Source organism: Nocardia sp. CA-128927, assembly GCF_050955855.1.
Lineage (GTDB): Bacteria > Actinomycetota > Actinomycetes > Mycobacteriales > Mycobacteriaceae > Nocardia.
The window spans coordinates 3830118-3886191 of the sequence record NZ_CP192087.1 but is presented as its reverse complement, the minus strand read 5'-3'; the positions used below and the strand labels follow the sequence as shown (position 1 = coordinate 3886191).

The 56074-nt window shown below is 66.1% G+C and carries 57 protein-coding genes and 2 pseudogenes (2 of these 59 only partly in view); 30 read left to right on the top strand and 29 right to left on the bottom strand.

What is annotated here, in order from left to right; translation table 11 throughout:
• The 7 genes from ACQPW1_RS18385 to ACQPW1_RS18355 all read right to left on the bottom strand — a co-directional run.
• Window positions 1-577 carry the 5' end (the start) of an AMP-binding protein gene (locus ACQPW1_RS18385; protein ID WP_433663902.1) on the bottom strand. 845 nt of this gene lie to the left of the window's left edge, so the window shows 577 of its 1422 coding nt (coding positions 1-577); it begins with the start codon at window positions 575-577; its stop codon lies off the left edge, out of view.
• Window positions 570-1172 (bottom strand): energy-coupling factor transporter transmembrane component T family protein, encoded by a 603-nt coding sequence (locus ACQPW1_RS18380; protein ID WP_433663901.1) that lies wholly within the window; start codon window positions 1170-1172, stop codon window positions 570-572. The genes ACQPW1_RS18385 and ACQPW1_RS18380 overlap by 8 nt, the downstream gene beginning before the upstream one ends.
• Window positions 1169-1849, bottom strand: coding sequence for an energy-coupling factor ABC transporter ATP-binding protein (locus ACQPW1_RS18375; RefSeq protein ID WP_433663900.1), 681 nt, complete (start codon window positions 1847-1849; stop codon window positions 1169-1171). Before ACQPW1_RS18375 ends, ACQPW1_RS18380 begins: the two co-directional genes overlap by 4 nt.
• A gap of 76 nt (window positions 1850-1925) precedes the next feature.
• Window positions 1926-3053 carry a thiolase family protein gene (locus ACQPW1_RS18370; RefSeq protein WP_433663899.1) on the bottom strand — a complete coding sequence of 376 codons (1128 nt, stop codon included), beginning with the start codon at window positions 3051-3053 and terminating at the stop codon, window positions 1926-1928.
• Entirely contained in the window at window positions 3050-4165 is a 1116-nt protein-coding gene (locus tag ACQPW1_RS18365) for a class I adenylate-forming enzyme family protein (protein WP_433663898.1), read from the bottom strand. Before ACQPW1_RS18365 ends, ACQPW1_RS18370 begins: the two co-directional genes overlap by 4 nt.
• Window positions 4158-4742, bottom strand: coding sequence for a biotin transporter BioY (locus ACQPW1_RS18360; RefSeq protein WP_433663897.1), 585 nt, complete (start codon window positions 4740-4742; stop codon window positions 4158-4160). The genes ACQPW1_RS18365 and ACQPW1_RS18360 overlap by 8 nt, the downstream gene beginning before the upstream one ends.
• 92 nt (window positions 4743-4834) lie before the next feature.
• Entirely contained in the window at window positions 4835-5116 is a 282-nt protein-coding gene (locus ACQPW1_RS18355) for a DUF2277 domain-containing protein (RefSeq protein WP_150407324.1), read from the bottom strand.
• A 402-nt stretch (window positions 5117-5518) separates the two neighbouring features.
• On the opposite strand from ACQPW1_RS18355, the gene ACQPW1_RS18350 reads away from it, so the two are divergent.
• The 8 genes from ACQPW1_RS18350 to ACQPW1_RS18315 all read left to right on the top strand — a co-directional run bounded on the left by ACQPW1_RS18350 (window position 5519) and on the right by ACQPW1_RS18315 (window position 15304).
• Window positions 5519-6955, top strand: a complete 1437-nt coding sequence (locus ACQPW1_RS18350; protein ID WP_433663896.1) for a family 2B encapsulin nanocompartment shell protein — start codon at window positions 5519-5521, stop codon at window positions 6953-6955.
• 133 nt (window positions 6956-7088) lie between these two features.
• Complete coding sequence (locus ACQPW1_RS18345) at window positions 7089-8111, top strand: polyprenyl synthetase family protein (RefSeq protein WP_433663895.1); 1023 nt, start codon at window positions 7089-7091, stop codon at window positions 8109-8111.
• Between the two features lie 29 nt (window positions 8112-8140).
• Complete coding sequence (locus ACQPW1_RS18340; protein WP_433663894.1) at window positions 8141-10453, top strand: terpene synthase family protein; 2313 nt, start codon at window positions 8141-8143, stop codon at window positions 10451-10453.
• Window positions 10450-11403 carry a 4-hydroxy-3-methylbut-2-enyl diphosphate reductase gene (gene ispH, locus ACQPW1_RS18335; protein WP_433663893.1) on the top strand — a complete coding sequence of 318 codons (954 nt, stop codon included), beginning with the start codon at window positions 10450-10452 and terminating at the stop codon, window positions 11401-11403. The genes ACQPW1_RS18340 and ispH overlap by 4 nt, the downstream gene beginning before the upstream one ends.
• Window positions 11404-11439: 36 nt before the next feature.
• Window positions 11440-12564, top strand: coding sequence for a flavodoxin-dependent (E)-4-hydroxy-3-methylbut-2-enyl-diphosphate synthase (gene ispG, locus ACQPW1_RS18330; RefSeq protein WP_433663892.1), 1125 nt, complete (start codon window positions 11440-11442; stop codon window positions 12562-12564).
• Window positions 12561-13628, top strand: coding sequence for a polyprenyl synthetase family protein (locus tag ACQPW1_RS18325; protein WP_433663891.1), 1068 nt, complete (start codon window positions 12561-12563; stop codon window positions 13626-13628). The genes ispG and ACQPW1_RS18325 overlap by 4 nt, the downstream gene beginning before the upstream one ends.
• 13 nt (window positions 13629-13641) lie before the next feature.
• Entirely contained in the window at window positions 13642-14415 is a 774-nt protein-coding gene (locus ACQPW1_RS18320; RefSeq protein ID WP_433663890.1) for a DUF4239 domain-containing protein, read from the top strand.
• A gap of 46 nt (window positions 14416-14461) precedes the next feature.
• Window positions 14462-15304 carry a hypothetical protein gene (locus ACQPW1_RS18315; protein ID WP_433663889.1) on the top strand — a complete coding sequence of 281 codons (843 nt, stop codon included), beginning with the start codon at window positions 14462-14464 and terminating at the stop codon, window positions 15302-15304.
• Here the strand turns inward: ACQPW1_RS18315 and ACQPW1_RS18310 are convergent.
• Window positions 15301-16182 (bottom strand): LysR family transcriptional regulator, encoded by an 882-nt coding sequence (locus tag ACQPW1_RS18310; protein ID WP_433663888.1) that lies wholly within the window; start codon window positions 16180-16182, stop codon window positions 15301-15303. The genes ACQPW1_RS18315 and ACQPW1_RS18310 overlap by 4 nt on opposite strands.
• 130 nt (window positions 16183-16312) lie before the next feature.
• Between ACQPW1_RS18310 and ACQPW1_RS18305 the strand changes: the two genes are divergently transcribed.
• The 10 genes from ACQPW1_RS18305 (at window position 16313) to ACQPW1_RS18260 (ending at window position 26957) form a co-directional block, all read left to right on the top strand.
• The gene (locus ACQPW1_RS18305) at window positions 16313-18034 is read left to right on the top strand and encodes an acetolactate synthase catalytic subunit (protein WP_433663887.1); all 1722 of its coding nucleotides are present in this window, start codon (window positions 16313-16315) and stop codon (window positions 18032-18034) included.
• 26 nt (window positions 18035-18060) lie between these two features.
• Window positions 18061-19323 carry a 5-aminolevulinate synthase gene (gene hemA / locus ACQPW1_RS18300; RefSeq protein ID WP_433663886.1) on the top strand — a complete coding sequence of 421 codons (1263 nt, stop codon included), beginning with the start codon at window positions 18061-18063 and terminating at the stop codon, window positions 19321-19323.
• Entirely contained in the window at window positions 19320-20555 is a 1236-nt protein-coding gene (locus ACQPW1_RS18295) for an MFS transporter (RefSeq protein ID WP_433663885.1), read from the top strand. Before hemA ends, ACQPW1_RS18295 begins: the two co-directional genes overlap by 4 nt.
• The gene (locus ACQPW1_RS18290) at window positions 20552-21844 is read left to right on the top strand and encodes an aspartate aminotransferase family protein (RefSeq protein WP_433663884.1); all 1293 of its coding nucleotides are present in this window, start codon (window positions 20552-20554) and stop codon (window positions 21842-21844) included. Before ACQPW1_RS18295 ends, ACQPW1_RS18290 begins: the two co-directional genes overlap by 4 nt.
• Window positions 21837-23285, top strand: coding sequence for an NAD-dependent succinate-semialdehyde dehydrogenase (locus ACQPW1_RS18285; RefSeq protein WP_433663883.1), 1449 nt, complete (start codon window positions 21837-21839; stop codon window positions 23283-23285). The genes ACQPW1_RS18290 and ACQPW1_RS18285 overlap by 8 nt, the downstream gene beginning before the upstream one ends.
• Window positions 23286-23585: 300 nt before the next feature.
• The gene (locus tag ACQPW1_RS18280) at window positions 23586-24020 is read left to right on the top strand and encodes a hypothetical protein (protein WP_433663882.1); all 435 of its coding nucleotides are present in this window, start codon (window positions 23586-23588) and stop codon (window positions 24018-24020) included.
• A 25-nt stretch (window positions 24021-24045) separates the two neighbouring features.
• Window positions 24046-24378, top strand: coding sequence for a hypothetical protein (locus tag ACQPW1_RS18275; RefSeq protein ID WP_433663881.1), 333 nt, complete (start codon window positions 24046-24048; stop codon window positions 24376-24378).
• Window positions 24379-24554: 176 nt separating this feature from the next.
• Window positions 24555-24779, top strand: a complete 225-nt coding sequence (locus tag ACQPW1_RS18270) for a hypothetical protein (protein ID WP_433663880.1) — start codon at window positions 24555-24557, stop codon at window positions 24777-24779.
• Window positions 24780-25028: 249 nt separating this feature from the next.
• Window positions 25029-26252, top strand: coding sequence for an FAD-dependent monooxygenase (locus ACQPW1_RS18265; RefSeq protein ID WP_433663879.1), 1224 nt, complete (start codon window positions 25029-25031; stop codon window positions 26250-26252).
• Window positions 26253-26405: 153 nt separating this feature from the next.
• Window positions 26406-26957 carry a dihydrofolate reductase family protein gene (locus tag ACQPW1_RS18260; protein WP_433663878.1) on the top strand — a complete coding sequence of 184 codons (552 nt, stop codon included), beginning with the start codon at window positions 26406-26408 and terminating at the stop codon, window positions 26955-26957.
• Here the strand turns inward: ACQPW1_RS18260 and ACQPW1_RS18255 are convergent.
• Window positions 26920-27573 carry a hypothetical protein gene (locus tag ACQPW1_RS18255; RefSeq protein ID WP_433663877.1) on the bottom strand — a complete coding sequence of 218 codons (654 nt, stop codon included), beginning with the start codon at window positions 27571-27573 and terminating at the stop codon, window positions 26920-26922. The genes ACQPW1_RS18260 and ACQPW1_RS18255 overlap by 38 nt on opposite strands.
• 32 nt (window positions 27574-27605) lie before the next feature.
• Between ACQPW1_RS18255 and ACQPW1_RS18250 the strand changes: the two genes are divergently transcribed.
• Both ACQPW1_RS18250 and ACQPW1_RS18245 read left to right on the top strand, forming a co-directional pair.
• Window positions 27606-27938 (top strand): hypothetical protein, encoded by a 333-nt coding sequence (locus tag ACQPW1_RS18250; RefSeq protein WP_433663876.1) that lies wholly within the window; start codon window positions 27606-27608, stop codon window positions 27936-27938.
• Complete coding sequence (locus ACQPW1_RS18245) at window positions 27935-28342, top strand: MerR family transcriptional regulator (RefSeq protein WP_433663875.1); 408 nt, start codon at window positions 27935-27937, stop codon at window positions 28340-28342. Before ACQPW1_RS18250 ends, ACQPW1_RS18245 begins: the two co-directional genes overlap by 4 nt.
• A gap of 31 nt (window positions 28343-28373) precedes the next feature.
• Here ACQPW1_RS18245 and ACQPW1_RS18240 read toward each other — a convergent pair whose 3' ends face one another.
• A complete protein-coding gene (locus tag ACQPW1_RS18240) occupies window positions 28374-29033 on the bottom strand; it encodes a winged helix-turn-helix transcriptional regulator (protein WP_433663874.1) in 660 nt (219 codons plus the stop codon).
• A 117-nt stretch (window positions 29034-29150) separates the two neighbouring features.
• On the opposite strand from ACQPW1_RS18240, the gene ACQPW1_RS18235 reads away from it, so the two are divergent.
• Window positions 29151-30113 carry a PLP-dependent cysteine synthase family protein gene (locus ACQPW1_RS18235; protein WP_433663873.1) on the top strand — a complete coding sequence of 321 codons (963 nt, stop codon included), beginning with the start codon at window positions 29151-29153 and terminating at the stop codon, window positions 30111-30113.
• 6 nt (window positions 30114-30119) lie between these two features.
• Here ACQPW1_RS18235 and ACQPW1_RS18230 read toward each other — a convergent pair whose 3' ends face one another.
• A complete protein-coding gene (locus tag ACQPW1_RS18230) occupies window positions 30120-30614 on the bottom strand; it encodes a MarR family winged helix-turn-helix transcriptional regulator (protein ID WP_433663872.1) in 495 nt (164 codons plus the stop codon).
• A gap of 62 nt (window positions 30615-30676) precedes the next feature.
• On the opposite strand from ACQPW1_RS18230, the gene ACQPW1_RS18225 reads away from it, so the two are divergent.
• Window positions 30677-31990, top strand: a complete 1314-nt coding sequence (locus ACQPW1_RS18225) for an amidohydrolase family protein (RefSeq protein WP_433663871.1) — start codon at window positions 30677-30679, stop codon at window positions 31988-31990.
• Between the two features lie 150 nt (window positions 31991-32140).
• Here the strand turns inward: ACQPW1_RS18225 and ACQPW1_RS18220 are convergent, their stop codons facing one another.
• Both ACQPW1_RS18220 and ACQPW1_RS18215 read right to left on the bottom strand, forming a co-directional pair.
• A complete protein-coding gene (locus ACQPW1_RS18220; protein ID WP_433663870.1) occupies window positions 32141-32575 on the bottom strand; it encodes a nitroreductase/quinone reductase family protein in 435 nt (144 codons plus the stop codon).
• Window positions 32576-32678: 103 nt separating this feature from the next.
• Window positions 32679-33326 (bottom strand): TetR/AcrR family transcriptional regulator, encoded by a 648-nt coding sequence (locus ACQPW1_RS18215; protein WP_433663869.1) that lies wholly within the window; start codon window positions 33324-33326, stop codon window positions 32679-32681.
• Between the two features lie 134 nt (window positions 33327-33460).
• Between ACQPW1_RS18215 and ACQPW1_RS18210 the strand changes: the two genes are divergently transcribed.
• Window positions 33461-34342 (top strand): alpha/beta fold hydrolase, encoded by an 882-nt coding sequence (locus tag ACQPW1_RS18210; protein ID WP_433663868.1) that lies wholly within the window; start codon window positions 33461-33463, stop codon window positions 34340-34342.
• Window positions 34343-34378: 36 nt separating this feature from the next.
• On the opposite strand, the gene ACQPW1_RS18205 is transcribed toward ACQPW1_RS18210, so the two are convergent.
• Together ACQPW1_RS18205 and ACQPW1_RS18200 are read right to left on the bottom strand one after the other, a co-directional pair.
• Entirely contained in the window at window positions 34379-36130 is a 1752-nt protein-coding gene (locus tag ACQPW1_RS18205) for an ABC transporter ATP-binding protein (protein ID WP_433663867.1), read from the bottom strand.
• Window positions 36127-37716, bottom strand: a complete 1590-nt coding sequence (locus ACQPW1_RS18200; protein WP_433663866.1) for an ABC transporter ATP-binding protein — start codon at window positions 37714-37716, stop codon at window positions 36127-36129. Before ACQPW1_RS18200 ends, ACQPW1_RS18205 begins: the two co-directional genes overlap by 4 nt.
• A gap of 404 nt (window positions 37717-38120) precedes the next feature.
• Here ACQPW1_RS18200 and ACQPW1_RS18195 point away from each other — a divergent pair, with 404 nt between their 5' ends.
• The gene (locus ACQPW1_RS18195) at window positions 38121-38669 is read left to right on the top strand and encodes a DUF1062 domain-containing protein (protein WP_433663865.1); all 549 of its coding nucleotides are present in this window, start codon (window positions 38121-38123) and stop codon (window positions 38667-38669) included.
• A 239-nt stretch (window positions 38670-38908) separates the two neighbouring features.
• Here the strand turns inward: ACQPW1_RS18195 and ACQPW1_RS18190 are convergent, their stop codons facing one another.
• Window positions 38909-39412 carry a DinB family protein gene (locus tag ACQPW1_RS18190; protein ID WP_433663864.1) on the bottom strand — a complete coding sequence of 168 codons (504 nt, stop codon included), beginning with the start codon at window positions 39410-39412 and terminating at the stop codon, window positions 38909-38911.
• A gap of 334 nt (window positions 39413-39746) precedes the next feature.
• On the opposite strand from ACQPW1_RS18190, the gene ACQPW1_RS18185 reads away from it, so the two are divergent.
• On the top strand, window positions 39747-40181 hold the full coding sequence (locus ACQPW1_RS18185) for a DUF4189 domain-containing protein (RefSeq protein WP_433663863.1): 435 nt from the start codon (window positions 39747-39749) through the stop codon (window positions 40179-40181).
• Between the two features lie 88 nt (window positions 40182-40269).
• On the opposite strand, the gene ACQPW1_RS18180 is transcribed toward ACQPW1_RS18185, so the two are convergent.
• The 3 genes from ACQPW1_RS18180 to ACQPW1_RS18170 all read right to left on the bottom strand — a co-directional run bounded on the left by ACQPW1_RS18180 (window position 40270) and on the right by ACQPW1_RS18170 (window position 42807).
• Window positions 40270-41343 (bottom strand): fatty acid desaturase family protein, encoded by a 1074-nt coding sequence (locus tag ACQPW1_RS18180; RefSeq protein ID WP_433663862.1) that lies wholly within the window; start codon window positions 41341-41343, stop codon window positions 40270-40272.
• A 262-nt stretch (window positions 41344-41605) separates the two neighbouring features.
• The gene (locus ACQPW1_RS18175) at window positions 41606-42343 is read right to left on the bottom strand and encodes a VOC family protein (protein WP_433663861.1); all 738 of its coding nucleotides are present in this window, start codon (window positions 42341-42343) and stop codon (window positions 41606-41608) included.
• A 44-nt stretch (window positions 42344-42387) separates the two neighbouring features.
• Window positions 42388-42807 carry a DUF2000 family protein gene (locus tag ACQPW1_RS18170; protein WP_433663860.1) on the bottom strand — a complete coding sequence of 140 codons (420 nt, stop codon included), beginning with the start codon at window positions 42805-42807 and terminating at the stop codon, window positions 42388-42390.
• Window positions 42808-42857: 50 nt separating this feature from the next.
• Between ACQPW1_RS18170 and ACQPW1_RS18165 the strand changes: the two genes are divergently transcribed.
• Window positions 42858-43664 carry an AraC family transcriptional regulator gene (locus tag ACQPW1_RS18165; RefSeq protein ID WP_433663859.1) on the top strand — a complete coding sequence of 269 codons (807 nt, stop codon included), beginning with the start codon at window positions 42858-42860 and terminating at the stop codon, window positions 43662-43664.
• Window positions 43665-43712: 48 nt separating this feature from the next.
• Window positions 43713-44099, top strand: a complete 387-nt coding sequence (locus ACQPW1_RS18160) for a VOC family protein (protein ID WP_433663858.1) — start codon at window positions 43713-43715, stop codon at window positions 44097-44099.
• A gap of 33 nt (window positions 44100-44132) precedes the next feature.
• Here ACQPW1_RS18160 and ACQPW1_RS18155 read toward each other — a convergent pair whose 3' ends face one another.
• The 4 genes from ACQPW1_RS18155 to ACQPW1_RS18140 all read right to left on the bottom strand — a co-directional run bounded on the left by ACQPW1_RS18155 (window position 44133) and on the right by ACQPW1_RS18140 (window position 46961).
• Entirely contained in the window at window positions 44133-45230 is a 1098-nt protein-coding gene (locus tag ACQPW1_RS18155) for a DUF4037 domain-containing protein (RefSeq protein ID WP_433663857.1), read from the bottom strand.
• A gap of 390 nt (window positions 45231-45620) precedes the next feature.
• Window positions 45621-46061 carry a YdeI/OmpD-associated family protein gene (locus ACQPW1_RS18150; RefSeq protein WP_433663856.1) on the bottom strand — a complete coding sequence of 147 codons (441 nt, stop codon included), beginning with the start codon at window positions 46059-46061 and terminating at the stop codon, window positions 45621-45623.
• Between the two features lie 37 nt (window positions 46062-46098).
• Window positions 46099-46557 (bottom strand): iron chaperone, encoded by a 459-nt coding sequence (locus ACQPW1_RS18145; RefSeq protein ID WP_433663855.1) that lies wholly within the window; start codon window positions 46555-46557, stop codon window positions 46099-46101.
• Between the two features lie 47 nt (window positions 46558-46604).
• The gene (locus tag ACQPW1_RS18140; protein ID WP_433663854.1) at window positions 46605-46961 is read right to left on the bottom strand and encodes a VOC family protein; all 357 of its coding nucleotides are present in this window, start codon (window positions 46959-46961) and stop codon (window positions 46605-46607) included.
• A 137-nt stretch (window positions 46962-47098) separates the two neighbouring features.
• On the opposite strand from ACQPW1_RS18140, the pseudogene ACQPW1_RS18135 reads away from it, so the two are divergent.
• Window positions 47099-47293, top strand: a pseudogene (locus tag ACQPW1_RS18135) (response regulator transcription factor); the annotation flags it as partial.
• Window positions 47294-47617: 324 nt separating this feature from the next.
• Here ACQPW1_RS18135 and ACQPW1_RS18130 read toward each other — a convergent pair.
• Window positions 47618-49414, bottom strand: a complete 1797-nt coding sequence (locus ACQPW1_RS18130; RefSeq protein WP_433665277.1) for a transposase — start codon at window positions 49412-49414, stop codon at window positions 47618-47620.
• A 125-nt stretch (window positions 49415-49539) separates the two neighbouring features.
• On the opposite strand from ACQPW1_RS18130, the gene ACQPW1_RS18125 reads away from it, so the two are divergent.
• Window positions 49540-51897, top strand: a complete 2358-nt coding sequence (locus ACQPW1_RS18125) for an ATP-binding protein (RefSeq protein WP_433663853.1) — start codon at window positions 49540-49542, stop codon at window positions 51895-51897.
• 9 nt (window positions 51898-51906) lie between these two features.
• Here ACQPW1_RS18125 and ACQPW1_RS18120 read toward each other — a convergent pair whose 3' ends face one another.
• The 4 genes from ACQPW1_RS18120 to ACQPW1_RS18105 form a co-directional block, all read right to left on the bottom strand.
• Entirely contained in the window at window positions 51907-52536 is a 630-nt protein-coding gene (locus ACQPW1_RS18120) for a glyoxalase (protein WP_433663852.1), read from the bottom strand.
• 141 nt (window positions 52537-52677) lie between these two features.
• Window positions 52678-53472, bottom strand: coding sequence for an alpha/beta fold hydrolase (locus tag ACQPW1_RS18115; protein WP_433663851.1), 795 nt, complete (start codon window positions 53470-53472; stop codon window positions 52678-52680).
• A 227-nt stretch (window positions 53473-53699) separates the two neighbouring features.
• Window positions 53700-54167 carry an RDD family protein gene (locus ACQPW1_RS18110; RefSeq protein WP_433663850.1) on the bottom strand — a complete coding sequence of 156 codons (468 nt, stop codon included), beginning with the start codon at window positions 54165-54167 and terminating at the stop codon, window positions 53700-53702.
• Between the two features lie 64 nt (window positions 54168-54231).
• Window positions 54232-55068 carry a hypothetical protein gene (locus ACQPW1_RS18105; RefSeq protein ID WP_433663849.1) on the bottom strand — a complete coding sequence of 279 codons (837 nt, stop codon included), beginning with the start codon at window positions 55066-55068 and terminating at the stop codon, window positions 54232-54234.
• A gap of 222 nt (window positions 55069-55290) precedes the next feature.
• Between ACQPW1_RS18105 and ACQPW1_RS18100 the strand changes: the two are divergent.
• Window positions 55291-55656, top strand: a pseudogene (locus tag ACQPW1_RS18100) (PPOX class F420-dependent oxidoreductase); the annotation flags it as partial.
• Window positions 55657-55873: 217 nt separating this feature from the next.
• Here the strand turns inward: ACQPW1_RS18100 and ACQPW1_RS18095 are convergent.
• Window positions 55874-56074: the final stretch of a type 1 glutamine amidotransferase domain-containing protein gene (locus tag ACQPW1_RS18095; RefSeq protein WP_433663848.1), read on the bottom strand. The gene runs 552 nt beyond the window's last position; 201 of the gene's 753 nt are visible here — the last part of the coding sequence; the start codon falls outside the window, past its right edge — the gene reads right to left on this strand; it ends in the stop codon at window positions 55874-55876.

Genomic DNA, 56074 nt, shown 5'->3' with positions numbered 1-56074 from the left:
AGAGGAAGTGGGTGTGGTCGAGGACGCCGGGTGTCGAGACGAGGTCGTGGGTGCCGATGTCGAAGGTGGCGTCGGAACGATCGAGGGTGGTCGCCCACGATTGCTGGTTGCGCACGAACAGTTTTGGTTCGCCGGTGGTGCCGGAGGTGATGCCGACGAGCAACTCGGTGTCGGGTAAGGCTCGGCCCGGCGAGCCTGCGGATTCCAGCGCGACGGCCGTCTGGATGGTCCCGTCGTAACCGATCTTCCGCAGTCGACGGTGCTGTTGGGGCGAGGCGACCACCGCACCGGGTTTCGCGAGCTCGAGCACGCGGGTCAGTTGCGCAGGCATGAGGTGGCGGTGCAGCAGCACGATGCTGACACCGGCGTATGCGGCGGCCGTGACGACGACCAGCGATTCGACATCCGAAGTCGGCAGCACGGCAACGCGATTCATGCCGTCGAGTCCGGCGGCGGTGCGGGTGACGCGCGACCAGAACTCGCGATAGTCGACGCGCTCACGGCTGGAGATGATGGCGGTCGACTCCGGATACTCGGTGGCGCGGCGAGCGATGCGCTCGGCCAGCAGCTCAGTCATCATCGACTCCTCTCGCGGCTAGGGCGTCGCCCATCGCGTCTGCCGTCCGCAACGCTCGTACCAGCACCGGTGTCGCCAACGCCGTCATCGACCATTGCAGCCCGCGGGCCCGTCGCGCCTCGGCGACATCGTGCACGATTCCGGCCAGCAGCGGAACGCACCGGATCGCAAGGGCCAGTAGCAATCCGATCCGATCCGGGTCGACGCCGAACCGGCGCAACGGCCCGAGCGCGCGCGTCACGGTGTCGAGCAGGTCGGTGACCCGGGTGGTGAGCGTGACCAGCGCGGCGAGCGCCACCGAGATCAGCAGCACGCCGCAGACCACGACAGCTCGCGCGGGCGAGGTGATGAGCACCTGGAACAACGCGATGATCAGCAACATCCACACCATCGGACGTAGTTGCGCCACAGCGACTTTGAACGGGATGCGGGCCAGCGCGAACAATCCCGCCACCACCACACCGACAGCGCCGACCTCGATCGGACTGCGCACGAACACCGTTGCGGCCACGATCGATACGATCAGCAGCAACAGCTTCGCTCCGGCAGGCATCCGGTGCAGCAGTGAGTCGCCGGGGCGGTACAGCCCGATCATTCGACCAGTTCCCGGTAGGCGGGGACGGCGTTGGCCGGGGTCCCGTCGAATGCCACGAGCCCTTCATCGATCACGATGACCCGCTCGAAACTGTCCAGCAGCGCCAGCTGATGCGTCACGACGATCACCTGCTGATCCATCGCATCCAGTGCGTCGGCGACCACGCGGGCGTTGCGCAGATCCAGCAGCGTGGTCGGCTCGTCCGCGATGATCACCTCGGGCCTGCGGATGAGGACCGCGCCGATGGCGAGCAGTTGCTTCTGTCCACCGGACAGCAGGTGCGACGGATGGTCGCCGTGCTGGTGCAGCCGGAACCGGACCAGCATCTCGTCGACCCGCGCCGCGACCTCCTGCTTGCTCAAACCTGTTCGGCGCAAAGAGAAAGCGAGATCCTCCGCGACGGTCGGCATCACGATCTGGGTGTCCGGATCGGTGAACACGAACCCGACCTTGCGCCGCACCTGCCCGCCCTTGCGCGACGCGTCGATGCCGTCCACCGTGACGGTGCCCGACGTCGGCGCCAACAATCCGTTGATCATGCGCGCCAGCGTGGACTTGCCGGAACCGTTGGCGCCGATGATGCCGACACGACGCTCGGTGATACGAAGGTCGATGCCGCGCAGCACTTTCCGTTCACCGAAGCTGTGACTGACCGACGAGAAAACGATCTCACTCACGACTCCGCCTCGCTAGCGCTCGGCTCCGTCGTTCGTGAGGGCACGCTGTGTCTTCGGTTCGCTCGCTGACGCTCACTCACGAAACACGCTCCATGAGCATGGCAATGCCCTGCCCACCACCGATAGCACAGGCCGCGAGTCCGAGCGCGGGCCCATCCTCGCGCAGCATCTGACTTGCCAACCGCACCAGCAAAATAGCTCCCGACGCACCCCACGGATGCCCCATCGCGATCGCACCACCCTGCGGGCAGATCTTCGATTCGTCCAAACCCAGCTCGTCCGACACCGCCAGCACAACCGAAGCGAAAGCCTCGGTGATCTCGACGATCCCCAGCTCGGTCGCATCGACTCCGGTGCGCCGCAACAGCTTCCGTATCGCGGGAACCGGCCCGAGGCCCGGGTACGCGGGATCCGATCCGGCCACCGCCGACCCGAGTATTCGCAACGCGGGCAACCCCGCAGCCAGCGACGCACTGGTCACCGCCACGACCGCCGCCCCATCGGAGATGCCACACGAATTGCCCGCCGTCGCCGTCCCGTCGACACCGAAACTGGGCCGCAGCCGCGCGAGACGCGCCTCGGTCATCCCCGCCCGAATGCGTTCGTCGCGACGCACCTCCCCGATCGGCACGATCTCCGCGGAGAAGTCGGCCGCCGCCGCGAGGGTGTGCGAACGCGCCGCATACGCGTCCTGCCGCTCCCGGCTGATCCCACGAACCCGCGCCAGATCATCGGCCGCCACCCCCATATCGGGATCCGGAAAGCCTTGTGGCGCAAAGGGAGCACGGGTGTACCTAACGGGATCGGCCCCCGCGACCGGCGGCCAGAACCGCCACGGCGCGGTACTCGCCGACTCGACACCGCCCGCCAGAATGAGCTCGTCCGCACCGCTGCGCACCCGCAACGCCGCCTGCATCACCGCGTCCAACCCGGACCCGCATTGCCGATCCACCGTGACACCGGGAACCTGCACGCCGAACCCGGCCCGCAACGCCGCGATCCGCGCCGGATCCCCACCCGGTCCCAGGCAGTTACCGAGCACGACATCGTCCACCTCGGCGTCCACGCCCGCACCGCGCAGTGTCGACAGCACCGCACGCAACACGGGTGCGGCCAGGTCGGTGGTCGTCAGCTCGGCGAACCCGTGCCCGGCATTGCCGATCGGCGTTCGACGCGGCGCTACCAGCACGGGGACCGAGTTCATGCCAGCAAGTCTTTCAGCTGACCTCGGGCCACCTTCCCGCTGGCGGTCCGTGGCAGCGTCGGTAGCGGCACCCAGCGGCGCGGCATGGCCTCTTTCATCAACAGCCCGCGCGCCTGCGCACGGACCGCGGCGAGCCCGACGCCGTCGAGTTGCACTGCGGCCGTGACGATCTCGCCGAGTACCGCGTGTGGCGCGCCGATCACCGCGACGGCGGTGACACCTTCCAGGGTGCCGAGAATGCGCTCCACGTCCTCGGCGACCACCGTGGTACCGCCGACATTGATCGCGGATTCGCCCCTACCTCGCACGGTCAGCTCGCGGTTCGCACCGAGTTCGGCGAGGTCACCGACGCCGAACCAGTCAGGGGTACCGAGCACGCTGTACGGAGTCCGGACGTAGAGCAGCCCGTCGCGAATGTCGGCGTCGACCTCGTCCAGCAGGCGAAGCGGCTCAGGCACTCGACGTGCCGCGACGAGTGAAACCTCCGCGGAGCCGTAGTACTCGACGATCTCGATATCGTCCGCCGCCGCGCGAGCACCGGCGTCCAGGGCGATGCCCGCGACGATCGCCGTACGCAACTGCGGGGCCTTGTTCACCACGTCACGAAGCACCGCGGGCACCGCGTGCACGACCGTGGCCCGCGACGGATCGTCGGTGACGCACGCGCCACGCCACAGCGCATGCAGCGCGCCGAACAGATGCATCGTTGCGTGCAAGGGACCGGTGATGAGCACACGGTCCGTGGCCTCGACACCGGTGATCGCGGTGAACGCCGGGAAGCTGTCGTACCAGGACGCCGCAGTGCGGGCGAGCGGTCGTGGGCGGCCGGTGGAACCCGATGTCGTCACCAACAGGAACGCCGAAGACGGAATGTTCGGCCGATCGGGCCGCGCCTCGGGATTCTCGACGATCACGGGAACGCACCGCCGAGCCGCCGCGCAAACACAGATCAACGCGTCCGGCACAGCCAGCGTCGACGCGTCGTAGACAGGCGCACTGTCCCGCTCGATCCACTGCTCGATCGCATGGTCGAGCTGGCCGTAAGTGTAAGCGCGGCCGTCGAATTCGATGGCGAGCCGATCACCGGAGCCGCCGAGCTCCGGACTACGCACGAATCAGACCGGGGTACGCGCGGTGCACACCCTTGGCGACCACCGTTGCGACCACAACCTTCGCCAAGTCGCCGGGGATGAACGCGAAGTTCGTGCTGACCGCGTGCGCGAAGTCCAGATCGGTGCGCAGCAGCAACCCGAGTGTGCCGAAGAGATAGATGACCAGGATCCCGCCGAGCGCGTTGATCAGCAGCCCGAGCACCAGCGGATACTTCGGCAGGATCCGCGCGGTCAGCAAGCCGATGACCAGCGCCGCGGGCGCCCAGCCGACCAGGTATCCGGCACTCGGCCCGGCCATCGCCGTCAGTCCCGTTCGACCACCCGACAGCAGCGGCAACCCGATCAACGTCAGCGCCAGGAACACCAGCACCGCGGCCGTCCCCTTGCGCGCACCGAGCACCGCACCGGCCAGAATTACACCGAGCGTCTGCACCGTGATCGGCACACCGCTGAAACCGACCGTGATGGCGCCCGGCAGTCCCATCGCCGCGATGAGCGCGGCGAACACCGCGACCTGCGCGATATCGCGCGCAGAAAAGGCGACTCTCGAAGCCCGAGTGTTCTCGACACCGTCCACGACGACTTCCTCCAACTACCAGCTTGAACGACGTTCAAGATAGCAGGCGCGTAGTCGCCGACCGCACCCGCGGACAGCGACCCAGCAGTCGGTCAGTCGTGCGAGTGCGCCCTGGCCTGGATCCGCGCCTGCACCTCGGGCCTGCGCAACGGCGGCACCGACTTCGGCGGCACCTTCCGATCCGGCAACTGGTCCAGCAACCTGGTGGTGATGGCCGCGATGTCCGCGACCGCCGCATCGACCGCGGGCTGGGTGGCGGCCGAGATGCTGGACAGCCCGCCCACCTTACGTACGTACTGCAGCGCGGCGGCCTGGATCTCCTCCGGCGTCGCCGCGGGCTCTAGCCCCCGCAGGGCAGTGATGTTTCGACACATACCCCGAGGCTAATCCCCGGGTACGACATGCGCCCGAGTCCGGAAGACCGGACTGCTGCCGCCACGGCCGGAAGATCGCTACCCATCGGCGATCTGTCCCGACTTTCACGATCCGCCTCGAGCCGTTATCTCCTGTTGTCCCAATCGAACACGTGTCGTAACCATCCGAATAATAACGACTAATATTCGAAGTTTGGGTGCGCTCAACATGTTCCGGAGCTTAAGATCGACATCGTCTGAAATGCACTGCCATATACCAACATTCGCTCCAGTGATCTGTTTTCGCGGACTTCATGCCGCCTGTCGACCTGCTGTGCACAACCATCGAATCTGAACGATCACCTATTCGGACATTCCATGACAAACCGTCCACGGGTGACCATTTCGAGGTGAGGATCAAATATGACAATCGAAATGCCGATTTCTACCGAGACCAATGGTTACGGTAATGGCAACGGCAACGGAAATGGCCGTAAGAGTCTCAGTACCGCAGCCGCTCACCAGTTGGCGACCACCACCAAATCCGAACCACAGATGCAGGGCATCAGCTCGCGCTGGTTGACCCGCATGCTGCCGTGGACGCAGGTCAACGGCGGTATCTACCGGGTGAACCGGCGGCTCACCCACACCCTCGGCAACGGCGAGATCGAGTTCGTCATCGACGGCTCGCAGGCCAAGGTGATCCCCATGGAACTGCGCGAGCTGCGTGCGTTGCACGACGTCGAGGACGAGGAAGTGCTGCAGGCCCTCGCGCAACGATTCGAACAGCGTGATCTCGAACCAGGCACTGTCGTCGCCGAATTCGGAAACCCGATGAATCAGATCATGCTTATCGTGCACGGAAAACTGGCCAAGATCGGTTCCGGTGAATACGGCGAGCAGACGAAACTCGGCATGCTGGCCGGCGGTAACTTCTTCGGCGACGAATGCATCACCGACTCCTCTGCCATTTGGCCGGTCACCGTCAAGGCGGTCACCAAGACCACCATGCTGGTGATGCCGCGGGAGGCGCTGGAGGAAGTGCTCGACAATGCACCAGCACTTCGAGAGCAACTCTCACAGGTGGCGGCTGCCGCTGCGCAACCACAGAACAAACAGGGCGAGGCGGCCATCCAGATCACCTCGGGTCACGCGGGTGAACCCGAATTGGAAGGCACGTTCGTCGATTACGACGCCCGCCCACGCGAGTACGAACTCAGCCTGGCGCAGAGCGTGCTGCGGGTGCACACCCGCGTCGCCGACCTGTTCAACGATCCGATGAACCAGACCCAGCAGCAGTTGCGGTTGACCATCGAGGCGCTCTACGAACGCCGCGAGTACGACCTGGTCAACAGCCCCGACTTCGGGCTGCTGAACAACTGCGATCTGAAGCAGCGCATCTACACCGAGTCCGGCCCGCCCACCCCGGACGACATGGACGAACTGCTCAGCATGCGGCGCAGCACCAATCTCTTTATCGCGCACCCGAAAGCGATCGCCGCGTTCGGTCGCGAGTGCAGCAAGCGCGGACTGTATCCGGACCCCGTCGACGTCGACGGCCACCGGGTGCCCGCCTGGCGCGGGGTACCGATCTTCCCCTGCGGCAAGATCCCGGTCAGCGGCACCCAGACCACGTCGATTCTCGCCATGCGCCTCGGCGAGAAGGATCAGGGCGTCATCGGCCTGCACACCGTCGGCCTCCCCGACGAATACGAGCCGAGTCTCAACGTCCGGTTCAAGGGCATCGACGACCAGTCGATCATCTCCTACCTGGTGAGCTGCTACTACTCGGCGGCGATCCTCGTCCCCGACGCCCTCGGCATCCTCGACAACGTCCTCGTCGCACGCCAGACCGACTGAACTCGGGCGATCAGCGACCTCGGTGTCTTCGACGCCGCGGCGGCCACGAAACACTGAGCAGCCGCGGCGTTCCCAGGTCGTGGGCGACCGGACTCCGGCGCCCGCGACACCGCAAGGGAAGGTGTACGTGCTGATGGTCGAGAGCACCTCGGCGGCGACGAGCCGCCGGGCCACAGAGATCCTGTCCAGCGTCCGCAAGATGTGCGATCCACTACTGCGCGATGCTGTTTCGTCGCTACCCGAACCCCTGTGCCTGATGGGCGGCTACCACCTCGGCTGGTGGGATGCCGAGGGAACCGCGACTCCGCAACCGGCCGGAAAGGCGCTGCGGCCCGCGTTGACCGTCTGCTCGGCCGTCGCGTGCGGTGCCACCCCACGGGCCGCGCTCGCCGCGGCGGCCGCCGTGGAACTGGTGCACAACTTCACGCTGCTGCACGACGACATCATGGACGTCGATCAGGTCCGGCGCGGCAGGCCGGCCGTGTGGACGGTGTGGGGTGTGCCCGACGCGATGCTGCTCGGCGATGTGCTGCACGGCCTCGCGGCACGGGTACTGGTGACCGGCCTGCCGGGCCGGACGGCGACGGCGGCGGTCGCCCGGCTCGAATCGGCGGTCATCGAGATGTGCCACGGCCAGCACAAGGATTGCCGGTTCAAGGCGGGCGGGCACGTCGACGTGGAGGAATACGCGCGGATGGCGATGGGCAAGACCGGCGCGTTGATGGGCTGTGCCTGCGCGCTCGGGGCCGTGTGCGCGCAGGCCGATCTGCCGACCGTGTCGGCGATGGACACGTTCGGGCGTGAGCTGGGGATGGCCTTCCAGTTCGTCGACGACCTGATCGGGATCTGGGGTGACCCGAGCGTCACCGGCAAACCGACCAGCGACCTTGCCCGCCACACGATGTCGCTGCCGGTGGTCTCAGCCCTCGGCTCCGGCACCCCGGCGGCCGCGGAGCTGGCGACGATGTACGGCCGCGATCCCGGCTCGATGGATACCGCCCGGGCCACGGCGCTGGTCGAGTCGGCGGGCGGACGCGAGCGCACCCAGCAGCTCGCCGACGGCCGCGTGCGCGCGGCCATCGCGGCGTTGGCCGACCCCGCCGCAGCCGCGGACCTGATGGTGCTGGCCGGCCTGGTTTCGCGCCGGAACCACTGAGCCGCGAGTGTCGACCGTAAGGAGATGACATGCAGCCCTTCGAACTTCCCGATTTCTACATGCCGTACCCGGCCCGACTCAACCCTCATGTGGACAGCGCTCGCGCCCACACCAGGGTCTGGGCCGAGGCGATGGGCTTCTTCAAACCCCAAGAGGGACACCATATCTGGGACGAGTCCGATCTGGAAAAGCACGACTACGGCCTGCTCTGCGCCTACACCCACCCGGACTGCGACAGTCAGGAACTGTCGCTCATCACCGACTGGTACGTGTGGGTGTTCTACTTCGACGACCACTTCCTCGAACTGTTCAAACGAACCAGAGACACCGAGGGCGCACGTAGATACCTGGAACGGCTGCGCGATTTCATGCCGCTCGCCGGCGGCCCGATGCCGGAGCCGACGAACCCGGTAGAACTCGGACTCGCCGATCTGTGGGTGCGGACCGTGTCCGCGATGCCCATGGACTGGCGGCAGCGCTTCGTCGCGACAACCACTGCGCTGCTGCAGGAGTCGCGGTGGGAGCTGGCCAATATCACCGAGGGCCGAATCGCGAATCCGATCGAATACATCGAGATGCGACGCAAGGTCGGCGGCGCACCGTGGTCGGCCAACCTGGTCGAGCATGCCGTCGGTGCGGCGGTACCGGCCGACCTCGCCGCGACCAGGCCGCTGGAGGTGTTGCGCGACACCTTCTCCGATGCGGTGCACCTGCGCAACGACATCTTCTCCTACGAGCGCGAGGTGCGGCAGGAGGGAGAGAACGCCAACGGAATCCTGGTGGTGGAACGGTTTTTCGGCTACGAGACCCAGCACGCCGCCGATGTCGTCAACGATCTGCTGACCTCACGCCTGCAGCAGTTCGAGCACACCGCGCTCACCGAACTGCCGATGCTGTTCGCCGAGTATGCGGTCGGCCCGCAGGACCAAGCCGCGGTCGCCGCCTACGCGAAAGGCTTGCAGGACTGGCAATCCGGCGGCCACGAATGGCATATGCGCTCCAGCAGATACATGAACAAGGGCGGCTCGACCGCCAGCGATCCGTTGCCGCGATTGTTCAAGCCCGTCGGCCTCGGCAGTTCCGCGGTGTATTTGTTCGCCCCCAATGCAGCGCTCGGCCCGAGCCGACTGAAGAGTTTCCTGCGTCCCCGCTTCGAACAGGTCGGGCCGACGACATTGCCGGAGTTTTATCTGCCCTATCGACTCCAGCTGAGTCCGTTCCTGGACGCTGCGCGGGAGAACCTGTTGGACTGGGGCAAGCAGGTCGGCTTGCACAGCCCGGTACCGGAGCTGGGCGGTCGCGTGCTCTGGCGGCCGGTGGATCTCGTCGAGTTCGATTTGGCTCTGTGCGCAGCGGGTTTGGATCCCGATGCCACACCCGCCGAACTGGATCTCGCGGCCGACTGGCTGGCCTGGGGCACCTATGTCGATGACTACTACCCACAGGTGTTCGCCCTGCGCAAGGACATGGCCGGGGCAAAACTACAGGGCAAGAGATTCTCCGCGTTCATGCCGCTGGATGCCGAAGGCACCCCGCCCGCGACCAACGCGATGGAGCGTGGTCTCGCCGACCTCTGGCACCGGACGACCGCTGTCCTCGACGACGCGCAGAAGCGCGAATTCCACCGCGCCGTAGTGGCTTTCCTGGAGAGCTGCGAATGGGAGGTCGCCAATGACATCGCCAATCGCATTCCAGATCCGGTCGACTATGTCGAAATGCGCCGTCGCACTTTCGGTTCGGATCTCACCATGGCGTTGTCGCGATTCTCGCACGGGCATCTGATCCCACCGGACATCTATCGAACCCAAACGGTCATGGACTTGGAGCACACCGCCAGCGACTACGCCACGATGGTGAACGACCTGTTCTCGTATCACAAAGAGACACAGTACGAAGGGGACTTCCACAACGCGGTCACCGTCATGCGGAACTTCTTCGACTGCGGTTCGGAAACGGGCGTCGCCATCGTCAACGACCTGCTAACCGCCCGGATGCAGCAGTTCGAACGGATCGTCGGCAGCGAATTGCCCGCCCTCTACGAGGAATACGAACTGGGTCAGGACGTGCGCGATTCGCTCGACCGACGAGCCGTCGAACTCCAGGACTGGATGGCTGCGATTGTGAACTGGCACATATCGTGTGGTCGCTACAAGGAGGCGCAACTCGAGGAGCGCTATCGATCCTCGGGCGCGCCCGAGGATCTGGCCACCGAGCAGGTGGCAGCGGCCCGTCCGGCACCGTGCTTCACCCGACCGAACGGCCTCGGTACCGGGGCCGCCGGCCTCGACGGACTCCGCCGCGCACCGGCCGACCATGCGCCCACGCAGCCGGTGTCGCCATGACCACCGCTCGTGCGAGAACGGTATTGCTTGCCGCGCCACGCTCGTTCTGTGCCGGTGTCGAGCGGGCGATCGACACCGTGGAACGGTTGCTGGCGGCACCGGATCGTCAAGAGCCCGTCTACGTACGCAAGCAGATCGTGCACAACACCCATGTGGTCGCCGATCTGGCCACCCGCGGTGCGGTATTCGTCGAGGAGCTCGACGAGGTGCCGGCGGGCGCGACGGTCGTCTTCTCCGCGCACGGCGTCTCCCCCGCCGTGCACGAACAGGCGAAGCAGCGCGGACTCACCGTGATCGACGCGACCTGTCCGCTGGTCACCAAAGTGCATGCCGAGGCACGGCGTTTCGCGGCTCGCGGCGACACCATCGTGCTGGTCGGCCACGCCGGACATGAGGAGGTCGAAGGCACCACGGGCGAGGCACCCGACGTCACCATGGTGATCGACAGTCCGACCGAGGTCGCCGCGCTGCAGGTCCCCGACGAAAGCCGGATCGCCTATCTGACCCAGACCACCCTCTCGGTCGACGAGGCCGAGGAAACCATTCAGGCACTGCGCCAGCGCTTTCCGGCGCTGCACGGGCCGAGCAGCGCCGATATCTGCTATGCCAGCACCAACCGCCAGGTGGCAGTCGAGGCGGTGGCGCAACAGAGCGACGTCCTGCTCGTCATCGGCTCCGAGAACTCGTCCAATTCCCAGCGCCTGGTGGAAGTCGCTCAGCGCCAGGGTATTCCGGCCTATCTCATCGACGATGCGTCGGCGATCTCGCCCGCGTGGATCGAATCCGCGGACACCATCGGTCTGTCCGCGGGCGCCTCCGCACCGGCGGTACTGGTGGACGCGGTTATCGAGGCGCTGCGTGCCTGGGGCCCGATCACCGTTCGCGAACATGTCACGGCCGTCGAGGACATCGCTTTCGCCCCACCGCCCGACGTCAGGCACCTGCCATGAACACCGCAGCGTTGCCACCGATCCAGAAGGGCCGCAATGACCAGCAGTGACCTCGGCCTGCCCACCGCACCCCCGCGCCACCGCACCCGCAGGCTGAACATCGGCGGCGTCCCGGTCGGCGGCGGCGCGCCGATCTCCGTGCAGACCATGACCACCACCCGCACCGCCGATATCGACGGCACCCTGCAGCAGATCGCCGCGGTGACCGCCGCGGGCTGCGACATCGTCCGCGTCGCGGTGCCGACGACCGAAGACGTGGCCGCGCTGCCGACCATCGTGGCCCGATCCCCGCTACCGGTGATCGCCGACATCCATTTCCAGCCCCGTTACGTTTTCGCCGCCATCGACGCGGGCTGCGCGGCGGTGCGGGTAAACCCCGGCAATATCAAGCAATTCGACGATCGCGTCGGCGAAATCGCGAAAGCGGCGGCGGCAGCGGGCATTCCGATCCGGGTCGGGGTCAACGCGGGCTCGCTCGACCCGCGCGTGCTCGCCAAGCACGGCTCCGCCACCGCGGAAGCCCTTGTCGAATCGGCGCTCTGGGAGGCGGCGCTGTTCGAGGAGCACGGGTTCACCGATCTCAAGATCGCGGTCAAGCATCACGATCCGCGCACCATGATCGCGGCCAATCGTCTGCTCGCCCAACGCTGCGACTACCCGCTGCACCTCGGCGTCACCGAGGCCGGACCGATGTTCCAGGGCACCGTCAAATCAGCCGTCGCCTTCGCCATCCTGCTCGGCGAGGGCATCGGCGACACCATTCGCGTCTCCATCTCGGCGCCGCCGGTCGATCAGGTCAAGGCGGGCTGTCACATTCTGCAGTCGCTGGGACTGCGTCCGCGAAAGCTCGAAATCGTCTCCTGCCCAGGCTGTGGCCGCCTCCAGGTCGATATCCACCGGCTGGCCGGCCAGGTCGAGGCGGCGTTCGAAGGGTTCCCGCATCCGCTGCGGGTCGCGGTGATGGGCTGCGTCGTGAACGGCCCCGGCGAGGCCCGCGAGGCCGATCTCGGTGTCTCCTCCGGCAACGGCAAGGGGCAGATCTTCGTCCGCGGCAAGGTGATTCGCACCGTGCCCGAACACCTCATCGTCGAAACGCTGGTGGCCGAGGCCATCGCCCTCACCAGCCACCTCGAAGACGCACCGGCGGAAGGGATCTCATGACCACCGCGCACGCGGCATCGGTGGATCTCGCCGCGATCCGGACGCGGGTGGACGACACCCTCGAACAGTTCCTGCGGGACAAGGCCGCCGCCACCGAACCGGCGCTGCCCGGGGAACTCACCGATACGGTGCGGGACTTTCTGTTCGCGGGCGGCAAGCGGATTCGCCCGCTGCTGTGTGTCCTCGGCTGGCACGCCGCGGGCGGCGGCATGCCCGTGCCGCAGGAAATCGTGCGCGCCGCCGCCTCGCTGGAGCTGTTCCACGCGGCCGTGCTGATCCACGACGACATCATCGACAACAGCGACACCCGGCGCGATCACCCCACCGTGCACCGCGCGCTGGCCACTCGGTATCAGGATCGCCGCGATCCCGACGAGTTCGGCGCGCATGCCGCCATCGTTCTCGGCGATCTCGCGATGGTCTGGTCGGCCGAATTGCTGCACACCGCACAGCTGACCGCCACCCAGCTGACCGAGGCGCTCACGGTGCTCGACGGCATGCGCGCGGACGTGATGTACGGCCAGTACCTGGACCTGATCACCACCGCGCGTCCGTCGCGCGACCTGGGCCGCGCCTTGCAGATCATCCGGTACAAGACGGTGTCTTATACCTGCGAACGCCCACTCCAGCTCGGTGCTGTGCTGGCTGGTGCGCACCCCGGGGTGCGCGAGGCACTCTCCGCCTACGCCAGGCCGGTCGGGGAGGCCTTCCAGCTGCAGGACGATCTGCTCGGCATCTACGGCGATCCGGCCCACACCGGCAAGTCCGACCTCGAGGACCTGCGCGAAGGCAAGCACACCGCGTTGGTCGCGCTGGCCCTGGAACACGCCGCTCCGGCGCAATCCGCGCAGCTGCTCGCGCTGCTCGGCAATCCGGATCTGGACGTACGGCAGGCCGAAACCTGCCGCGAAATCCTCACCGCCACAGCACGACCCCGCGTCGAAGCGATGATTCGCGCCCGCTGGGCGCAGGCCAATCGCGCCCTCGACGACGCGCCCTTCCCCGCCGCGGTCGGCCAAGCACTGCGCTATGTCGCCGATGTTGTCGTCTCGAGGAACACCTAAGAAAGGCCGCGTCATGGATAGTGAGCTCGTTCAGCAGTTACTCGTGCCCGTTGCCGTCGCCGTCATCGCGGTCATCGTGTTCGTGGTCGGCGACCGGCTGCGGCCGGCTTCCTGGCGCCAGACCGATGACGAGGCGCAGGGCACGTTGGTCATCGACTTGATCAACACACTGTTCATGGCCGTGGCCGCCTTCGTGGTGGTGATCTGCTGGCAGCAGTACGACAACGCGCACAATCACACGATCGCCGAGTCCAAGGCGCTCATCGACGTCTACTGGGCCGCCCACTCGCTGCCCGATCCCGAACACCAGCAGGTGCAGAAGCTGGTTCACGATTACACCGAGCAGGTCGTCAAGGTGGAGTGGCCGGAGATGGACAACGAGGGCCGGATGAGCCAGTCCACCCAGGACACCCTGGACACGTTGCGCGACACCGTGTTCGCGATCCAGTCGCAGGACTCCAATGTCACCGACGTCCGAGCCAGCGCTATCGCCGCCCTGGAAGCGGTATCGCAGGCGCGCCACGATCGCTCGATGGACGCCGACCTCGGCATGCCCGGATTCCTGTACACCGCTTTGTGGTTCACCACGATTCTGCTGTTGTGCACCGCCGTGCTCTCCGGTATCGAGGTCACCAAACGCAGCATCTTGATGACCGCGTTGCTCGGCGTCGTGGTCGGCGCGGCGATCGTCGCGATCTACGGCCTCGATCGGCCGTTCTCCGGCGGGAACATCGTGCCGAAGGATGCCTTCACCTCGGCGTTGTCCCGATTCCAGCACATCACCTAAGCAGAATTCGTTGTCTGAACACCGATTACGGATGGGATGTGCGCTCATGGCACACACCAGAGGACTGGTCATCGCCTCGGCGCTGCCTTTCGCCGCGGCTTTGCTGGCCGGTCAGACCGCTGTCGCGACCGCCGATCCGTTACCGCCGGATTGGCCGCCGATCGGCGAAATCGTCAGTGGCAGTGCGTCTCCCGGTGCGATCGATACCGGAAGCGCGTTTTCCGGGACGGAGCTCGGGCTGGGACCGAGCAGCACACCGGCGGGAAACGGCTATCTCGGCAGCGGCAGTGCGGGCACGAGCCTCGGCCTCGGTCCCCGCACCGAGCAAGCCCGCGACCCCGCACCGGCCCCGGCCGACGAGCCCGTCGCCGCGCTGACCTTGCCCGGCGGTTCGGCTGAAGTGCCCGATCTCGACTCCGACGAGGCCCGAACGGCGTGCGCAGGCAGCGTTGCCGTCGGCGGCGCGCTGATCCTGCTCGGCATCGTGACCGGCAGCTCGCACGGCATCCTCGGCTCCAGCGGATCCGCACTCGGCAGCGTTGTGGTCGGCAGCGCTGCCACGGGCAGCGGGCTGGCTTGTCTGCTGTGGCCGCGCGATATCCTGCCGCCGTTCCCTGGTTTGCCCCTCCAGCTCGAACCGGTGGCCCCGGTCCTGCCGGTCGTCGCGCCTCCGCCGGAGGAAGTCCCACCGGCACCGGAGCCCACACCGGTGACGCCGAGCCTCCCGTTTGTCGAAATAGCGCCCCGGCCAATGCATCTCGCGGAGGCCGAACCGACGCCGGACCCGGTCGCCTGGAACATCATGCAGCTACTGACAATCATGGTGGTCGCGGTTCTCACCACGGTGCGTGGCGTAACCGTCGTCAGACGGAGCAAGCACGACGGCTAACTACAGCGGCGCCACCAATCGAGGAAATGCGCGAGGGCCGGTGCCTCCGATTCGCGCATCCAGGCGATCTGGATGGCGATTTGCGGTGGGTTCGTGCCGAACGGAATGACGACGATGTTCTCGTGCGCGATTCGGGTCGCGCGCTTTCGGTCCAGCACGCTGATTCCGGTGCCGCTCGATACCAGGTCCAGAACCTGTTCGGCATCGGATTCCTCGGCGACCAGGTTCGGGGCGCCGTCGCCCCAGACATGGCTGACCAGTTCGTCGTAAAAGTCCGGTCCGGTCTGTCGTGACCAGAGCACTATCGGTTCGTCGACAATGTCGTCGATTTCCACCGTGTCCTTTTCGGCCAGCGGATGCCCCTTGGAGACCACTACCGCGGCTTCCTGCAGCCCGATCAGGTGCGTTTCCACCCGCGGATGGGCGATATTGCCGCGCACGAATGCGACATCGACCTCGCCCGATTCCAGCAGGTCGAGATTCCACGAGGTCCACCCGGTGATCGTCGACACATCGATGCCCGGAAATTCCTTCCGGAAGGACCTGATGCGCTGAGAGATGTCGCTGTCGGAGCCCGATCGAGTGAAGGCCACCTTCAACTCGCCGGCCGTCCCGGACGCTCGCGCGCGGACAGTTCGTTCCAGCTCTTGGGCGGCCGATAGCAGTTGCTGAGCGCCTGCCTGCAACGCCAGACCGGCCGCCGTCAGGACGAAGCCGCGGCCGGTACGCGCGAGCAGCTCGACACCGAGCTCCTTCTCCAGCGCCTTGACCTGCTGCGATAGCGCGGGTTGGGTGATGTGCAGCGCTTCGGCCGCGCGACCGAAGTGTCGGTGCTCGGCTACTGCTAGGAAGTAACGAACGCGACGTAGGTCGTCCACGCGGTCAGCCTAGCCAGATAAGAGTTTCTTATCAACGGGAAGTAAATACGTATTGGACCTGGCGTTCTCCGTGGGCTGAGACTGTAGCTACCGATCCAGTCCACGTCCGCTACCGCGAGAAGGTGTTCCGATGCCGACAGTCGCCGCCGCCATAGCCGAGAATCTTCGAGCCAGGCAGATATCCGAATTCTTCGGCCAGAGCCTGCCGTCGCTGCTGGTATTGGCGGCCGAGGATCTGGGCATCCGACAGATCGTTTACCGCACCGAAAACGCGGGCGGCACAATGGCCGACGGCTTTGCCAGGGTGTCCGGACGCTGTTCCGTCGTGGTGGCACAGAACGGCCCCGCGGCAACGCTACTGGTTCCGCCGCTGACCGAGGCCGCTAAGGTTTCGATTCCCGTCGTCGCCCTCATTCAGGACGTGCCCAGCCCGATTCGCAACAAAAACGCGTTTCAGGAGATTGATCACCAGAGTCTGTTTTCCGGGTGCACCAAATGGTTCGATCGCCTCGACGATCCCGACCGCGTGCACGACTATATCGACGCGGCATTCCGGGCGGCGACCAGCGGACGACCGGGTCCCGCGGTGTTGATGCTGCCGAAGGACGTCCTCGAACTGGCCGCGCCGCCCACACCCGAGAACCTCGGTCCAACCGTGTTCCCGCTCGATCGGATCCGGCCGTCGGAAGCCAATATCCGCACCGCGGCGGAACTGCTGGCCGGTGCCAAGCGACCGCTCGTCGTCGCCGGTGGCGGCGCGGTCTCCTCCGACGCGGGCGCCGCGCTGGCCCGGTTGAGTGACCTGGCGTCGTTGCCGGTCGCGACCACACCGATGGGCAAGGGAGTTGTCCCGGACACCGCCGATCTGAGCGTCGGGGTCATCGGCAATTACATGGGCCCGCACGGGGTTTCGCACGGCATGCGGGATTGGATCGCCGAGGTGGACACCGTCCTGCTCGCCGGGTCCCGCACCAATGAGAACGGCACCGACGGCTGGAGCCTGTTCCCGCGCGACGCCACCTTCATCCACCTCGACATCGATCCGACCGAGATCGGCCGCAACTACCCGTCGCTACGACTGGTCGGCGACGTGCGCACCGGCATCGACGACCTCGCGGCCGCGCTGCGCGAACTCGACCTGAGCAAGCGCAGCGCCGACCGGCCCGCGATCACCACGCAGATCGCCCGCTCCCGCGCCGAATTCGAGACCACCACCGCCGCCGTGCGGACCTCCACCGCGCAGCCGTTGCGCCCGGAACGGGTCGCCGACGAGATCAGCACGCTGCTGCCCGATGACGCGATCGTCGTCGCGGACGCCAGCTACTCCTCGATCTGGGTGGCCAACTACATTCGCGCCACCACCCACCGCCAGCGCTTCATCCTGCCGCGCGGCATGGCCGGCCTCGGCTGGGGCCTCCCGCTGGCACTCGGCGCGAAGGCGGCGCGGCCGTCCGCGCCGGTCATCTGCCTGGTCGGCGACGGCGGCTTCGCGCACTGCTGGGCCGAGATCGAAACCGCCGTCCGAGAACGCCTCGATGTCGTGGTGCTCGTGCTGAACAACTCGATCCTCGGCTATCAGAAGCACGCCGAAATCGTCCAGTTCGGCCGGCCTACCTCGGCCGTCGAACTCGGCTACGTCGATCACGCCCAGATCGCGACCGCGTGCGGCGCGCACGGCCACACCATCTGCACCGATGTGGGACTGCGCGAAGCACTTTCGAAGGCGATCGTCGATCCGGCGACCACCGTCCTCGATGTCATGACCGACTCCGACGCCTACCCCCCGATCACCGGTTGGGACACCAACCGCGCACTCACCGACCATCTCACCGATCAGCAGATCAATCGATAAGACCCTTCGAGAAAACGGAGACTCCCATGGCATTCGACTACACGGCCTTTTTCGAGCGCAGAATCGACGACATCCGATCTTCGGGTCAGTACCGAACCTTCGTCGAAATCGAGCGCCTGGCAGGACGATTCCCGCACGCGGTGCATCACCACCGGGACGGGCTGCGCGAGATCACGGTGTGGTGCAGCAACGATCACCTCGGCATGGGCCAGTTCCCCGCCGTCACCGAGGCCATGCACCGGTCGGTGAATCGCTCGGGTGTCGCGGCGGGCGGATCGCGCAACATCTCCGGCAACAACCACACCCACATCCTGCTCGAACGTGAAGTGGCACAGCTACATCGGAAGGAAGCGGGCCTGACCTTCATCACCGGCTACGCGGTCAACGACGCGGTGCTCGGCGTGCTCGGCGAGGAACTGCCCGGCGCCATCTTCTTCTCCGACGAGCAGAACCACGCATCGATGATCCTCGGCATGCGCGCCTCGCGCGCCGAGCGGCGCATCTTCCGGCACAACGATCCGGCCCATCTCGACGAGCTGCTCGCGGCCACCGATCCCGACCGGCCGAAGATCGTCGCCTTCGAATCGATCTACTCGATGGACGGCGATGTCGCGCCGATGCCCGAATTGTGCGCCGTGGCAAAGAAACACGGTGCCCTCGTCTACGTCGACGAAGCCCACTCCGTCGGCATGTACGGCCCGGAGGGGTCCGGCATGGCCGCCCACATGGGCTGCGCCGATCAGGTCGATCTGCTGATGGGCACCTTTGCCAAGGGTTACGGCACCCTCGGCGGCTACCTGACCGGGCCTGCCCCGATCCTCGACGCGGTGCGCAGCTTCGCGCCCGCGTTCATCTTCACCCTCGCGATGCCGCCCGCGCTCGCCGCCGCCGCGCTGGCCAGCGTGCGGCACCTGCGGGAATCGGACAACGAGCGGATCCTGCTGCACCACCGGGCGCGACTACTACAGGACCTGCTCACCGATGCCGAAATCCCTTTGGTGTCAACCGAAAGTCACATTGTTCCCGTTCTCGTGGGTGACCCGTACAAATGCAAAGAACTGGCCGATATCCTGCTCGAGGAATACCGCCAATACGCCCAGCCGATCAACTTCCCGTCCGTCGCGCGCGGCACCGAGCGGCTCCGGATCAATCCGTCGCCGGTCCACAGTCCCGCGGCCGTGCACCGATTCGCCGAGATCATCGACACCGTCTGGTCCCGACTGAACCTGCCCCGCCGTCCGGTACTCCCGATCGCCACGCACGAAGCGCTGGAGAAGGTTTCGGTATGAGTATCGAGACGCGGCCCAAGCCACCCCGGATCCTCCGTCCGGCGGCGGAAGCTGAGTCCCCAACACCGTGGGCTCAGCACATACTTCTCTACGCCGCGTTCTTCCTCATGGGCGCCGAAATGTACTTGGTAGCACCGATGCTGCCGGGGATCGCCCAGTCGTTGCACGCATCGGTGGCCGCCTCGGCCACCATCGTCACCGCGTACGTGCTCGTCTACGCCGTCGCGGGACCGCCGTTCGGCATCCTCGCCGACCGGTACCCGCGACGGTGGTCGATCCTGTTGGGGTCCCTCGTCTTCATGCTCGGAAACCTGGCGTGCGCGGCGGCGAGTTCGCTGCCGATGCTGATCGCGGGCCGCGGCATCACCGGACTCGGCGCGGCGATCGCCGCGCCCGCGATCTGGGCCTATCTCGCCGAACGCACCCCGCAGCACAAGCGCGGACGGGTGATCTCGCTCGGCGCGAGCGTCTATTCGCTCGGGCAGGTGCTCGGCGTGCCACTCGGCGCGGGCCTTGCCTCGTTGACCAGTTGGCGGTGGCCGTTCCTCGCCGTCGGCGTGCTGATGATCGCGACGTCGGCGGTGCTGTACAAGCGGCTCGATCACATTCCGGCGACCGGGACCTCGCGCGGCTTCAAGGCGCTGCTGGCACCGTGGTCGCAGCCACGAATCAGCCTGGGGCTCATCGCAACTCTGTTCTTGCAGGCGGGTCGCCTTGGTGCCTACACCTTCGTCGGCGTGCTCTTCGCGCAGCGATTCGGCTTCAGCCTCAACACACTTGGTCTCGTCGGGTTGCTCGTCGGAGCAGGCTCACTGATCGGGTCACTGAGCACCGGGACCATCCTGGATCACCTGCACCGGCGCAACGTGAGTGGCGTGTGGGTGTCGGTAGTCGCCGCAGCGGCGTTCGCGCCTTGCGCCGCAGTGGCTTTGAGTACCGAGAACATGATCCTCGCACTGGTGGCACTGACCCTGTGGTGTGTTTTCGGCGGGGCGTTCTACTCCAGCCAGCAGGCCTACCTGTCGTCGGCCGATCCGACCCAGCGTGCGTCCGTCGTCGCCTGGAACAACTCGATGATGAACGCGGGCATCGCGATCGGCACCACGCTGCTCGGCACGCTCACCGTCGGCAGCGCCGCCTTCGCCGGCCTGACCGGCTTCCTCGGCATCGCGGCGACCCTGGTCGCGGCCGCGCTGCTCGTGCTCATTCGAAAGGACCGTCAGCCAGCATGATTCCCGCTCCCGCCACGACGCCAAGCCGAACCGCCCTCCCTGTCGCCGCGTGGGCCCAGGGCCCCTACATCTACGACGCCGACGGAAACGACTACCTCGACGGCTCCTCCGGCGTGCTCAATGTGAATGTCGGACACTCGCATCCGCAGGTGCTGCAGGCCATCGAGGCCCAGCTCGGGCAGCTGACCTTCGTGCACCGCACGCAATTCCGCAACGATCCGGCGTTGCGGCTCACCGAACGGCTGCTGGCGATCGCGCCCGCCAAGACCGCGGCGGTCGAGTACAGCAACTCCGGGTCCGAGGCCAACGAATGCGCGCTGCGACTGGCTTTCGCCTACCAGCATCGGCGTGGCAAGGCGCAGCGCACAGTCATTCTGTCCGAGGAGCCCAGCTACCACGGGATGACCGCGGCGGCGCTGTCCATCACCGGCAGCCCGAACAAACGCGATCCGTCGGTGGAGCCGCTGTTGGGGCAGCCGAGCGGGAATCGAGTTCTGGTGCGGCCCAAGCCCGGTCGGCGGCGTGCCACCCACGAGGAGTGGGCGCAGGCGCTGCTCAACGTCGGACCGTCCAAGGTTGCCGCGATCGTCATCGAACCGCTCGGGGGCGCTTCGTCGGGCGCCGCACCGATCGACATCGCCACGATGCACTGGCTGCGCCGGGAGACGCGGAACAACGGGATCGTCCTCATTGCCGACGAGGTCATGTCCGGCTTCGGGCGCACCGGAAAGTGGTGGGCCTGTGACCATTCCAGCATCGCCCCCGACATCCTGACGTCGGGCAAGGGCGTCACCGGTGGCTACACCAGCCTCGCGGTGACCTTCGTTTCCGAGACCATCACCGCAGCCATCGCGGAGCCGCTCGGGCCGATTGCGCTGGGGCACACCATGTCCGCGAATCCGCTGGCCTGCGCCGCCGCCAACGCGGTGCTGAGCGTCATCGAGGACGAGGCCCTGCTGGACAACGCCACCAAGACGGGCGAGCTACTCGCGGAGGCACTGACTGCCCTCTGCGACCGCTATCCGACGCTACTGTCGGATCAGTCGGGTCTCGGGTTGATGCGGGCACTGCACATCGATGCCGACCAGGCCTCCGATACCAACAAACGAATCATCGCCGCTGCCAAGGTGAACGGGCTCGTACTGTGCCCAGCGGGCATCGGCAAGACGACCAATTCGGTGCTCGTCGCTCCGCCGCTGAACAGCACGCCGGAGCTCATCGACGAGCTGGCCGAGCGGCTCGACAAGACACTGGCGGCGGTCTCCGAGAGCCGAGCCGACAATGCATGAGGTCGCCGAACTGCCCGCCGCACTGCCCACCGAGCTGTGGATCGGTGGCGAACAGGTACCGGCGGACCGCACGTTCCCCGTATACAACCCCGCGACAGGCGAAGTGCTGATCGACGTCGCCGACGCATCGGCCGTCGACGGTGCCCGCGCGCTCGATGCCGCCGCTGCGGCGCAGGGGGCATGGGCCGCGACACCGTCCCGCGACCGCGCCGAAATCCTGCGCCGCGCTTGGGAACTGGTGATCGCGCAGCGCGACGACTTCGCCTTGTTGATGACGTTGGAAATGGGCAAGCCACTAGCGGAGAGCCACGGCGAAGTCACCTACGGCGCGGAGTTCCTGCGCTGGTTCGCCGAGGAGGCGGTCCGCGTACACGGCCGCTACACGCACGCACCGTCGGGCAACGGCCGCATCCTCGTCACCAAACAGCCCGTCGGCCCCACTTTGGCCATCACGCCGTGGAACTTCCCGCTCGCCATGGGCACCCGCAAGATCGCCCCCGCGCTGGCGGCAGGCTGCACGATGGTGGTCAAGCCCGCCGCCGAGACGCCGCTGACTATGCTGCTGCTCGGCCAGGTCTTCGCCGACGCCGGGCTGCCCCCCGGTGTGCTGTCGATCCTGCCGACCTCCGACGCCGCACAGCTCACCGATCCGATGTTCGATGACGATCGGCTGCGCAAGGTGACCTTCACCGGTTCGACCGGCGTCGGCAAAATCCTGCTCGCACAATCGGCTACGCGTGTGCTGCGCGCCTCGATGGAGCTCGGCGGCAACGCACCCTTCGTCGTGTTCGCCGACGCCGACCTCGACGCCGCGGTCGACGGGGCCATGGCGGCCAAGATGCGCAACACCGGCGAGGCCTGTACCGCGGCAAACCGCTTCCATGTCGACAACGCGGTCCGGGAGGAGTTCACCGCGAAGTTGACCGACCGCATGCGCGCCCTGAAGATCGGACCTGGCCACCTCGATGGAGTGCAGGTCGGGCCGTTGATCAGCGAGAAGCAACGCAATACGGTCACCGAGTTGGTGCGCGACGCGACAGCGAAGGGCGCGCGCGTCACCACCGGCGGCGCGAGCGTCGCGGGCGAAGGCTATTTCTACGAGCCGACCGTCTTGGCGGAAGTACCCGCCGACGCCCGCATCCTGCGCGAGGAAGTGTTCGGCCCGGTAGCCGCGATCACCGGCTTCGCCGGCGAGACGGAGGGGATCATCGCCGCCAACAACACCGAATTCGGTCTAGCCGCATACATTTACACCACCGACCTCGACCGCGCCCTACGCGTCGCCGAGGCACTCGAATCCGGCATGGTCGGCATCAACCGAGGCGTGATCTCCGATGTCGCCGCCCCCTTCGGCGGCGTCAAGGAATCCGGCCTCGGCCGCGAAGCAGGCACCGAGGGCATCGAGGAATACCTCGAAACCAAGTACATCGCCCTGCCATAGAGCGTGTTGAGCTGAAGCCTCACCTTCGACCACGCGAAGCCACGCGGCAGATCGCCGAATGGTTGTGCGCCACTGGGGAATCGAGAACCTCCCACATTGCATGCGCGACGTCATGTGGGGACGAACACCACTCGACCGTCCGCACCGGGATATGTACCGTCCTGCACGGTCTCTCCCAGACCTTGCCGGCGAGGGACCGAGTTGTTCGAGGGTCAAACATCTAACTAGGGGAGTTGTTCGATGATGAAGTGAAAGACCGCAGTGGTTGTCAGCTGTCTAGCGGTGGCTATCCCGGGACTCGTGGGTGCATCGGCGGCCTGGGCTGAGGGCCCGGACAGCCCCGACTCGACGGGCGAAAGCAGGGTAATCAAGGGTCCAGATGTGCTCAACGCAGCTGGTGAAGTCGTTGGCGGATCGGTGATCTTTTCCGAGGGGGTCAACAGGACAGGCATCAGCACGAGAGGTCGAGAGGTAAGCATTCAGTATTCATTTCCACCGGTTACGGCCGTCGTGCAAATGAGCCTGTCTTCCAGATATGACTGGAACGAATGGGCGACGCCGATCGCGCAAGCCATTGCCGCATGGACCAGTTACCGGACCACGGATGGCGTCCAGCATGACCTCCAGACTCATACGCCAACCTTCTACGCGAACGACATCACCGAGGTCAGCGGGCTGCTGATCTCCAACAACTGCCACACCGACGTGGTCATCAACTGGTTCATCTGGGCCTGATCCCAGCACATTCCGAGGAGCCGAGATGGAACTTCCACTCATTCAGGGCGCCGGGCGAGTGCCCGAGGTCGACAGTGTCCTGACCGTCGCGCTTTACGACGCCGAATCCGGTCGAATAGTGCACCAGCACACCGCGGTTACCTTCTCCGGCGGGCGGGAAATCCCCGAGGCCGAAGCGATCGAAGCCGCCCGGACCAGCGCCGCCGGAGTCGGTCACCGAACGAGGGAACTGAAGGTGGCGGTCAGCAATAACCCCGACACCCTGCGCAGCCCGCACCAAATCGACACCGGGACCGGCGCTTTCGTCCGTCTCCCCGCCTCCGAACCGGGAGAATACGGTCCGTCCGCCGCGACCTGACGCCGAGAGTGCACGCGGGTTGGCGAGGCACGCTGACGCGGCTGGCATGATCGCGGTGTGAACCTACGATTCGGTATTCAGTTGGCGCCGACGAGTACGAGAAATGGCAAACGACACAAGACATTATCTCCGCCGACGCGATCGACGCGGGACGCAAACCGACCGATATCACCCGGATGGCACAACTCGTCGGAACGATCACCGATGCTCCGGGTCCGGTCACACTGCGCGGCGAAGAACCGATTCACACCGACGCCGCGGGCTGGGCCCGCATTCTGGCCGATCTCGCCACGGAGACCGGTTTCGACACCTTCGTGTACTGGCCGGAATCCGCCGGCGATACCCAGCTCCGCCGCTGGATCGGTGACATCGTTCCCGCCACTCGAGCCTTGTGCGCCTGATGCTCTGAAGTTGTTGCGAAGCATGCCTGCGCGTATGGGTCGGAAAGCTGCGCCGACGAGCCGCTGAAGAGGATGCGACCTTCGCCCATGATCATCCGGAGCCGACCGGCAGGCGTCTGCACGATCTTGGCGACACCGATTAGTTTTGTGTAGGTCCGGCGTCGATACCTCTGGATGCACCGACAGCGGTGGGTCAGAGTAAGAGCAAACGATCCGGACGGTGATCCGGGCGGGTGAGCAGGAGACGACGTGAGCGGTATCAGGGTATTGGTGGCGGGGGCGAGCATTGCGGGTCCGGCGCTGGCGCACTGGCTGTGCCGGTGGGGAGCCGAGGTGACCGTGGTGGAGCGGGCGCCCGAGTTGCGTCCCGGTGGGCAGGCGGTGGACGCGCGCGGGGTGGCCAAGGACGTCATCCAGCGGATGGGGCTGGACGCTGCGGTGCGCGCGGCCTGCACCGATACCGCCGGCGCGCACACCGTGGACGCGGACGGGAACGTGCTGGAGACCTACCGCGCGGACGACAACGACGGCGACGGATACATCTCGGAGATCGAGATCCTGCGCGGAGACCTGTCCCAGGTGCTCTACGACGACACCCACGATGGCGTCGAATACATCTTCGCCGACCGGATCGCCGAACTCACCCAGGACGCGGACGGGGTCGACGTGACCTTCGCCGGCGGCGACCGGCGACGCTTCGAGCTGGTGATCGGGGCGGACGGACTGCATTCGGCGCTGCGCACGATGGTCTTCGGGCCGCACGAGCAGTTCGTCCGCCACCTCGGGCTCGTGCTGTCCTTCTACACGGTGCCCAACGAGTTCGGTCTGGACCGCTGGCTGATCGACTACCAGGACGCCGGGCGCTCGGCCGGCCTGCGGCCCATCCGGGACACCACCCGCGCGATCGCCATGCTGTCCTTCCCCGCGGCCGACTTCGACGTCGACTACCGCGACATCGAGGCCCAGAAGCGCCTGCTGCGCGAGCGGATGGTCGGCCTGGGCTGGTTGACCTCGGACATCCTCGCGCATCTGGACGACACCCCGGACTTCTACCTCGACCAGGTCGCCCAGGTGGTGATGGATCGCTGGTCGAGCGGACGGGTGGGACTGCTCGGGGACGCGGCGTTCAGCGCGTCGCCGATGTCCGGGGCGGGCACCGGGATGGCCCTGGTCGGCGCCTACGTACTGGCGGGCGAGCTGGCCGCCGCCGGGTGGGACCCGGAAGCCGGGTTCGCGGGCTACGAGCAGCGGATGCGCTCGTTCGTCGAGGCCAACCAGGAGATCGGCCGGTTGCACGTGCACAGCCGCGAGGTCCCCGAGCCGGACGCTCAGCCGGAGATCGATTACGAAAGCGAATGGTTCACCGAGCTGATCCAGCGCGCGATCAACGGAGTCGAACTGCCCGACTACGACGGGGTGCCGGACTCCGCAACCCCGGCCGGATCGCCTATCGCCTCGTCGGCCAAACCGTAGGTCCCGGCGATGTCGTTGTTGCCCCTGGCGGTGCGTCCAGGGGCGCGGCGGTCGCCGACACAACTCCCAACGATCAACCGGTGTCAGGATTAACCAGACATCTGTCACTGATTTCGGCCGATGAGTTTCGACGGCGTAGGAGGTCTACCCGGTATGAGGAAACTGATCTACGGGTTCAGCGTGTCCCTGGATGGCTACATCAACGACCGTGACGGCAGCATCGACTGGTCCGACCCGGATGACGAGTTGCACCAGTTCCACAACGATCGCTACCGCGCGATCGAGATCTCGCTGCACGGCCGTCGCCTGTACGAACTGATGGCCGAGTACTGGCCGCACGTGTCCCAGGACGCGCCGCCAATCGAGCGTGAGTTCAGCGGACTCTGGACGGCGAAGCCGAAGGTCGTCTTCTCCCGGACCCTCACCGAAGTCCATTGGAACAGCACGCTGGTCAGCGAGAACGCGGTCGAGGAGGTCCGCAGGCTCAAGGCTGGCGGCGATGGTGTCATGGAGGTCGGCGGCGCGAACCTCGGGGCCGCACTGATCCCACACGGGCTCATCGACGAGTACCAGATGTTCCTCATGCCTGTGGCGCTCGGCGGCGGCACACCATTCTTCCCGTTGCTGGACAAGCGAATTCGGCTCCGCTTGGCCGAGACACGACACTTCAACACCGCGGTGATGCTGCGCTATCTCGTCGACTGAGGTCATCGGGCGCCGGTTCGAACGACTGCAACAGGCTCCAGTCTAGGTACGCCCAGTAGGTGCGGTTTCTTCCGGAGTCCGGATCGGTAGCATTGAAGGCGTAAATGTCACCGATAGCGCCGAAACCGGCGACATTCGTGAGCGGGCCGAAGACGCTGCGGATCAGCTCGCCGACGGTGCACGACCACGGTGTCAGATCAGCCAGAGACTCGAGCCGAGGCGTTGAAACCTCCGCGCGTCGAACGAACTGCCTGAACATGACTTTGGCGGGCAAGACCTGCGTCAACTCGATTTGCAGGTCGGGCCAGAACGTCAGATCCCATCGGGCGTAACGCATCTGGCATCCGTTCCCGACGTCGTCGACATCTTCCCAGTCCGGAACACCCCAGGCTGCTTTGTATTCCTCGATGCTGGCAGGGATGGCCCATCGACGCCGGGCCGCGGCGATCTCCGCATCGGCGCGCGTCGCATCGACCGCGCTGAGCACCGCCTGCGCCTGAGCCGGGGCACTCGCGCACATCGGAGCCAACATCGCCAACTGATACTCGCGAAAAGCAGGCTCTTCCATCAATACACCCCCCAAACCGGCGACAACAAAGACGAACGTAGCTTGCATTCGGTACCTGGGTACAGGTTTACCGTGGTCTCATGAGGATCGACAGCGCTTCTACCGCTTGGGTTCCCGACTCGTGCACCCTGCCCACCGCAGAGCAGCCGATGCGGGTGGCGGAGTTCGATCAGTTCTTCGCTACCTCGGTGCATCACTTGGGTCGCCCGCGGCGGACTCGGCTCGATCTGTTGATCGATGCTGACGCCGAAACCCTCGGGCGGGACCTAGCGGCCCGGGAAACCGCGTGCTGTTCGTTCTTCACGTTCACCTTCGAGGACACGGTAATGCACATCGACGTATCGGCTGCTCATGCCGACATCCTCGATGCGCTCGAAACCCGGTTCGCGGCAACGGGAACGGGCCTGCGGTGAGTGGGGGTTTGCGCACAGGTGAGGTCGCTGCCGCGGCGGGCGTGAATGTTCAGACGCTGCGCTACTACGAACGTCGTGGCCTGCTCGCCGAACCTAATCGGTCACTGGGAGGTCATCGGCTCTATCCGGAGCGGACCGTGGCCACCTTGCGGATCATCAAGGCCGCGCAACGGCTCGGGTTCACGCTCGAAGAGATCGCCGACCTACTCGAAGCCACTCGGCCGCACGGCCGCCACGACGTCGGCCTGCACGCACGCGCGGTGACGAAGCTGGCCCAGGTCGATACCGAGCTGGCGGAACTGACCGCCGTCCGCGACACCCTGCGTGCGGCATTGGCCGCCGGATGTGACGATCTGCTCTCATGCAGCGAAAGCCCTTGCTGCCCAATACCGTTCACCAGCTAAGTCACCGCTGGCCCCGCCATCGGTGTTGAGGTCACGTCGAGGGAGTCGGGGGTGAACAGGTAGCGGGTGAACCACCGCGGCATCTGACGTTGCAGTGCGAGGTCACCGTGCATCTGCACTCCGGGTTGTTGGAGCAGTTGCGGCCAGGACAGATTCCCGAGCCACCATTCGGTCGCCGCTCGGGTCGGCGTGGTGAGCCAGATGTCAACCGGTGCGCCAGTGTCGTCTCGGCACAGGTCCACGTTGGCCCGGGACAGGTGTAACCAGAACCTGCGGTCGGGTGCCGGTCGATCGGTGAATTCGATGGCGAGCACGACCCGGCGGTCGGGCAGCGCGGCAGCGTCGACGCGTCGACGCGTCGGCGCATGTCCCAGGTGAGGGCGGCGGTGTCGAGATCGTCCTCGCCCAGGGCGGCGCTGTCGGTGGTGATGGCCCAGCGGGCCAGTTCCCGGACTACCGGGGCGAGCGCGGCACCGGCTTCGGTGAGGTGATAGTCGTCGACGATGCCTGCGGCGCGCAGCGTCCGCAGCCGCGCCGACAGCGTTGCCCTGGGGATCCGCGGCAGCCCTCGACACAGGTCACCGAAGCTCGACGCGCCGAGCAGCAGTTCCCGAACGATCAACAGCGTCCAGCGCTCGCCGAGCACATCCAGCGCCCGCGCCACGGCGCAGAACTGTCCGTAACCACTCACACCGGCAGCGTACGTACTACATCACCGCAAGCGCGGTTCAAGGATTGAACTTCCAGCTCCGACACGATGTGCCCATGATCGACAACGTCAATGGATGCGTCGGAAAGGCGAGCAATCATGGAAATCGGTACCAGCGTGCTGACGGCAATCGGCCACACACCGCTTGTGCGATTGCGCAGGGTGGTGCCCGCCGACTGCGCGACCATCCTGGTCAAGGTCGAGGGCCACAACCCGACCGGCAGCATGAAAGGCCGGATGGCACAGGCGATGCTGGCCGCCGCCGAGGCCGGCGGCCGACTACGGCCCGGCGGCACCGTCGTCGAATACACCGGCGGCAGCACCGGTGCCGCGCTGGCTCTGGTCTGCGCGGCGTCGGGATACCGGCTGCGGATCGTCAGCTCGGCAGCGTTCAGCGAGGACAAGCTGCTCCAAATGGCTGCGCTGGGTGCCGAACTCACCTTGGTTCCGAGTGAGAACGGGCGGATCACCAAGCAGCTGATCCGCGAAATGATCGACACCGCCGCCGAATTCGGCCGCGAACCCGATACTCACTGGACCGATCAGCTCACCAACACCGCCAGCATCGCCGGTTATCACGCGATGGGCGAGGAGATCTGGGAACAATCGGGTGGCCGCGTCGACGGCTTCGTCCAAGCGGTAGGCACGGCAGCATCGCTGCGCGGGGCGACCGCACCGCTGAGACAGCACAATCCGCGACTGCGGGTGGTGGCGGTCGAACCGGCCGAATCCGCGGTGCTGTCCGGCGGCCGCCCCGGCGCTCACCTCATCGAAGGCATCGGCATCGGCTACCCACCGCCGATGTGGGACCCGAACCTCCCCGACGAGATCATCCCCGTGCCCACCGCCGACGCCGAAGCCGAAGCCATGGCACGACGACTCGCGACGGACGAAGGGCTGTTCACCGGAACCTCCTCCGGCGCCAACGTCATTGCGGCCATCGACCTCGGGAAACGACTCGGCCCCGACGCCACGGTCACCACCATCCTGGTGGACTCCGGCCTGAAGTACCTCAGCACGAACGTCTTCCGGACAAGGACGCACTCGCGGGAACAGCGATAGGCAGGATCAGTCCGAGCCGGATTCTTCCGTCGACGTGCTGCCCGTTCGACTGTCACCAGCCGACGACACAGCCTGCTCCAAGTTCGCGATCAAACGCGTCAGCAGCCCCGCGAGGTGCTGAATCTCGTTCTCGTCGAAACCGGTGAGTGCGTCCGCGTGGCCTTGCGCCAACACGGTCCTGGCCTCGGGCAGCAGCGACAGCGCCCGGTCGGTGAGCGCGACCAAGCTGCTGCGCCGATCGTGCGGGTGCGGCGAGCGCTGGATCAGACCATCGCGTTCCATGCGGGACAGCAATTCGGCCATGGCGGGCTGCCCGGCGCTGGATCGCGCGGCCAGTTCCTTTTGGGTCAGGGCGGATCCGTCCGCCAGCGTCCCGAAGACCGGGATCTGGCCGGCCGTGATGCCCAGTGCTCGCAGGCGACTGTCATGGAGCAGCGCGAAGAGCCGGGCCGCATGGTTGATCAGCTGAGCGGGTGCCGACTCGGGGCGCCAATCCGTCATGCCGTCCAAGATACATCGGATCCGATCTAGAATTAATATCGGATCCGATGTACTTTGCTCACATGATCATTCAGAACGTGACAGTCATCGACGGATCTGGCGCAGCGCCGATCGAAAACGCGGAAGTCGTGGTCTCCGGCGAACGGTTTGCCGAGGTCCGGCCCAGCGCACCGGACGCGGTGCCGACCGATGACGAGATCATCGACGGCCGTGGCGGATACCTGATCCCTGGACTGTGGGAAAGCCACACGCATTTGGCCGCCTACGCGGCCGCCCTGCCGGAACCGGAGCGGGTTCCCTTCGTCATCCGGGCACTGGCCGATTTCCTGGCGGCGGGGATCACGACGGTCGTGGACTTGGGCGGATCATTGGCCATCGACCACGCGGTGCGAGCGCAAGCCGATCCGGGCGAGACGGCGAAGCTTTACTACGCCGGTCCGGTCTTCACCGGGATCGAGGGTTGGCCACTTCAGGCACACGGCAACCCGGCCATGGCCCGTCAGGTCAGCGACCCCGACCAGGGCCGTCGGCTGGTGCTCGAACTGGCCGAGGACGTCGACTTCGTCAAATTCATCTACGACGGCGAGCCAGGGGCTCCGGACAAACTGTCCCGCCGCGCCCTGGACGTCATGGTGGCGACCGCGCACGAGGCGGGGAAGAAGGTGCTCGTGCACATCCGTACGCACGCCGACATCGAAGACGCGGTAGCGGCCGGCGCGGACTGCGTCGAACACGCTCCCCTGCCGTCGGAAGACGACGATCTGACCGAAGCCAGGAAACTCGCCGATCTACTGGCAAGTTCCGGAACCTACTACTGCCCGACTTTGGTGACCTGGGAACAGCTCGGACACGGTGGCGACCGCGGCTACCTACAGGAACTTCTTGTCGACGGAATCCTCGACGAAGACCAGGCGCGGGCGGTGGCGGCACGGCCGGGATTCGGACGACCGTTCCCGCACCACCCGGCGCAGGAATCCATGGCACGTTTCCGGTACGGGATGCGCACGCTGCCGATCATGCACGCGGCAGGGGTGAAAATCGTTGCAGGCAGCGATGTTGCGCTGACGATGCCGTCACCGCCGTTGGCGTTGCTGCGCGAACTGCAGCTGTTCGCCAAGGCGGGGTTGTCGCCCGCCGAGATCATCGTCACGGCGACCAGGCACGCTGCGGAACGGATCGCGATGCCCTCCTACACCGGGACGATCACCGCGGGTTCGGTGGCCGACGCGTTGCTACTCGACCGTGACCCGCTCGCGGACCTGAGCGCCTTGACCGACCCGACCGGTCGCGCGGCCACGATCCGTCAAGGCAAAGTGCTTCCGCGGGGCTGGCGGCCGGAGAACGACACCGTGAGCGCCGAGGCCGTTGGTCGGTAGATAGAGGAAGTCTGACAGCGTCTCCGTATCACTACTCGACACTGCCCGATGACAGCCTGGACCCACATGACGCTGTCTGCCCGCGCACGGTCATGCCGTAGCGCGGGCGTCAGACGGTTGAGGTCAAGCCGGTCGCGTCGGCGGCGAGATTCAGATCTTCGTCAACGCAACGACGGGGATCGTCCGCTCCACCGCGCGCCACTGCTCAGCAAGCGCGGGATAGGTTTCCTCCAGCATCGTCCACACTGCGGCTCGATCCGCACCCGACAGCGGCGTTGCTATCGCCGCCCAGCTGTCGTCGTCGACTTCGACGGTAACCTTCGGCTCCGCAACGACATTGAGATACCAGTGCGGATCCGTCGGCGCGCCGAGATTGCCTCCGATGGTCAGGAGCCGATCATCGTCACGATGGAACATCAGCGGAGTCGTGTGTGCCTGCCCGGATTTACGACCCACGGTGGTGAGCAGCAGAAGTGTGTTGCGGTCCATCCCGTCGATCGGGCCGCCCGCACGAAACTGCTCGATGACAGCGCGGTTCATCTGCGCGATATCCATGATGTTCTCCCCTTTTTGCCGATCGGACACGGCCCACACCGCCCTGTCGCATGCACACTACCCAACCAAAGGCGTCAGTCAGCATGAGCGAGATGCGCTGCGGCTCAGGACATCCACAGATGCGGATGAACGATCAAATCGTGAGTGGGTTCGGGATCCCTTGCGCTGCTTGGACGCTCGTCGTCGTCCCGAGTACGCGATCGAGGAGATGGTCGACGAGCCCGACTGCGGCCTCTGCGGTGCTGTATCCCTGGAGCATGCCTTGGGCGAGTCCACCGATCGCCATGCCGATGAGCTGGGCGTCGAGTTCCGGGTTGTTCGGTGCCACGACGTCGGGGCGCTGAACTCGCCGGAGTTGATCGGCGACGAGCGCGACCAAAGCTCTTGGCGCGGCGAAGGTTTCCTCTGCGGTGATGCCTTGGCCGGCGATCGCTGCCCAGCCGAAGGCACCGAGCACAAGGGTTTCCTCGCGGCGTTGGTCGTCGAGCGGCAGCAGTTCGGTCAATACCGCGCGGATGGCTTCGCGGGGTGCGGCGTCCGGGCCGAGCGCGGTCCACCGTTGCATGAACCGCGCGCCAGCGTCCTCCATGACCGATCGATGGGTCGCCAGGAGAAAGTCCTTCTTCGTACCGAAGTAGTACTGCACGAGCCGAACCGAGATCTCGGCCTCGGCGGCGACCGTTTGAAAGGTCACGGCTTCCAGACCACCGCTGACGATGACTCGCCTTACGGCATCGGTGATCTGACGTCGCCGCACCTCATGGTCGACCAAACGTGGCACTAGACCTGCCGCCTTCCTCTCTCGTCGAAGAACCTCCGGTCTAGATGGTACGCACGTATCGCATCCGTGATACGTGCATACCGCATTACGTGATACGGTCATATCGTAAAGACCAAGTAAAGGGGAGGCTGCACATGCCGAAGATCGGGAGATTCACCAACGACGAAGCGAAGGCCACTTTCCTGCGCGTCTACGACACCGCGGCAGCGCAATGGCCGGTGCCGTCGGAAGACATCGATGTCGAAACTTCTTTCGGCACAACGCGAGTGCGCAAATCCGGGGCCGGGGCGGGCGCGCCGATCGTGCTGTTGCCGGGCATTGGGGGCAATGGCATGGTGTGGTACCGGTTCATTCGAGACCTGGCACGCGACCATGTGGTGTACACGCCGGACGTCATCGGCTGGGCCGGGCGCTGCGAGCAGACCGCGCCGTTGCGCGATGCGACGGACATCGCGAAGTGGATGGTCGAGGTGCTCGACGGCCTCGGCGAGGACCGGGTACACCTCGCCGGAAATTCCTACGGCGCCTGGCTGGCCGGAGTAGTCGCGGTGTACCACTCCGAACGCCTGGCGAGTTTGACCATGTTCGAGCCGAGCGGGGCCACGTTCGCCAAGCCGAGTTGGGGGTTGCTGTTCAAATTCCTAGTGATGGGCATGCGGCAGACCCCTGAGCGCATGCGAAAGTTCGGCAAGTGGCTGACGCCCGGATTCGAGCCGACCACCGAGGAGTTCGCAATGATGATGGCGCTCTTGAAGTTCCGCTCGGGAGTGCCGTGGGACCGTCCGTTCACCGACGAACAACTGGCCGGTATCACCGCGCCGTCTCTGATGCTGTTCGGCGCCGAGACAGTCGTCAACGATCCCGAGTTCGGAGCGGCTCGCGCACGCAAGCACATCCCGTCGGTCGAGGTCGAGATCTACCCCGGCGTCGGACACGACCTACTGTGGGCCAACCCAGACCAGGTGATCCCCCGCTTCTTGACCTTCACCGACAGCCACGATCAGGTCCAAGCCTGAATCTCTAGGCCGATGAGCGGGTGAGGCGGCCGAGCACTATCCGGCCTTCTCACCGTGCCATGAGTGCCATAGCGAGGCGTAGGCGCCCCCGCGCGCGATCAGGTCGTTGTGTGTGCCCAGTTCGATGATCCGGCCGGCTTCCAGCACGGCGACCCGATCCGCGTCGTGTGCCGTCTGTAGTCGGTGGGCGATCGCGATGACCGTGCGCCCTTCGAGCACAACGGCAAGTGCTCGCTCGGTGTTTCGCGCCGACGTCGGGTCCATTTGAGCGGTGGCTTCGTCGAGAACGACGGTGTGCGGGTCGGCGAGAACCACGCGTGCCAGTGAAAGCTGTTGCGCCTGTGCGGCATCGATGCGGTAATCGTTGCCGCACAGGTGGGTGTCGAGTCCGTCTGTCAGTTCGTCGACCCAATCGGCACCGATGGCGGCGAGTGCGGTGTGTACCTCAGCGTCGGTGGCGTCCGGCCTGGCGATGAGCAGATTTCCGCGGATGGTGTCGTGGAATACATGCTGTTCCTGGGTGACCAGAGCTACCTGGTGGCGTAACCGGTCCGGGTGCAGGCCCGAGATCGGTACGCCGCCAAGGTGTATCGCGCCGGTCCGCGGTGTGTCGATCCCCGCGAGGAGCCTGGCTAGGGTGGACTTGCCCGCACCAGATGTGCCGACCACGGCGAGGCGCTCCCCCGGTCTGATGTCGAGCTCGACTCCGTGCAGCACATCATGGCCACGCTCGTAGGCGTAGCTCACATCGACGAGGTGGATCCGATTGTCCGTCGGCTCCGCTGAAATGACTGGGCGCGCAATGGGTGTGGACGAGAGACCTTCCAACCTCGCATAGGACGCGATTGCGCTCTGCACCCCGTCGATCCACAGCATGACCGTGTCCAGCGGCCCGATCAGTTGTCGCAAGTACATGGCTGCCGCCACGACGGTGCCGAGGCTGACGGCGTCGCGGTTGTGCAGCACACCGCCGATCAGCAGCACGGCTACCAGCGGTAGGACATACGAAACATCCAGAGCCGGAAACAGTCCTGTGCGCAATCGCAGCGTCGCCAATCGGGTGCGACGGGCGGTGGAGATCGCGGAATCGGTTGCTGCACGATGTATTTCGGCTAGACCGAGAGCCTCGATCGTCCGAGCTCCGGCCACGCTGGTCGCCATGATCTCGGCAAGCTGGGAACCGCTGGCCGCTACAGCGAGATACGCGACGCGGGAGCGGCGTAGATACCACCGCACGGCGACGGTAGCGACGAGCAGACAGCTCAGACTCGACAGCCCGAGGACAGGGTTGAGAATCAACACTGCGCCAATGATGAAGGCGGCCTGGATGATCGCGACGAAAACGTCCGGCGCCGCGGTCCGCAGTGCCGTGGCGATGGTGGGCGCGTCGGTGGTGCCCCGCGCGATCAGATCACCGCCGGAGGTTCGTTCGACCACTGCAGCGGGCAACGCGAGGACACGATCGAGGAAACGTTCTCGAATACGAGCCGCGGTGCGCTCGCCGAAACGGTAGCCGACGTATCGGGCCCATCGGGTGAGCGCGATTTGCGCAACCGTACAGACGAAGATGACCAGGGCCAGCCGGTCGACGGTGCTGACCGCCCGCGTCGGTGACTCACCGACAGCGTCCACGATCTTGCCGAGCAACCAGGGACCGGCAAGTCCAGCGCCAACCGCGAGCGCGTTGAGCACCAAGACAGCAGTGAATGCCCGTTTGTCCGTGCGGATCTCGTGCCCTGCGGCGTGCCGGATCTGTGCGGCGCTCGCGACTGGGAGCAGAGTCGTCATCGGTGTGCCTCCTCTTCCGCTCCGCCACGCGTTACCAGGGCGCGGTAGGCGGGCTCGGTCGCCAGTAGCTCTTGGTGTGTGCCTTTTGCGGCAGCGACGCCGTCGACCAGATAGACCACGGTGTCCGCGTGAGCCAACATGAGCGGGGACGTCGTGGTCACCGCGGTAGTGCGCCCGCGTCGCGCGGCAAGCAACCGGTTCGCAATCGTGGCCTCGGTGTGGGCATCCACAGCCGACGTCGGTTCGACTGCGAGCAACACTTCGGGATCGGCGTAGACGGCGCGAGCCAGCCGCAGCCGTTGGCGTTGCCCGCCGGACAGGTTGTTGCCTCGGGGATCGATCGTCGAGGCCAGACCATCGTGCAGGGCGTCGAAGACGTCCGAGGCCAGCGCGATGTGCAGTGCCCGGTGTAGGCGATCGTCCTCGGCCTCGTGACGGCCACGGACGACATCGCGGACGCTGCCGGTGAACAGGTAGGAGTCGTTGTCCGCAACCAGGATTCGCTGCCGGAGCTGGTGGGTGGAGATGACGTCCAGGCCGATGCCATCCCATGTGACGTCCGATTTGGTGAACCCGCCGAGCCGATCGATGATCGCCGCACTCTCCGCCGGACGGTTGCTCACGATCGCGGTCGATCGACCGGGCAGCACTTCAACACCGGAGACGGGATCTCGCAGAATCGACGGCGCCGCAGGAGCGTTCACGCGGTCGGCGGGCCGCTCCGGTGAGAACGACAGCAACTGGGTCACTCGCCTGGCTGCGACCCGAGCTCGGGCGAGATCACCCGCACCCTCTATGAGGGACTCCACCGGGACGACCAGCATCGCGGTGTACCCGTACACCGCGACCAGACCGCCGACACTGATCGCCCCCTCGGCTACCATCCGGGCACCCAGCCAGGTGACGACCGCGAGGAACGCCGCGGGCAGCCCCTTGGACAGTGCGTCGACCCAGCTCGCGGCGGCTCCGACGCGGTATCCCTGTGCCACGAGATCATGCGAATCACGTTGATAGCGAGCGGCATACACAGGTTTGCCGCCGAGGGCGTTCAGTACCGGGAGCCCATTCAGCACATCCACCAGCCGAGTGGTCAATGCGCCCTGCCGCTCACGATAACCGGCACCGGTCCGCTCGATCCGATGCAGTAACGGCCCAATGGTCAACGCCAGCAACGGCACACCCGCCAGCACCACCACCGCGAGCAGCGGTGAGATGGAAAACAGCACCACAGCGACAACCAGGTAGGCGACCACGGCACCGAATCCGGGACCGGTAATGGTCAGCGACTGAGCGATCACCTGAACGTCGCTGTTGCCGATCGCCACGACCTCACCCGCGGTCGTTCGACGAGAAAGACCGGCGCCCAGGCGGACACAATGCTCAACGGTCGCCGATATCGTCTGAAAAGCCGCCTCCATCCGTATCTTCGTCATAGTTCGATGACGTGCGATGCCTAGCGCCGCGTTGACGACCCCGATACCGAACAACGCCGCCACCCAACCGGCTAGAGACTCGAAGTCCTTGGTGGCCAAGCCATCATCGATCGCGCGAGACAACAAATAGGGCGGCACCGCGAGGGTCACCATCCATACACTCCCCAATGTCGCCCCGAGCGCGACCCGACGCCGTTGACGGACCACTAACCACAACAGGAATCGACCCGGACTGGACCGCTCACGTGCAGCGGGGGTATCGGACAACAAGGACATTCGCCCACGATAGTGAAACCCCTCACGGTGAACCCACGTTCCTGAGTGGGCACCCTCCCAGATCAACGTCCATGATCTGCGGGAACCTGGCGGTGCGGCGTTCGAAAACCAATGGCGCGGCGCTGTGTGCGCCGTTACCGTGCTGCCGAACCGAGTCGCCTAGTCGAGGACATGCCGTTGTACATCCAGTGAGACCTCTCGAGCACTGATTTGTTGCGCGTCGCATATGTGCGTCGTGCTCCCTTTTGCTGCGGACTTCTCACTGAACAGGTGTACTTTCTATGCTCAAAAACTGGGTGGTCGTGCCGACCTGCCTGCCGCTCGTTCGCCGTCGTTGCCACGCGTGCGCATCCGAGCGCTTCCGGGCGAGCGGTAAGTTTCGTGTCAACGCAAACCACAAGCTCATCGACGCATGGCTTCTCGCGCGCTGTATAGCTTGTGGGGAAACGGTAAAGCTCGCTGTGCTGGAGCGGATGAATGTGCGCTCCATACCACCTGAACTGCTGAACCGGCTGCATACCAACGACTCCGGGCTGACAGCTGAGCTGCTTCAGGATCCGGTGGTGCAGCACCGTAATCGCGTCGCCCTCGACTGGGACAACGCTTGGCGTCTCGACACCGGCGGCTCGGATCAGCTGGCGGACGAGGCGATCGACGTCTCGGTCCGCTTTGCAGCGCGGATACCGGTCCGGCCGGTACGACTGATCCGTGACGGTTTCGGGTTCTCGCGAGCCGAGGTCGAGAGGCTGATCGTCGAGGGAAGTCTCGTTTCGGCAATCCGGTTGAGCGGCACGCTCTCCGGCGACTTCACCTTCACGCTCAAGCGCTGAGCCCGCCGCGGCCACGGTCCTGTCCGGCAAGATCTGCCGGACAGGCCCTGCGGCTGCCACCCCCGGTTCACCAGCCGGGCTCACCGAGCAGGCCGATCGTGGCGTAACCGGGTGCCACCGACTCCGATCCATCTGCTGCGGATGGCGAACGCAGAGCGTAAGGCGCAGCGGGACAACGGGACTCACTAGCCGAGACCTGATCCGAAGCCGGTTTCACTCACCCACGAGTACGCCGAAGTCTACGAGTTCGACTGTCGCAGTATGGGTTTGTCGATCTGTTCGCGGAGGATGTCACCGTGACCCGCGTGCCTTGCGAACTCTTGGATCATGAGCAGCAGGGTCCATCGCATGCTGACGGTTCCTTCGCGGGGATTGTCCTTGGTGTCGTCGAGGTCGAAGCGGGACGCGATCTCCCGTGATCGTTGGCTGGCGCGCTCGTACTCGGCGATGACGTCTGCCAGCGACTCGTCGTCGGTGACGGCGAAGGTCCCCAGGTCGCGGCGCGAGTATCCGTCGCATTCGGATTCGTCTAGTCCTGCCCAGAACCGTTGGAACCAAATGCGTTCCGCGGCGGCGGCATGCTTGAGCAATGAGATCGGTGTCGTCAGCGACGCGACGAGTTGTCGGCGGGCGTCGGCCTCGGACAGGCCGCGTGCGGTCTCGATGAGTGCTTCGCGGTTGCGGTCGAGCATGTCCTCGATGATCGCTCGTTCGTCGCCAGTGGCAATTGCGTTGGTAATCATGGGCTTTCACTCCATTCTGTTGTGTTGTTGATGCTCGTTCGACAGGCATGAGGACAGGATCGATCTCCGGGGAGGGACGAAACGTCCGATGTCGGGAAACGACGGGGAAGAAGGGGGTATTCGATTCGCTCGTCGCACGGATGGCGCACAGAGCGTGGCGGGACGATGTCGACACCGCGGCACAGGCCTGTCAGGAGGCGCTACTGCCTGGGGTCACTGTATAGCAACCGACGGGAGATGTGATCCCCCACGGCGAATTGGGCGAATCAGACAGCGATCCGCCATGATTCGTGGGTCAATCTCCGCCACACGTGTTCACAAAGGAAAGTGCTTGATGAAGTTCATGAGTAAGGCTGTCGTCGCGATCGCGGCGGTGGGTCTTGCGACCGGGTCGGTGATCGGCGCCGGTGCGGCGAACGCGGCCAGCCTGCACGGCGCGATCGCGTTCAGTGCCGAGGACTGGACCTACGGGACCAGTAACAATGCGGTGAGCCGCGAGCAAGCCATCGATGAGGCGCTCGCGGCGTGCGGCGTGAGCGGCGTCTCCGACTGCATCGTCTTGGTGGACTGGGCGGACGGCTGCGGCGCGCTCGTCTACACCCGTCGCGCGGTTGCCACCGGCGCGGGTATCAACCGTGATGCCGCGTTGTTCGGCGCGTACACCAGCCTGGCCCGGATCTACCCGCCGGCGATGCTGGCCAATGTCGGTTCCGCGGACAAGTCGGGGGCAGAGGTCAGAGAGGTGCTCTGCACCGCCAGCGCGCGCTGACCGTAGACCGCCGAGAAGACCCGGAACCTGTTGGGGGCCGGGTCTTCTCAGCGTTTCGGACATCCGCCGAACCGATGTCCGCAGTTGTTCAGCTAGCGCGTTGTGGCACTTCGGGTTCGGGTGTGCGCAAGGGCGCGCCGACGTGGTGCAGGTGGATCAGCGCCTCGCGGTACGAGGAGATCAGCCCGGTTTCGTGGTAGGCCACGTCGATTTCGGCGCAGTAGTCGCGGACGATCAACCGGGCGTGCCGCAGGTTCGGCGTCGGCATGCTCGGGAACAAGTGGTGCTCGATCTGATAGTTGAGCCCGCCGAGCGCGATATCGGTCAACGCGCCACCCCGTACGTTGCGCGAGGTCAGTACCTGGCGACGGAGGTAATCGGGGCGCTCGTCGCCGGTCAAGGTCGGCATGCCCTTGTGATTCGGGGCGAAGATGCAGCCCATGTACAGCCCGAACAGGCCCTGGTGGACAGCGATGAACACGAAGGCTTTGTCGGCGGGCAGCACCGCGAACAGTGCGCCGAGGTAGAGGGCGAAGTGGCCGAACAGCAGTGCGCCCTCCCAGCCGCGGTGTTTGACCGATCGATTTCGGAGCGCACGCACGCCGGCCACATGCAGGTTCAGGCCCTCCAGCAACAGCAGGGGGAAGAACAGGAACGCCTGCGCCCGCCCGATGAGACGAGCCAGACCGCGGCTGGACCGGGCCTGCTTTTGCGACCAGACCAGGATGTCGGGCGCGACATCGGGGTCGAGTTCCTCGTGGTTCGGGTTGGCGTGATGCCGGGTGTGCTTGTCCTGCCACCAGCCGTAGCCCAGGCCGATGCCCGCGTTGCCGACGATTCGTCCGACGAGCTCCGTCGGCCGCCGCAGCCGGAAGACCTGGCGGTGCGCCACATCGTGCATGACGAGTGCGACTTGCGCGAACGTCACGGCCATGAACCCCGCGACCAGCAACGTCCACCACGAATCGCCGATCAGGACGAACGCCGCCCAGCCTGCTGCGAACGCGAGGCCGACGAGGCTGAGCCGGACTGCGTAGTAGACCGGACGCCGGTTCATCAGCCCCGCGTCGGAGATCCGGCGCAACAGACGGGCGTAATCACCGTCAGCGCCGCGCCGCGGTGACCGCGCGGGTGACTCGGAGGCCAAGGCAGGTGTCGTCATAAGTCTTCCTGAGAGCTGAGGCGGCGACGCCACCTCCGTCCGTCGACGATGCCAAGCCGGTCGATGTTCGAACCGGGGCGCCGAATTCGATACCCCCGAAACTAGCTGCCGGATTCTCGTTCCGTGTAACCCTTTGGTATGACGCGGAATCGGACCCGGGTGTGATATTGGACGGTCACCGCAGACGCTCCCTCGTGCCGGATCCGAGTGTGGCTGCCTACCCTAGATCGGTTGGCCGCCAACGCATTCTCCGGGCCGTCGGTCAACGCCCCGGGCCGAGGACGCAGAACTCGTTGCCCTCCGGGTCCGCCAGCAGTGTCCACGGTACGTCACCCTGGCCGAGGTCCCGGTCGGTGGCGCCCAGCTCCCGCAGTCTGGCGACTTCCGCCGCTTGATCGTCACCGGCGTACGGCAGGACGTCGAGATGGACACGGGTCCATACGGTTTCGGCGGGTGTACGGAGGAACTCCAGATAGGGGCCGACACCCGCGGCCGAACGCAACCTCGCGTGATCGTCGGTCACCTCGTGCAGGATCCAGTCCGTCGCCTCGCCCCAGAACCGCGCCATGGCTCGCGGATCCACACAGTCGACGACCACCGCGGCGATAGGGCCGGTGTCCCGGTAGATCTCCCGCGGCTCCAGCACACAGAACATGTTGCCCTCCGGGTCGGCCAAGACCGTCCACGGAACATCGCCCTGCCCGATGTCGGCGCGCGTCGCACCGAGATCCTCTAGGCGCGCGACCAACTCCGCTTGATGGGTAGCGGAGGTGGTGGCGAGATCGACGTGCACCCGGTACTTCACGGTTTCGGGGTCCGGGACGGTGACGACATCGACGCAGACAGCGGCCGGGTCCGGCCAGGAGAAGCCAACGGGCTCAACGTTTGTCACCCCGGGCCCCTCGCTGGAAACACCCCAGCCCAGCGCCTCCGCCCAGAACCGGCCGAGCGCGGAGTCATCCCGCGCCTTGATGTTGATCTGCACAAGCCGTGTCGCCATGTCGGCGATCCTATGCACATTGTCCTGCAACGACATACCCATATTCACGGGTGCATTCGTGCACCTTTGAAGATCTTGTCCACGACGTTGCGCGGGCCGTACACGGCGATGCCGACGAGGTCCAGGGAGTCGGCGCCGACCGCGCGCACCGTGGCCCGGTTGTCTCGGTCGTTTCCGGTGGTGAACATGTCTGAGATGAATATCGACGTCCGCAGCTCCCGGGCCAGTGCCTTGCTGTGCGCGCCGCGCAGCAGTTCCTTGCTGCCCTCGAAGACGAGCACCGGCTGGCGGAACATCGGCAGGTAGATCGCCGCGTCGGCGTCCTCGTACGGTTCCCCGATCACCTCCGGTTGGGTGGTGCCGAGGCCGCTGACCAGGAACGCCGTCACATTCAGCCGCTGCCAGGTCGGCAGGTCGTCGCGCAGCAGTACCGCGATCTTGGTGTCGAATCGCACGTTTTCCATGCCGATGACTCTCCCGCGATCCGGGCCGCCGAGGCTTGTACGATCCTGGCATGGTTGCCGGTGCGGTTGAGCAGGTCAGGGCCTGGCAGCCGCGGGTGCCGGGGATTGTCGAGGTCTTTCATGCCCGTTTCATCGGGCACGTCTACCCGATGCACGCCCACAACTACTGGACGCTGCTGATCGTCGACGAGGGGGCGGTCCGCTACGACCTCGACCGGCACGAACACGGGGCCCTCGGGTCCGTGGTCTCGCTGCTTCCGCCGCATGTTCCGCACAACGGTCAGGCCGCGACCGCGCACGGGTTCCGCAAGCGGGTGCTGTATCTCGACGATGCTCACCTCCCCGAGGCGTTGATCGGTTCCGCGGTCGATACCCCGACCTTCACCGACCCGCTGCTGCACCGCCGCGTCCGCCAGCTACACGCGACACTCACCCACCGCGGCGAGGAGCTGGAGGCCGCCAGTCGCCTCGCGCTCATCCACGACCGGCTCCGCGACCTGTTGCGCGGCACTGATCCGACGGTTCGGCGCGCCGATCCCGGGTTGGCTCACCGTCTGCGAGATCTGCTCGATTCCCTTGCGGCCGAAGGCATTTCTCTCACCGAGGCGGCGGTCGTGTTGCACGCCGACCCCACTCATCTCATTCGCGCGTTCAGCCGCGAGTTCGGGATGCCACCGCACCAGTACCTGATCTCCCGCCGGATCGACCTGGCCCGCCCGCTGCTGCTGGGCGGCATGCCCGCGCGAGATGTGGCCGCCGCCACCGGTTTTCATGACCAACCGCACCTGATCCGACACTTCAAACGCATACTGGGCACGACGCCCGGACAGTACGCGCGCAGCGCTGCAGCCGGATGAACCTGCCGCACGAAATCCGCTGCGCCACTTGACTCAGGAGGCCCCGAGATGGCCAGTAAGTTCACCGAACTCGCGATCGATTGCGCCGATCCCAACGGTCTCGCTCAGTTCTGGTGCTCGGTCCTCGGCTACGAGGTGCTGGACCAAGACGACGAAACTGTCTCGATCGGTTCCCCTTTGGTGCCTGAAGGCAAGGACCACCCCGGCCCGGTGCCACCGACGTTGACCTTCGCGCTTGTCCCCGAGGGCAAAACCGTCAAGAACAGGCTGCACATCGACGTCAACCCGACCGACAGAGACCAAGACGAAGAGGTCCGTCGCCTACTCGACCTCGGTGCCCGATACGCCGATGTCGGACAAGGGGATACGAGTTGGGTCGTACTCGCCGACCCAGAGGGAAACGAGTTCTGCGTCCTCGCAAGCCGCCGCCCTTGATCGAGCTTGGCTGATGAGACACCGTGGTGAACCTCAGGTGCGGTGGCGGGGATCGAGGGCGGCGTGGGCGACGGCGCGCGTGCGGTCGCGGTGTTCGAGAATGTTGGTGCTGTCCGCGTATTGGTCGATGGTTCCGATCGGTGGCGTGGCGCGCAGGTGCGGGTCGGTGATGGAGTGCAGCAGTGCGGTTGCGAAGCGTTCGGCATGAAGAACCTGAAACGGCCGATGGTGATACGGCCGCGTGCTGGGGTCGATCGGTTCGGTGAGTCCCAGTTGGTTGTGCTGAGCCGCAACGATCTCGTACGCGCGGGCAAGGTGTTGCTCGTGCTGACGCCAGTCGGTCGCAGCCAGAGCCGCGCGCAGTATCGGGTTCAGCGCCGTGGCTGCCGGTAGCTGCGCGAAGGCACTGCCCAGCCATTTGCTGTACGGCGGATAGCGGCGTCCCATCAACAGGCACAAGCGCATCAGATCCCGGACCTGCCGGGCCGCGACGACCGCCGAGCCGAGCTCGTCGCCGACTTCGCCGCATCGCCCGACGAAGGCTTCTTCCTGGCTGATGCGCTCCCACTGACACGCCAGCACGTAGCGCCACACCTGGGACGGGTACCAAGCCAGGCGGGATCGTGCCGGTTCCAGTTCGGCGAGTCCGTCATGGAACACCGCGCCCGCCGTCACCTCCGCCAGTGCCTGGGTAGGGGTAGCGAGCCAGTCGACCGTAGTGACCGGAACGCGCGGATCAAAGCCGAGGTGTGTAGCGAACCACGTTCCGAGAGCGGCTATTTCAACTCGGTGAAACACCGGTCCGTCGGTGACCTGCATGTGCCGGATCCGTCCCTCGCCGGCGAAGTGGGTCGGGTAGCCGAGGAAAGTCTTGGGTAGGTGATCGGCGAGCATGGCGCTGATGTCGTGCGAGATTGTCTCGATGTCCTGCTGTCGCAAGAAGATCTGCAAACGAGGTCCCCACTCGTGGTCTGCCGAGCGCTCCGTGTCGAACCCTAGGACCTCCGAGCCTTTCCCGATGCGGGCCGCGGTATGCGGCAAGGGGCCGAAGTATCGATTGATCAGCGGTAAAACAGCTTCCCGGTAGAACCGAGCCGAGAGCTCCACACCGTGGACGAATCCGCTATCCATCCGAGCATTATCCGAACGGCACCCCTCCCCCGCCATCGGTTATCCGGGTCGCCGACGCGGCTACTTCAATGGGGGTGACGTGATCGTGGTGGGAGACGGCTGGGTGGGCGGGGGCGACTGCACGCTTGCGGGTACTTGCATGAGCTTGTAGGGCGGATCGTTGACAGGTGGGCTGCCGGCGCCCAAGAGGGACGTGAAGACGACGAGTTCCCACACCACTACGTACACCGCGGCTGCAGCGAGGAACACCTTCCAGCACAAGCGAATCCAACGGAACTTCGGCGCTACGGTCTCGGCGGCCATCGCCCACCTCCAGCATCATGACGTTCGCTGCTCGTATATCGCCGTGTGCCGGTCTTTATTACCGAGTCGGCGCGCAGTACAGACCGGTCATGATTCGCCGCGCAGGGTGGCGATGGCCTTCTCGATGCGCCGTTGGCGCGTGTCGGGCTTCTTCGCGCTCTCGATGGCGTGCACGTGCTCGCGCTTGCGGCTGTGGGCGAGGTTGTCGTAGGCGGCGCGGGCGATGGGGTTGTCGTCCAGGGCCTGGGCGAAGTCCGGGGGCGCGACGACGACGCGCGGCTGGGTGTCGAGCTCCAGCTCGACCTCGACCTCGTCGCCGATCGCGACGCCCGCGGCCTGCCGGTTGGCGTTGCTGAGGCCGAGCAGGTAGCGGCCGCGCATGAGGGCGACCCGGCTCTTCCAGGAATGCCCGTTGACCGTGATGGTCACCGGCGGCCGCGCACCCTCGCCGAGCGCGGCCACCACCTCGGGCGGAACTTCCAGGCCCCGCATGGGCTCGGGTGGCTCGACGTGGGTACGGAACTTCATGATCGTTCTCCTGTTGGTAGCAGCTACTCGGAGGGATTCAGCTTGCCGCTTTTGCGACCAGCGCGCCGATCATCTGTTCGTCGGCGGGAGTGAGGCCGGTGATGGCGAAGGAGGTGGGCCAGACCGTACCCGCGTCGAGGGTGGCCTTGTCTTCGAAACCGAGGGTGGCGTAGCGAGATTTGAACTTCTCGGCGCTCTTGAAGAAGCAGACGATCTTGCCGTCCTTGGCGTAGGCGGGCATGCCGTACCAGAGCTTGGGGGTCAGCTGCGGGGCGTGTTCGGTGACGATGGCGTGGATGCGTTCGGCCAGAGCACGATCGGCGTCGCCCATTTCGGCGAACTTGGCGAGGACATCTGCGGTGCCGTCGGCCTTGGTGGCGCGGGCGCCGCGGCGGGCGGCGGTCCCGAGTTCCTGGGCGTGGTCCTTCATGGCGGCAAGTTCCTCGGCGGAGAAGCCGACGGTGGGCTTGTTCTTGGGGGCGGTACGAGTGGTCATTGCTGTTTCCTCCGTGGGTTTTGCGGGTTGGTTTCGGTGGGAAGCTTTCAGCGATCTTGGAGCAGACCGAGGACATTCCCGTCGGGGTCGATGACCTCGGCGACTCGGCGGCCCTGGCCGACATCGCGCAGGCCCTGCTGCACCGTTGCGCCAGCGGCGGTCAGGTCGGCCAGCGTGGTCTCGATATCGGACACTTCCCAGTAGATGACCGGGGTGGTGATGGCCTGCGGGCCACCGTCCGGCACCAGGCCGATGTGGTGACCGTCGATGTCGAAGCCGACGTAGTAGGTGCCTTCGACGGCCGGCGACACACCGAGCAGGGCGGTGTACACGGCGGTTGCCGCGGCCAGGTCGGAGACGGGGTGCAGCACGGTCTTGATGCCCTTGGCTGCGGTGGCGGTCATCTGTACTCCTGTAAGTCCGGTGTTTGTGCTGGTCGGTATGGGAATGACGTTAGGTCCGGCGAGGCGGCGCGACATCCGTGGTGACCACGGAACGTGCCACTGAGAGGCGCACGTAGGTGCTCCCGCGCGCGGGTGAAATGGCCGTAAGTGAGAATGTGGGCGTGTCGAAGTCGAAGCTTGCCGCTGGGATCTCGGATCGTGAGGCCGAGGTGCTCGCCCTGGTGGGGCAACATCGCAGCAATGCCGAAATCGCTGCGCAGCTGTTCATTTCCGTGCGCACCGTGGAGACCCATGTGTCCGCACTGCTGCGCAAGGTCGGGGTTGCGGACCGGCGAGCGCTGGCCGGCCGGGCGAGCGAGTTCGAACAGGCAGCGGACAGCAACACGGCGGCCGCCGTGTTGCCCACGCCGCTGACCTCGTTCGTCGGCCGCGAGCGAGAACGCTCCACGTTGCGCGAGGCGGTGCGGACGCATCGGCAGGTGACCGCGCTGGGGCCCGGCGGAGTCGGCAAGACGCGGCTGGCCTTGGCGGTCACCGCAGACCTTGCCAGCGAATTCACCGGCGGCGCATGCGGGCTGTTGCGAAATGGGTGCTGGTGTTGCGGGCCGCGTAGTGGCCGGCAACACGGGGTTGGTAGATCCTCCCGGTCCTGCTTGTCAGCAGGGCGCCAGGGTGAGGTGGCGGGTTCCGATGGCTTTGAACAGGTTGTGAACGAGGGCGTGGAAGCTGAATTCTGCTGCGGCCCGGCTGGTTCCGCGGCTGGTGAAGCGTCGGAAGCCGAGGTTGTGTTTGGCGTGGCCGAAGGGGGTTTCGGCGATGTGGCTGCGTTGTTTGTAGAGGGCGGCGCCTTCTGGTGTGCGCAGCCGGTGATCCATTTGCTCGATCACCGGCGCGTCGGTGGGCGGGGGGCCGGTGGTGGGCCGGGTGCGGGCGGCGGTGGCCAGGTCACGGCGTTTGCCGATGGCGATGAGCCGGGCGGGCCCGGCGGCGGTGAGGTTATCGGTGCTCAGGTAGCCGGCGTCGGCGAGCAGCATTCCGATCGGGGCGGGTGAGGTTTCACCAGTGGTGTCGGGACCGGCCGGGGCTGTTACCGCGGCCGTGTAGTCGTTGAGAAGTGTTGCGATAGCAGGGTTTTCGTGTGTGTCTACGGGATGGTGGGCGGTGATGAGGTCGGCGGCGGTAGCGGCCTTGCCCATCATCTCGGCGAAGGCGGGACAGTCGCTGGGATTGTTGGCGACCCCGGTAGCGATGATCAGTCCGTCGCCGCAGGTGACGGCCTGACAGTTGAATCCCTGCAACCATCCCCCGCCGCGCAGCGGCATCGGGCGAGACTCGGGGTCGGTGATATTGCGCTGGGCGTCTTTATCGTTGCCGGCCCGCTCGGCGGCCTTGCGGGCCGCCCCAGCCCGGGTCACCGCCTCGGCCTGCGCGGTTACCGCCTGCGCGGCGACCGCACGATCCAATGCCCGGCGCACGCGTTTGACCGCGTACTCCTCATCCACCGGGGCGGGCCGGCGCCCGCGCCCGCCCGCCGCCAGCCAGCGCTCGATCTTGGCTTGCTGCGCGGCGCGGGCCTGTTCCCAGTTGCGGGTCAGCACCTGCACCCGGATCTCGGCCGGGGGCAACCCGACCCGGGGCCCCCGCTCGTCACGACGGCGCTGATAGTCAGCGACCATCGCATCACGAGCGACCTGCCTGGCCTGCTCACGCTCGCGCCGACGGGCCCCGGCCCCCTCACGCGCCTCGGCGCGAGCGGCGTTTTCAGCCTCCAACTCCGCCAACGCCGCAGCGATCCGCGCCGCCCGAGCCGAGGGCTCGACCAACTCCGTGGACATGCCCCCACCACGCTCATCGGGCCCGAACTGCTCGTCCTCGGCGGCATCGGTGGCCGCATGCTCGGCCGCCGCCGCCCGCGCGGCCGCCCGCGCCGCATCAGCGACGGCTTGCTCGCCAGCAGCCGCCCGCAACCCCTCCTCGGTGCGGTTCGCGCTCAACGACGCGTTCGAGGCGATCTTCACCGAATCCATCGCCACCACCCCCAACCGGCCCATACCCAGACGCGCGCACAACACCAGGACCTGGGTGAACAACTCCTCCACCACATCAGCCAGCTCGCCACGGAACCGGGCAATGGTCACATGATCAGGCACATCCCCGGCACAGATCACCCGGAAGGTGACATCACGCGAGCACAACCACTCGATCTTGCGCGAGGACCGCTGGCCTTGGGCCCACGCCCAAATCAACAACGTCAGCAACATATCCGGGTCATACCCCGCACGCCCCACACCACCAGTGCGGCGTTTGGCATGCAACCGCGAAGTGTCCAACCCCGCCACCGCCTCGATCACCAGCCACACCGGATCGGAATCACTCAACCACTCACGCATATCCGGCGGCATCAAAAACTGCTGATCACGATCCACCCAGCGATAACCCTTGGCCACCAACACATCATCGATCACCAACCCTCGACACACCCAACAACCCACAAATCCTGTTGTCCGGCCGCTACGCGGCCGGACAACACCCACCCACCATTTCGCAACAGCCCGCATGGTTTGTGGACCTGGTGCCGGTGACCGATCCGGCGATGGCCGGGGCCGCGGTGGCGCGGGCGCTGGGGCTCGGCGAGCAGCAGGGGCGCAGTCTCGACGACTCGGTGTCGGCCACGCTGGGTGAGCGTCGGGTGCTGCTGGTGCTCGACAACTGTGAGCATCTGCGCGACGGGGTGGCACCGTTCATCGAACACCTGCTCGCGCAGTGTGCGAACGTGACCGTGCTGGCCACCAGCCGGGCGCGGCTCATGGTGCCGTTCGAGCAGGTGTTCACGGTGCCGCCACTGTCGCTCGGCGATGACGCCGAAGACGCGGTGTCGTTGTTTGTGGATCGGGCCGCAGCGCTGGGCTGGCCCGTGGACGCCGAGCAGCTGGACCAGGTGCACGAGATCTGCGGACGGCTCGACGGGCTGGCGTTGGCCATCGAACTCGCGGCCGCTCGGCTGCCCACCCTCGGACTCGACGGACTCGGCGCGAGCCTCGCGGATCCGTTGCGGCTCCTGGTAGGTGGCCGCCGCGCCGACGAACGGCATCAGTCCATGCGGGCCATGCTGGATTGGAGCCAGGCGCTGCTGACCGCCGAGGACCGGTGCGTGCTGCGGCGGGTCTCGGTGTTCGTGGCGCCGTTCACCGCCGCCGACGCGATGACAGTGGCCGGATCATCGGAACTGGATCCGATCGCGGTCGCCGACGGGCTGGCTCGGCTCACCGAACAAAGCCTGCTCACCGTGGTGCACTCCGCGCGCGGCACCCGGTACCGGGCATTGGAGACCATCCGCCAATACGAACGCGAAGTACTCGCCACCGCGGGCGAACTCGACGAAGTCCTTGCGCGCCACCTGAATTGGTGTGCGGCGACCGCCAACGAGCTGGTCGCCGATCCCGCGCCGACTACCCGCGAATGGCGCTCCGCGTTCGATGCCGCCGCCGACGACATGCGCGCGGCACTGACTTGGGCGGCGAGGCTTCCCGAGCATCGGGTCGACGCGCACGCGCTGGCGATTTCCCTGGCGCAGTTGGCTTTTGCCCGAAATCTGATCAGTGAATCTCAGCGACGCTACGAACAGGCGGCGGCGCTGACCGATGACCCGGTCACGTCCGCCGCGGCGTTGCGGCGTGCCGCCGAGGTAGCAGGATGCCGGATGCGCGGCGAGGACATGTACCGCCTCTACCGCGCTGCCGCCGAAACCATCGGCAGCGCAGGCGATTCCGCGGCGTCAGCCCGGGATCTCGCGACCGCCGCGATCACCGTCTACCGCATGTCCGACACCTTCGCACAGCCGGTCGCGGCGGGCGAGGCCGCGGCGCTGCTGGCCGAGGCGCATGAACTCGCCGGTGCGGACCCGGCCGCAGTTGCCGCCGTGGCTCTCGCCGAATGCGGGGTACTCGCCGATCTCACCGGCGCCGAGGCCGAATCGAAAACCGAAGCGCCCGAGGCAATTACATCCACGCCCGGCACTGCGGCGATCTCACTCGCGCAACGGGCGGTGGAGCTGGCCGATCGCACCTGCGACCCGCTCGCCCGCAGCGCGGCACTCGACGCCCTCGCGGCGGCCCAGTTGTGGGCCGGGGATGTCTTCGCCGCCGCCGAGACCACCCGTCGGCGAGTCGCTTTGCTGACCGCCCTGCCGGTAACGCCCGCCAGCGCCCTCGAACGCGTCAACGCGTTGTCCGAGTCGGCTGATATCGGTATCGCCGTCGGCGACCTTCGGGATTCCCGCCGCTGGGCCGAACAGCTGCGTGACCTGCCGTTGCTGGCCGAGCGTGGTGATTTCGCCACCGCCGCACTGCTGGTCGTGCACGCCCTGCTCGGCGATCTCGATGAAGTACTCACCGGCAGTGGACGATTCGTCGATTCCTGGGAGCTCTCCGGCCGTCCCCGCGTCCCCAGTCTCGCTCCGGCGGCCGGGGCGGTCGCGATGGCGCACGGTCTGCGCGGTGACGATGCCGCACGCGCCGAGTGGCTGGCCATCGCGGATGCCCTCGGCGGCACGTCCGACCTGCAGGTCGCCTACCGCGCTGTCTTCGATGCCATCGTGCTGCTCGATCGTGGGCAACCCGAACGGGCGCTGGCCGAATTGGCCACCGAGCCGGACGCATTGGACGAGCGCACCGTCTGGATTTGGCGACACTGGTATGTCGCCCTGCGCGCCGAAGCCGCGGTCCTGGCCGACCATCCGGATGCCCGCGGCTTCGTCGCCGCGGCTCGGACCACGGTGTCCGGCAACCCGATAGCCGGTTCGATCGTCGAGCGGGCCGCAGCCCTGCTCGATGATGATCGTGGCCGACTGCACGCCCTCGCGGCGGAATTCGAACGCGCCGACTGCACCTATCAGTACGCCCGGAGTCTGACCCTGGCCGCAGACGACAGGGCTTGATCGACCAGCTCAGGCAGTTGTGTCCCACACGTAACCGTCCGGGTCGGTGAACGAACCGATGCCGCTGTCCATGACGAGGCGGTGTGATCCGCTGCCCTCCAGGGCGACCCCCGCCTCCTTGGCTGCCGCCTTGCGCGGGTACAACGCCAGGGTGACCGGAGAGCCCGGCTTCGCGAACTCGGCGTACTTGCCGCCGAAACTCTTCGACGTCGTCAAACCACGATCGACGTAGAACTGCTTGCTGGCCTTCACATCCGTCACGCCCATCAGCAACACCACGTCGTCGATCTCGCGGGTGAACGGGCCCACATCCTTCTTGTTCGAAGTGGCGATCTTCCAGATCGTCCCCTCCGGCGCCTCTATCACCGCGCTGTACCCCCACAGGCTCTTCTTCGCGGGCTTGAGGACGGTGAACCCGGCGTCGACCGCGGTGCCGACGAGGCTGTCGACGGTGGAGGGCTGCGACACCACCAGCGACAAGATGAATCCGCGGAAACCGGTCGTCGGCGTCTGCGAGGCCCGGAACCCGAGCCGGTCGCCCAGTCCGAACGCGGCGTCGTAGATCGCGGCGGCGGCCTGGGGATCGGCCACCTCGAGGTTGATGTTGATGTCGGTGCTGATGGTTGCGTTGATTTCCATGCTCATAACGCTAAACACGGGCCGCCCCGGTCACATCCGTGCCGACCACGGAACACACCACTGAGCTGAGACCGTGGGAGTACGGATACCCGCCACTCTCGCGATGAGGCGCTGCGCGCGGACTGCTGTCCCGGCTTCTCGTCAATCCTTCTGCGACAGGAAGGTTTCGACCATCGGCAACAGCAGATCGGAGCGCCGCAGCACGCCCATGTGGGTGGCGCCGGGCAGGACGGCCAACTGCGCGCCGGGGATGAGGTCGCTCATGGCGGCCGCATGGTCGAGGCGGACGAAGTCGTTGTCGCCGATGATCAGCAGCGTGGGCGCGGCGATCGACCCGATCTCGGCTTCCGACCATTGGTCGACGTCATCCGGTGTCGGCGAGGCTTTCGCGACCAGCTCGAAGAACTGCTCCGGGTTCGGGGCGACCCGGGCATATGCGTCTTGCCACTGCTGGAAGTCTTCCTGCGTCGGCATCCGATCGGCGGAATCGCCGGGCTGCGGATTACGGATTTCCGGGTGGTACCCGCCGGACCGGTAGTGCGTCGCCGCGGCCACCAGTCGGCCGACCCGCTCCGGATGGCGCATCGCGACCCGCAACGCCGTCAGCCCGCCGAGGCTGAACCCGAACAGGTCCGCCCGCTCGATGCCGAGCTCGTCGAGCAGGACAGGGATATCGTCGGCGAGGTTGTCCAGGGTGAGCGCACGCTCGGTGTCGGCGGTGTGCCCGTGGCCCTGCAACTCGACCGCGATCACCTGGTGGCCGGCCGCCAACGCAGGCAGCATCGCGCCGAACGCCAGGTCGATGGTCATGAGACCGCCGTGCAGAACCACCAATGGGCTACCGGTGCCGTGGATTTCGTAGTACATCCGCAGGCCGTTCACATTCGCGTATCCAGCGGTGGCAGGCAACGTGTTCCCATCGCGTGCGCCAGTCATCAATCTCAACTCCCTGTTCCGGTCGACTTCTCGACGATTCGATCATGCCCTGTCGCGCGGCTGCGACAGGGCGCTTACGACCTTGATGTGTCAGCGGCAGCCGATCAATGGTTTCGCTGCCACTTCAGGAAGTGGTGAGGCCGACGTGATCGTCTAGGAAGTCGAAGAACCGCTGAGCGGCCAGCGCGAGGCCGCGCGGGCCCCGGCCAACGCAAAAGCGGCCTGGGTCAACGCCGCTCGTCGCGGCTGCGCACGGTGCGCAGGCCGCACGCCTGCCCGACGCTCGCACCCTCCAACAGCAACTGGAACACGATCACCACGTAGCCGAACAGCCACCTGCCCAACGTCTGCCATACGCGCGGGCGGCGGCCGTCCTTCCAGCGCAGCACCCGCACGCCGAACAGCAGCTTGGCGAGACTGCCACGGAATATCAACGTGCCGAACACGTGGTTGACGAACGACACCGCGAGCAGGCAGGGCACGAAGACCGGCGCGAACTCGGCGATTCCGGCGCTTGCGTGAAACACCCGCACCGCCAACGCGAGAGCGAGGACAAACGCCAGCAGTCCATCCGTCATCGCCGCCAGGGCAAGCCGGTTCTCCCCCGCCTCTTGCGGCACCCACCCATGCGTCGGGTGCGGTTGGCGACCGAGACCCGGAGTGGCTGTAGCGGGATCGACGTACGGTGCGTTCACGGACCACATTGTGCACAGTGCGGTCGCGTGTGCCCAGCAGTGAAAACTGGGGACCCGCCGAAGGCTAGTCGGCGGAAGCCATTTGGACGACGATCCCACCGAAATGCGCCTCCTGCATGGCCGCGGGGAGTCCGTCGATGAAACACACACCGGTCCTGGTGACCTCGACGCATTCTTCCTTCTGGGAGGGGTCCGAATGCTCGAGTGTGTCGGTGTAGTAGGCGATCATTCCGCCACTTAAATCGGTGTTGAAACCGCGGACCCGGCGCCCGGCGCGGTCAGTGGTTCGGCTCAGGCAGTGATCACAGACCCCAAGGGGGTAGCGTGCCTGGTAGATCGCCGGGCGCTCGCAGCGTGGGCAGGTGTGGGTGTATCGACGCCCAGGATCCGGGTCTCGCAACAGGAAGTCATTGCGGGCGAGGATATTACGCCCGGAGTCTCCCTCGTTGCGGCTGCGCCACAGGACGATGAGAACGAACTCGGCGTAGTCGGCTGTCTCGGCATCGAGCGGTGTGCGCCGGGGCATCTCGTCGACGCGCGTGCGGCCGGCATCGAAAGCCTCGACCGCCACCCGGTGCGCCACCGAGAGTTCGCTGTCGGGGATGTGTCTGTTGGATTGCTCGGCTCGGGCCAGGTGCACGGCGATCACCGTGTCGATGGTGTGTTTGCCCGCCGACAGTAGCCCGCTGCCGTGGGCGGTCGTGGTCACCAGGACATAGCCGTCCAGGTCGCCACGGTCGGTTCCGATCGTCTGCAAGAAGGCGAAACCTGCTCCGTAACGGGCATTCTCGAGCCCCTGGTGGGCGTAGGGGACGAGAGTGTCGGGATTCTGCGCCAGATCGCGCGCGATTCGCAGCGCTTCATCGTAGGTCGGCGGAGAGCTCGGATCTGGCCGGTTCATGAGCGCTAGCCTATCGAGCCGGACATTCGGAATCCGCTCGGCCGGAATGGGCATGTGCGACTTGCGGATCCGAGCGCGAGCCCGCGGCAGCGATCCGAAATCTAGCAACGCTAGACAAGCTAGCCGGGCGGTGTTACCGTTGCTCCAGTTCCTAGCGATGCTAGAAACTGGGACTTAGGAGCAACTGACATGACCTTCACCACCAACTAACAGCAGTTCCTCGCGGAGGCCGGGATCGGCCGGCTGGCCACAGTGTCGCCCGACGGCGTCGTGCAGAACAACCCGACCAGCTACCGGGTGAACGCCGACGGCACGATCGACATCGGCGGCATGCGGATGCGTGGCAGTCGAAAGTACCGCAATGTGGAGGCGGGCAGCCGGGTGTCGTTCGTCATCGACCAACAGGTTTCCGTGGAGCCCTACGTGATTCGCGGCATCGAGGTGCGCGGCACGGCCGAGGCGCTCGATGACGAGGAGCCGCCGTTCCCACCCCAGGAACGCGCGGTCATCCGCATTCGCCCCGAACGGTTCATCTCCTGGGGCATCGACGGCGGATCCTTCGACTTCACCAGTCGCGGCGCCGAGTAGTCAGGCATCGTGGGCGCAACCGTGAGTTGCATGGCGCGAGCGCGGCGCAGGCGTTGCTGGCAGCCGGCCAACTCGAACTACACCGCATCCCCGTACTACTGGGCGGCGGACGACGCCTGTTCGAGCCGACCGGACTCGGCCACGTAGAACTGGAACTCGTCCGCAGACGGCATCACCGCGCGTTGAGAAGCCTTGGTGACCAACGACGTCGACGTCGCTACTTCGTCGAAGACAGCACTAGGTCTCGGTATTCGGCGGAGAGGCGGTGGCAGTCGCCGGGCCATCTGGCCGAGATGTAGTTGCGGTCGCGGACGGTGAAGCCGCGGTTCAGGTGGGTTGCGGAATCGCGTTGGGGTAGTAAGGGGCCGCGCTCGAATTGGCGCGGATGGCGTAGGGCGGCAGTGACTTCCGCTTGCAC

Coding starts and splice junctions, on each gene's coding strand:
- ACQPW1_RS18380 (WP_433663901.1), bottom strand. CDS start 1,172: ATGATCGGGCTGTACCGCCCCGGCGACTCACTGCTGCACCGGATGCCT.
- ACQPW1_RS18370 (WP_433663899.1), bottom strand. CDS start 3,053: ATGAACTCGGTCCCCGTGCTGGTAGCGCCGCGTCGAACGCCGATCGGC.
- ACQPW1_RS18355 (WP_150407324.1), bottom strand. CDS start 5,116: ATGTGTCGAAACATCACTGCCCTGCGGGGGCTAGAGCCCGCGGCGACG.
- ACQPW1_RS18350 (WP_433663896.1), top strand. CDS start 5,519: ATGACAATCGAAATGCCGATTTCTACCGAGACCAATGGTTACGGTAAT.
- ACQPW1_RS18345 (WP_433663895.1), top strand. CDS start 7,089: ATGGTCGAGAGCACCTCGGCGGCGACGAGCCGCCGGGCCACAGAGATC.
- ACQPW1_RS18340 (WP_433663894.1), top strand. CDS start 8,141: ATGCAGCCCTTCGAACTTCCCGATTTCTACATGCCGTACCCGGCCCGA.
- ispH (WP_433663893.1), top strand. CDS start 10,450: ATGACCACCGCTCGTGCGAGAACGGTATTGCTTGCCGCGCCACGCTCG.
- ispG (WP_433663892.1), top strand. CDS start 11,440: ATGACCAGCAGTGACCTCGGCCTGCCCACCGCACCCCCGCGCCACCGC.
- ACQPW1_RS18325 (WP_433663891.1), top strand. CDS start 12,561: ATGACCACCGCGCACGCGGCATCGGTGGATCTCGCCGCGATCCGGACG.
- ACQPW1_RS18320 (WP_433663890.1), top strand. CDS start 13,642: ATGGATAGTGAGCTCGTTCAGCAGTTACTCGTGCCCGTTGCCGTCGCC.
- ACQPW1_RS18315 (WP_433663889.1), top strand. CDS start 14,462: ATGGCACACACCAGAGGACTGGTCATCGCCTCGGCGCTGCCTTTCGCC.
- ACQPW1_RS18305 (WP_433663887.1), top strand. CDS start 16,313: ATGCCGACAGTCGCCGCCGCCATAGCCGAGAATCTTCGAGCCAGGCAG.
- hemA (WP_433663886.1), top strand. CDS start 18,061: ATGGCATTCGACTACACGGCCTTTTTCGAGCGCAGAATCGACGACATC.
- ACQPW1_RS18295 (WP_433663885.1), top strand. CDS start 19,320: ATGAGTATCGAGACGCGGCCCAAGCCACCCCGGATCCTCCGTCCGGCG.
- ACQPW1_RS18290 (WP_433663884.1), top strand. CDS start 20,552: ATGATTCCCGCTCCCGCCACGACGCCAAGCCGAACCGCCCTCCCTGTC.
- ACQPW1_RS18285 (WP_433663883.1), top strand. CDS start 21,837: ATGCATGAGGTCGCCGAACTGCCCGCCGCACTGCCCACCGAGCTGTGG.
- ACQPW1_RS18275 (WP_433663881.1), top strand. CDS start 24,046: ATGGAACTTCCACTCATTCAGGGCGCCGGGCGAGTGCCCGAGGTCGAC.
- ACQPW1_RS18270 (WP_433663880.1), top strand. CDS start 24,555: ATGGCACAACTCGTCGGAACGATCACCGATGCTCCGGGTCCGGTCACA.
- ACQPW1_RS18260 (WP_433663878.1), top strand. CDS start 26,406: ATGAGGAAACTGATCTACGGGTTCAGCGTGTCCCTGGATGGCTACATC.
- ACQPW1_RS18255 (WP_433663877.1), bottom strand. CDS start 27,573: ATGCAAGCTACGTTCGTCTTTGTTGTCGCCGGTTTGGGGGGTGTATTG.
- ACQPW1_RS18250 (WP_433663876.1), top strand. CDS start 27,606: ATGAGGATCGACAGCGCTTCTACCGCTTGGGTTCCCGACTCGTGCACC.
- ACQPW1_RS18235 (WP_433663873.1), top strand. CDS start 29,151: ATGGAAATCGGTACCAGCGTGCTGACGGCAATCGGCCACACACCGCTT.
- ACQPW1_RS18230 (WP_433663872.1), bottom strand. CDS start 30,614: ATGACGGATTGGCGCCCCGAGTCGGCACCCGCTCAGCTGATCAACCAT.
- ACQPW1_RS18225 (WP_433663871.1), top strand. CDS start 30,677: ATGATCATTCAGAACGTGACAGTCATCGACGGATCTGGCGCAGCGCCG.
- ACQPW1_RS18210 (WP_433663868.1), top strand. CDS start 33,461: ATGCCGAAGATCGGGAGATTCACCAACGACGAAGCGAAGGCCACTTTC.
- ACQPW1_RS18205 (WP_433663867.1), bottom strand. CDS start 36,130: ATGACGACTCTGCTCCCAGTCGCGAGCGCCGCACAGATCCGGCACGCC.
- ACQPW1_RS18200 (WP_433663866.1), bottom strand. CDS start 37,716: ATGGTGACCCTCGCGGTGCCGCCCTATTTGTTGTCTCGCGCGATCGAT.
- ACQPW1_RS18195 (WP_433663865.1), top strand. CDS start 38,121: ATGCTCAAAAACTGGGTGGTCGTGCCGACCTGCCTGCCGCTCGTTCGC.
- ACQPW1_RS18190 (WP_433663864.1), bottom strand. CDS start 39,412: ATGATTACCAACGCAATTGCCACTGGCGACGAACGAGCGATCATCGAG.
- ACQPW1_RS18185 (WP_433663863.1), top strand. CDS start 39,747: ATGAAGTTCATGAGTAAGGCTGTCGTCGCGATCGCGGCGGTGGGTCTT.
- ACQPW1_RS18180 (WP_433663862.1), bottom strand. CDS start 41,343: ATGACGACACCTGCCTTGGCCTCCGAGTCACCCGCGCGGTCACCGCGG.
- ACQPW1_RS18175 (WP_433663861.1), bottom strand. CDS start 42,343: ATGGCGACACGGCTTGTGCAGATCAACATCAAGGCGCGGGATGACTCC.
- ACQPW1_RS18170 (WP_433663860.1), bottom strand. CDS start 42,807: ATGGAAAACGTGCGATTCGACACCAAGATCGCGGTACTGCTGCGCGAC.
- ACQPW1_RS18165 (WP_433663859.1), top strand. CDS start 42,858: ATGGTTGCCGGTGCGGTTGAGCAGGTCAGGGCCTGGCAGCCGCGGGTG.
- ACQPW1_RS18160 (WP_433663858.1), top strand. CDS start 43,713: ATGGCCAGTAAGTTCACCGAACTCGCGATCGATTGCGCCGATCCCAAC.
- ACQPW1_RS18155 (WP_433663857.1), bottom strand. CDS start 45,230: ATGGATAGCGGATTCGTCCACGGTGTGGAGCTCTCGGCTCGGTTCTAC.
- ACQPW1_RS18150 (WP_433663856.1), bottom strand. CDS start 46,061: ATGAAGTTCCGTACCCACGTCGAGCCACCCGAGCCCATGCGGGGCCTG.
- ACQPW1_RS18145 (WP_433663855.1), bottom strand. CDS start 46,557: ATGACCACTCGTACCGCCCCCAAGAACAAGCCCACCGTCGGCTTCTCC.
- ACQPW1_RS18140 (WP_433663854.1), bottom strand. CDS start 46,961: ATGACCGCCACCGCAGCCAAGGGCATCAAGACCGTGCTGCACCCCGTC.
- ACQPW1_RS18120 (WP_433663852.1), bottom strand. CDS start 52,536: ATGGAAATCAACGCAACCATCAGCACCGACATCAACATCAACCTCGAG.
- ACQPW1_RS18115 (WP_433663851.1), bottom strand. CDS start 53,472: ATGACTGGCGCACGCGATGGGAACACGTTGCCTGCCACCGCTGGATAC.
- ACQPW1_RS18105 (WP_433663849.1), bottom strand. CDS start 55,068: ATGAACCGGCCAGATCCGAGCTCTCCGCCGACCTACGATGAAGCGCTG.